This is a genomic window from Xanthobacter lutulentifluminis (assembly GCF_043194675.2).
Taxonomy (GTDB): domain Bacteria; phylum Pseudomonadota; class Alphaproteobacteria; order Rhizobiales; family Xanthobacteraceae; genus Xanthobacter.
In genome coordinates this window covers 2198730-2253975 of sequence record NZ_CM195525.1, presented here as the reverse complement: position 1 = coordinate 2253975, position 55246 = coordinate 2198730, and the positions used below count along the sequence as shown (strand labels likewise).

The 55246-nt window shown below is 70.4% G+C and carries 55 protein-coding genes (1 of these 55 running past the window's edge); 19 read left to right on the top strand and 36 right to left on the bottom strand.

The genetic code is table 11. The features are described 5' to 3' along the window. From V5F49_RS10290 to V5F49_RS10275, 4 genes are all read left to right on the top strand, one after another. Positions 1–167 carry the 3' portion of a glucan ABC transporter ATP-binding protein/ permease gene (locus V5F49_RS10290; RefSeq protein ID WP_394117403.1) on the top strand. Its footprint begins 1618 nt before the window's first position, so 167 of the gene's 1785 nt are visible here — the last part of the coding sequence; its start codon lies beyond the left edge, outside the window; its stop codon occupies positions 165–167. A 211-nt stretch (positions 168–378) separates the two neighbouring features. Further along, positions 379–1800, top strand: a complete 1422-nt coding sequence (locus V5F49_RS10285) for a D-alanyl-D-alanine carboxypeptidase family protein (RefSeq protein ID WP_394117404.1) — start codon at positions 379–381, stop codon at positions 1798–1800. Between the two features lie 514 nt (positions 1801–2314). Then, positions 2315–3496 (top strand): CobW family GTP-binding protein, encoded by a 1182-nt coding sequence (locus tag V5F49_RS10280; protein ID WP_394117405.1) that lies wholly within the window; start codon positions 2315–2317, stop codon positions 3494–3496. Then, positions 3493–4047 carry a DUF924 family protein gene (locus V5F49_RS10275; protein ID WP_394117406.1) on the top strand — a complete coding sequence of 185 codons (555 nt, stop codon included), beginning with the start codon at positions 3493–3495 and terminating at the stop codon, positions 4045–4047. The genes V5F49_RS10280 and V5F49_RS10275 overlap by 4 nt, the downstream gene beginning before the upstream one ends. Here V5F49_RS10275 and V5F49_RS10270 read toward each other — a convergent pair. The 8 genes from V5F49_RS10270 to V5F49_RS10235 all read right to left on the bottom strand — a co-directional run bounded on the left by V5F49_RS10270 (position 4037) and on the right by V5F49_RS10235 (position 12798). Then, positions 4037–5302 (bottom strand): TIGR03862 family flavoprotein, encoded by a 1266-nt coding sequence (locus tag V5F49_RS10270; protein ID WP_394117407.1) that lies wholly within the window; start codon positions 5300–5302, stop codon positions 4037–4039. The genes V5F49_RS10275 and V5F49_RS10270 overlap by 11 nt on opposite strands. Before the next feature lie 285 nt (positions 5303–5587). Further along, positions 5588–7087, bottom strand: coding sequence for a phosphomannomutase/phosphoglucomutase (locus V5F49_RS10265; RefSeq protein WP_394117408.1), 1500 nt, complete (start codon positions 7085–7087; stop codon positions 5588–5590). 263 nt (positions 7088–7350) lie between these two features. Then, positions 7351–9780: a phenylalanine--tRNA ligase subunit beta gene (gene pheT, locus V5F49_RS10260; RefSeq protein WP_394117409.1), complete on the bottom strand. Its 2430-nt coding sequence runs from the start codon at positions 9778–9780 to the stop codon at positions 7351–7353. Positions 9781–9787: 7 nt separating this feature from the next. Continuing rightward, positions 9788–10048 (bottom strand): hypothetical protein, encoded by a 261-nt coding sequence (locus V5F49_RS10255; RefSeq protein WP_394117410.1) that lies wholly within the window; start codon positions 10046–10048, stop codon positions 9788–9790. Positions 10049–10059: 11 nt separating this feature from the next. Further along, positions 10060–11169 carry a phenylalanine--tRNA ligase subunit alpha gene (gene pheS, locus V5F49_RS10250; protein WP_394117411.1) on the bottom strand — a complete coding sequence of 370 codons (1110 nt, stop codon included), beginning with the start codon at positions 11167–11169 and terminating at the stop codon, positions 10060–10062. A gap of 242 nt (positions 11170–11411) precedes the next feature. Beyond that, a complete protein-coding gene (gene rplT, locus V5F49_RS10245; RefSeq protein ID WP_121622522.1) occupies positions 11412–11774 on the bottom strand; it encodes a 50S ribosomal protein L20 in 363 nt (120 codons plus the stop codon). A gap of 32 nt (positions 11775–11806) precedes the next feature. After that, positions 11807–12007: a 50S ribosomal protein L35 gene (rpmI, locus tag V5F49_RS10240; RefSeq protein ID WP_169123990.1), complete on the bottom strand. Its 201-nt coding sequence runs from the start codon at positions 12005–12007 to the stop codon at positions 11807–11809. Between the two features lie 236 nt (positions 12008–12243). Then, a complete protein-coding gene (locus V5F49_RS10235; RefSeq protein WP_394117412.1) occupies positions 12244–12798 on the bottom strand; it encodes a BA14K family protein in 555 nt (184 codons plus the stop codon). 224 nt (positions 12799–13022) lie between these two features. Between V5F49_RS10235 and V5F49_RS10230 the strand changes: the two genes are divergently transcribed. Beyond that, complete coding sequence (locus V5F49_RS10230) at positions 13023–13655, top strand: BA14K family protein (RefSeq protein ID WP_509210770.1); 633 nt, start codon at positions 13023–13025, stop codon at positions 13653–13655. A 119-nt stretch (positions 13656–13774) separates the two neighbouring features. Here V5F49_RS10230 and infC read toward each other — a convergent pair whose 3' ends face one another. Beyond that, positions 13775–14299, bottom strand: coding sequence for a translation initiation factor IF-3 (gene infC / locus V5F49_RS10225; protein ID WP_394117414.1), 525 nt, complete (start codon positions 14297–14299; stop codon positions 13775–13777). Between the two features lie 309 nt (positions 14300–14608). Between infC and V5F49_RS10220 the strand changes: the two genes are divergently transcribed. The 3 genes from V5F49_RS10220 to V5F49_RS10210 all read left to right on the top strand — a co-directional run bounded on the left by V5F49_RS10220 (position 14609) and on the right by V5F49_RS10210 (position 18423). Then, on the top strand, positions 14609–15466 hold the full coding sequence (locus tag V5F49_RS10220; protein WP_394117415.1) for a DUF3108 domain-containing protein: 858 nt from the start codon (positions 14609–14611) through the stop codon (positions 15464–15466). Positions 15467–15686: 220 nt separating this feature from the next. After that, complete coding sequence (locus V5F49_RS10215) at positions 15687–17090, top strand: glutamine synthetase family protein (protein WP_394117416.1); 1404 nt, start codon at positions 15687–15689, stop codon at positions 17088–17090. A 31-nt stretch (positions 17091–17121) separates the two neighbouring features. After that, positions 17122–18423 (top strand): NAD(P)/FAD-dependent oxidoreductase, encoded by a 1302-nt coding sequence (locus tag V5F49_RS10210; RefSeq protein ID WP_394117417.1) that lies wholly within the window; start codon positions 17122–17124, stop codon positions 18421–18423. Positions 18424–18513: 90 nt separating this feature from the next. Here the strand turns inward: V5F49_RS10210 and V5F49_RS10205 are convergent, their stop codons facing one another. From V5F49_RS10205 to V5F49_RS10195, 3 genes are all read right to left on the bottom strand, one after another. Further along, a complete protein-coding gene (locus V5F49_RS10205) occupies positions 18514–18888 on the bottom strand; it encodes a hypothetical protein (RefSeq protein WP_394117418.1) in 375 nt (124 codons plus the stop codon). A gap of 153 nt (positions 18889–19041) precedes the next feature. Beyond that, positions 19042–19785, bottom strand: a complete 744-nt coding sequence (locus V5F49_RS10200; protein WP_394117419.1) for a TerC family protein — start codon at positions 19783–19785, stop codon at positions 19042–19044. A gap of 1 nt (position 19786) precedes the next feature. Then, positions 19787–20731 carry a lipid kinase gene (locus tag V5F49_RS10195; RefSeq protein ID WP_394117420.1) on the bottom strand — a complete coding sequence of 315 codons (945 nt, stop codon included), beginning with the start codon at positions 20729–20731 and terminating at the stop codon, positions 19787–19789. Between the two features lie 524 nt (positions 20732–21255). On the opposite strand from V5F49_RS10195, the gene V5F49_RS10190 reads away from it, so the two are divergent. After that, positions 21256–21939: a TetR/AcrR family transcriptional regulator gene (locus tag V5F49_RS10190; protein WP_394117421.1), complete on the top strand. Its 684-nt coding sequence runs from the start codon at positions 21256–21258 to the stop codon at positions 21937–21939. A 12-nt stretch (positions 21940–21951) separates the two neighbouring features. Here V5F49_RS10190 and V5F49_RS10185 read toward each other — a convergent pair whose 3' ends face one another. Continuing rightward, complete coding sequence (locus tag V5F49_RS10185) at positions 21952–22410, bottom strand: VOC family protein (RefSeq protein WP_394117422.1); 459 nt, start codon at positions 22408–22410, stop codon at positions 21952–21954. Between the two features lie 8 nt (positions 22411–22418). After that, on the bottom strand, positions 22419–23726 hold the full coding sequence (locus V5F49_RS10180; RefSeq protein WP_394117423.1) for a PA0069 family radical SAM protein: 1308 nt from the start codon (positions 23724–23726) through the stop codon (positions 22419–22421). A 202-nt stretch (positions 23727–23928) separates the two neighbouring features. Between V5F49_RS10180 and V5F49_RS10175 the strand changes: the two genes are divergently transcribed. From V5F49_RS10175 to V5F49_RS10150, 6 genes are all read left to right on the top strand, one after another. Continuing rightward, positions 23929–24081: an aa3-type cytochrome c oxidase subunit IV gene (locus tag V5F49_RS10175; RefSeq protein ID WP_394117424.1), complete on the top strand. Its 153-nt coding sequence runs from the start codon at positions 23929–23931 to the stop codon at positions 24079–24081. Between the two features lie 35 nt (positions 24082–24116). Further along, positions 24117–25265 carry a Re/Si-specific NAD(P)(+) transhydrogenase subunit alpha gene (locus V5F49_RS10170; protein ID WP_394117425.1) on the top strand — a complete coding sequence of 383 codons (1149 nt, stop codon included), beginning with the start codon at positions 24117–24119 and terminating at the stop codon, positions 25263–25265. After that, positions 25265–25720, top strand: a complete 456-nt coding sequence (locus V5F49_RS10165; RefSeq protein WP_394117426.1) for a proton-translocating transhydrogenase family protein — start codon at positions 25265–25267, stop codon at positions 25718–25720. Before V5F49_RS10170 ends, V5F49_RS10165 begins: the two co-directional genes overlap by 1 nt. 10 nt (positions 25721–25730) lie before the next feature. After that, on the top strand, positions 25731–27137 hold the full coding sequence (locus V5F49_RS10160) for an NAD(P)(+) transhydrogenase (Re/Si-specific) subunit beta (protein ID WP_394117427.1): 1407 nt from the start codon (positions 25731–25733) through the stop codon (positions 27135–27137). A 202-nt stretch (positions 27138–27339) separates the two neighbouring features. After that, entirely contained in the window at positions 27340–28758 is a 1419-nt protein-coding gene (locus V5F49_RS10155; RefSeq protein ID WP_394117428.1) for an exopolysaccharide biosynthesis polyprenyl glycosylphosphotransferase, read from the top strand. Between the two features lie 29 nt (positions 28759–28787). After that, positions 28788–29747 (top strand): glycosyl hydrolase family 18 protein, encoded by a 960-nt coding sequence (locus V5F49_RS10150; protein WP_394117589.1) that lies wholly within the window; start codon positions 28788–28790, stop codon positions 29745–29747. Between the two features lie 7 nt (positions 29748–29754). On the opposite strand, the gene V5F49_RS10145 is transcribed toward V5F49_RS10150, so the two are convergent. Next, positions 29755–30300: an HAD family hydrolase gene (locus V5F49_RS10145; RefSeq protein ID WP_394117429.1), complete on the bottom strand. Its 546-nt coding sequence runs from the start codon at positions 30298–30300 to the stop codon at positions 29755–29757. A 268-nt stretch (positions 30301–30568) separates the two neighbouring features. Between V5F49_RS10145 and V5F49_RS10140 the strand changes: the two genes are divergently transcribed. After that, positions 30569–31342: an FkbM family methyltransferase gene (locus V5F49_RS10140; protein WP_394117430.1), complete on the top strand. Its 774-nt coding sequence runs from the start codon at positions 30569–30571 to the stop codon at positions 31340–31342. Positions 31343–31352: 10 nt separating this feature from the next. On the opposite strand, the gene V5F49_RS10135 is transcribed toward V5F49_RS10140, so the two are convergent. The 7 genes from V5F49_RS10135 to V5F49_RS10105 all read right to left on the bottom strand — a co-directional run bounded on the left by V5F49_RS10135 (position 31353) and on the right by V5F49_RS10105 (position 40544). Continuing rightward, positions 31353–32228: an FkbM family methyltransferase gene (locus V5F49_RS10135; protein ID WP_394117431.1), complete on the bottom strand. Its 876-nt coding sequence runs from the start codon at positions 32226–32228 to the stop codon at positions 31353–31355. Between the two features lie 241 nt (positions 32229–32469). Further along, positions 32470–33495, bottom strand: coding sequence for an acyltransferase family protein (locus tag V5F49_RS10130; protein WP_394117432.1), 1026 nt, complete (start codon positions 33493–33495; stop codon positions 32470–32472). A gap of 20 nt (positions 33496–33515) precedes the next feature. Next, positions 33516–34910 (bottom strand): hypothetical protein, encoded by a 1395-nt coding sequence (locus V5F49_RS10125; protein ID WP_394117433.1) that lies wholly within the window; start codon positions 34908–34910, stop codon positions 33516–33518. Further along, positions 34907–35728, bottom strand: coding sequence for a WecB/TagA/CpsF family glycosyltransferase (locus tag V5F49_RS10120; protein WP_394117434.1), 822 nt, complete (start codon positions 35726–35728; stop codon positions 34907–34909). Before V5F49_RS10120 ends, V5F49_RS10125 begins: the two co-directional genes overlap by 4 nt. 107 nt (positions 35729–35835) lie before the next feature. Continuing rightward, entirely contained in the window at positions 35836–36645 is an 810-nt protein-coding gene (locus V5F49_RS10115; RefSeq protein WP_509210769.1) for a polysaccharide biosynthesis/export family protein, read from the bottom strand. Between the two features lie 325 nt (positions 36646–36970). Continuing rightward, positions 36971–39097 (bottom strand): GumC family protein, encoded by a 2127-nt coding sequence (locus V5F49_RS10110; protein WP_394117436.1) that lies wholly within the window; start codon positions 39095–39097, stop codon positions 36971–36973. 151 nt (positions 39098–39248) lie between these two features. Continuing rightward, positions 39249–40544 (bottom strand): lipopolysaccharide biosynthesis protein, encoded by a 1296-nt coding sequence (locus tag V5F49_RS10105; RefSeq protein WP_394117437.1) that lies wholly within the window; start codon positions 40542–40544, stop codon positions 39249–39251. Between the two features lie 367 nt (positions 40545–40911). Here V5F49_RS10105 and V5F49_RS10100 point away from each other — a divergent pair, with 367 nt between their 5' ends. After that, complete coding sequence (locus V5F49_RS10100) at positions 40912–41385, top strand: hypothetical protein (protein WP_394117438.1); 474 nt, start codon at positions 40912–40914, stop codon at positions 41383–41385. A gap of 12 nt (positions 41386–41397) precedes the next feature. On the opposite strand, the gene V5F49_RS10095 is transcribed toward V5F49_RS10100, so the two are convergent. The 6 genes from V5F49_RS10095 to V5F49_RS10070 form a co-directional block, all read right to left on the bottom strand. Next, positions 41398–41646: a hypothetical protein gene (locus V5F49_RS10095; RefSeq protein WP_394117439.1), complete on the bottom strand. Its 249-nt coding sequence runs from the start codon at positions 41644–41646 to the stop codon at positions 41398–41400. 208 nt (positions 41647–41854) lie between these two features. Further along, a complete protein-coding gene (locus tag V5F49_RS10090; protein WP_394117440.1) occupies positions 41855–42640 on the bottom strand; it encodes a succinate dehydrogenase iron-sulfur subunit in 786 nt (261 codons plus the stop codon). A gap of 103 nt (positions 42641–42743) precedes the next feature. Further along, positions 42744–44579, bottom strand: coding sequence for a succinate dehydrogenase flavoprotein subunit (gene sdhA / locus V5F49_RS10085; protein ID WP_394117441.1), 1836 nt, complete (start codon positions 44577–44579; stop codon positions 42744–42746). A gap of 3 nt (positions 44580–44582) precedes the next feature. Further along, positions 44583–44987: a succinate dehydrogenase, hydrophobic membrane anchor protein gene (gene sdhD, locus V5F49_RS10080; RefSeq protein ID WP_394117442.1), complete on the bottom strand. Its 405-nt coding sequence runs from the start codon at positions 44985–44987 to the stop codon at positions 44583–44585. Between the two features lie 10 nt (positions 44988–44997). Further along, positions 44998–45396 carry a succinate dehydrogenase, cytochrome b556 subunit gene (sdhC, locus tag V5F49_RS10075; RefSeq protein ID WP_394117443.1) on the bottom strand — a complete coding sequence of 133 codons (399 nt, stop codon included), beginning with the start codon at positions 45394–45396 and terminating at the stop codon, positions 44998–45000. A gap of 252 nt (positions 45397–45648) precedes the next feature. Beyond that, complete coding sequence (locus tag V5F49_RS10070; RefSeq protein ID WP_394117444.1) at positions 45649–46338, bottom strand: OmpW/AlkL family protein; 690 nt, start codon at positions 46336–46338, stop codon at positions 45649–45651. Between the two features lie 334 nt (positions 46339–46672). Between V5F49_RS10070 and V5F49_RS10065 the strand changes: the two genes are divergently transcribed. Then, positions 46673–47701: a CE1 family esterase gene (locus V5F49_RS10065; protein WP_394117445.1), complete on the top strand. Its 1029-nt coding sequence runs from the start codon at positions 46673–46675 to the stop codon at positions 47699–47701. On the opposite strand, the gene V5F49_RS10060 is transcribed toward V5F49_RS10065, so the two are convergent. Beyond that, entirely contained in the window at positions 47677–48726 is a 1050-nt protein-coding gene (locus tag V5F49_RS10060) for a MaoC family dehydratase (RefSeq protein WP_394117446.1), read from the bottom strand. The two genes, V5F49_RS10065 and V5F49_RS10060, sit on opposite strands and share 25 nt — an antisense overlap. 161 nt (positions 48727–48887) lie before the next feature. Here V5F49_RS10060 and V5F49_RS10055 point away from each other — a divergent pair, with 161 nt between their 5' ends. Then, a complete protein-coding gene (locus tag V5F49_RS10055; protein ID WP_394117447.1) occupies positions 48888–49808 on the top strand; it encodes a cation diffusion facilitator family transporter in 921 nt (306 codons plus the stop codon). Between the two features lie 53 nt (positions 49809–49861). Here V5F49_RS10055 and V5F49_RS10050 read toward each other — a convergent pair whose 3' ends face one another. The 7 genes from V5F49_RS10050 to V5F49_RS10020 form a co-directional block, all read right to left on the bottom strand. Then, positions 49862–50065: a DUF1737 domain-containing protein gene (locus tag V5F49_RS10050; RefSeq protein ID WP_209484617.1), complete on the bottom strand. Its 204-nt coding sequence runs from the start codon at positions 50063–50065 to the stop codon at positions 49862–49864. 26 nt (positions 50066–50091) lie between these two features. Beyond that, positions 50092–50772 (bottom strand): DJ-1/PfpI family protein, encoded by a 681-nt coding sequence (locus V5F49_RS10045; RefSeq protein WP_394117448.1) that lies wholly within the window; start codon positions 50770–50772, stop codon positions 50092–50094. Between the two features lie 53 nt (positions 50773–50825). Further along, positions 50826–51704: an HpcH/HpaI aldolase/citrate lyase family protein gene (locus V5F49_RS10040; RefSeq protein ID WP_394117449.1), complete on the bottom strand. Its 879-nt coding sequence runs from the start codon at positions 51702–51704 to the stop codon at positions 50826–50828. Between the two features lie 171 nt (positions 51705–51875). Next, a complete protein-coding gene (locus V5F49_RS10035) occupies positions 51876–53090 on the bottom strand; it encodes an SGNH/GDSL hydrolase family protein (protein ID WP_394117450.1) in 1215 nt (404 codons plus the stop codon). A 493-nt stretch (positions 53091–53583) separates the two neighbouring features. After that, complete coding sequence (locus V5F49_RS10030; RefSeq protein ID WP_394117451.1) at positions 53584–54075, bottom strand: F0F1 ATP synthase subunit B family protein; 492 nt, start codon at positions 54073–54075, stop codon at positions 53584–53586. 146 nt (positions 54076–54221) lie between these two features. After that, positions 54222–54917: a F0F1 ATP synthase subunit B gene (locus tag V5F49_RS10025; protein WP_509210768.1), complete on the bottom strand. Its 696-nt coding sequence runs from the start codon at positions 54915–54917 to the stop codon at positions 54222–54224. 100 nt (positions 54918–55017) lie between these two features. Further along, entirely contained in the window at positions 55018–55245 is a 228-nt protein-coding gene (locus V5F49_RS10020; RefSeq protein WP_394117453.1) for a F0F1 ATP synthase subunit C, read from the bottom strand. Between the last annotated feature and the right edge of the window lies 1 nt (position 55246).

Genomic DNA, 55246 nt, shown 5'->3' with positions numbered 1-55246 from the left:
CCACCGTGCGCAATGCCGACCGCATCCTGGTGTTCGAGCGCGGGCGCGTGGCGGAAGCCGGCAGCTTCGACGAGCTGGTGGCGCAGGGCGGCCGCTTTGCGGAGCTTGCCCGCGCCCAGTTCATGACCGGACCGGGGACGGCGGACCGCCCGCTGGTGGAGACCTGAGGCGCGCCGGCCTGCGGTCGAGCCCAAGATTTCGCGCGCCGACGCTTCCGGCGTCCGCGACTACGGCAAGATTGTGGCAATTATAACCGGACATCTGCCGCCGTAGCGCAGCCTTCAGCGGTGCATTTCGCCTTTTCCGGGCAAGCGAAAGCGGGTATTGAAGGGGTCAATACAGCAAGCGACCTTCACCACGGATACGGGAGCCCATCGGTTGGCGCGCACGACATCCAGACCTGCCGCCCCCGCGACTTTCCTCGGTCTCGCGGCTGCGGTGCTCGGCCTTGCCATCGCGCAGCCCGCGGCGGCCAATCCCGTTCTTCTGGTGGAAGCCGACACCGGCCGCGTGCTGGAGCAGAAGGAAGCCGGCCGGCCCTGGCATCCCGCCTCGGTCACCAAGCTGATGACCATCTACGTGGCGCTCAACGCGGTGAAGAACGGGCGCGTCACCCTGGACACACCCCTCACCGTCTCGGCCGCCGCCGCGTCCCAGCAGCCCTCCAAGATGGGCTTCAAGCCGGGCACGGTGGTCACCCTCGACAACGCCATGAAGATGGTTTTGGTGAAGTCCGCCAACGACATGGCCTGGGTGGTGGGCGAGGGCGTCGCCGGCTCCATGCCCGCCTTCGTGGCGGAGATGAACGCCACCGCCGCCCATCTCGGCATGAACGGCACCCATTTCGAGAATCCCAACGGCCTGCCGGACCCGGACCAGATCACCACCGCCCGCGACCTCGCCATCCTGGCGCGGGCCATCATCTACCATTTCCCCGAGCACGAGGCCCTGTTCCGCATCCCGGCCATCAAGATCGGCAAGGCGGTGCTGCGCAACTACAACCGCCTGATCGACCGCTATCCCGGCGCCGACGGCATGAAGACCGGCTTCGTCTGCGGCTCCGGCTACAATCTCGTCGCCACCGCCACCCGCGGCAACAAGCGCCTCATCGCCGTGATCATGGGCGCCCGCTCGGGCACCGCCCGCACCGAGCAGGCGGCGCTGATGTTCGAGAAGGGCTTCCAGTCATCCTGGGGTGTGTTCGGGGCGGCGCAGCCGCTCCTGTCCAACATCTCCAACACCGGCGGCCCGGCCTACGACATGAAGGCCGAGGTCTGCGGCGGCAAGCGCGCGGCGACCGCCTCCGAGGCGGACGACGAGCCCGATCCCAACGCCAGCGCCGGTTTCGCCTTCGCCGCGCCGACCCTGCCCAAGTCCGGCGCCGAGCTGCTGCAGACCCTGCCGCCCTCCATGCCGCCGGTCGTGGTGTATGTGGGCACGCGCAGCGCCCCGCAGGATCTGTCCACGGCCTATGCCGAGGACGAGAAGCCGAAGAAGAAGCCGGGCGCCACCAAGCAGGCGGCCAAGCCCGCTGGTACCAAGCCGGGGTCCGGCACCGAGACCGCCTCGGCTGGCGAGGGCAAGCCGGCTGCCAAGCCGAAGCCGGCGACGGCCTCCGCCTCGGCGACGTCCGGCACCGCCGCCAAGCCGAAGCCGGCCGCAGACGGCGCCAGCCAGAAGAAGCAGGTGCAGCCCGCGACGCCGGTCACCGCCGGCACGGTGCCCGCACCCAAGCCGAAGCCGAAGCCCAAGCCGGCGGACGATCCCGCCGCCGCGCCGGCTCCCAAGCCCGCCACCTAAACCTGCCACCTGAGGCGTCGCGCCCCCCGCCCCGGCCGGTCGGAGGGAGTGCTGCCGCCCGTCCGGCTCCGCCCGCGAGGGCCTCGCGTCGGCCTCGGCGGCAGTGTCGGCGGTGGCTCTTGGGGCGGCCCTCAGGTCTGCCCCCCCGCTCCGCCGCCTTCGGTGCCTGCGCACCTGCCGGGAGACCGGCATTTTCCGAATGGTACCCAGCTGGAAGGCACAGGGCCCGGCGCGGGAGCGGTTGATCCTTGAGGCCGGGGACGGGCGCCGGCTCCCCTGGGCGCAGACATGCCCCCGGCCGGCGCCTGATCCCCCGCCTTCGGTCCCGCACCGCAGCTGCGCCGGGAAGACGACGCCTGTCGCGCCGGCTTCAGGCGCGCCGGCCGGGCAAGTCCGGCAGCACGCACCCGCGCCGTCCCCCGCCCGACATCCGGCACCCACACCCGGCCCGCCCCTTGACCCTGCGCGCCGGGAGCGGGAAGGGAGGGAGAGACCGCCGTCCGGAGACATCCCCATGCAGGGCAGCCCGCCCGACCCGCAGACTGCCCCGAGCGCCGCGCCCGGCTCCGCGCCCGAGGCGCCGGCCCGGCGCGGCCCGCCGGAGCCCATTCCCGTCACCGTGCTCACCGGCTTCCTCGGCGCCGGCAAGACCACGCTGCTGAACGCGCTTCTGGCCGATCCGGCGCTGGCGGACACGGCCGTGCTCATCAACGAGTTCGGCGAGGTGGGCCTCGACCACCTGTTCGTGCGGCCGGTGGAGGAGGGCATCGTCATGCTCTCGTCCGGCTGCCTGTGCTGCACCGTGCGCGGCGATCTGGTCGCGGCGCTGGAAGACCTCCTGCGCGGCCGTGACAACAACCGCCTGCCGCCCTTCGCCCGCGTCATCATCGAGACCACGGGCCTCGCCGATCCCGCGCCCGTCATCCACACGCTGATGACCCATCCCTATCTCGGTCTGCGCTACCGGCTCGACGGCATCGTCTGCGTGGTCGACGCGGTGAACGCCGACGCCACCCTCGACGCCCACGAGGAGGCGGTGAAGCAGGCGGCTGTGGCCGACCGGCTGGTGCTCACCAAGACCGACCTTCTCGCCACGCCGGACCAGCGCGCGAGCCTCGCGGGGCTGAAGGCGCGCCTTGCCCGCCTCGCGCCGGCGGCCCGGCAGCTGGATGCCGCGGCCGGCGAGGCGAACGGCGCCGGCGTGCTGGGCGCCGGCCTGTTCGATCCTGCGACCCGCACGCCCGATGTGGCCCGCTGGCTCGCGGCCGAGGCGGTGGCGGCGGCCGAGGGGGACGGCGCGCCCTCCGACCCCAACCGCCACGACGCGCGCATCCGCGCCTTCACGCTCGCCACCGACGCGGCCATTCCCGCCGCCACGCTCGACCTGTTCCTGGAGCTGCTGCGGGCCACCCACGGCGGCAACGTGCTGCGCATGAAGGGCATCGTGAAGCTGGCGGAGGAACCGGACGCGCCGGTGGTGCTGCACGGGGTGCAGCATGTGATGCATCCGCCCGCGCGCCTCCCCGCCTGGCCGGACGACGACCACCGCACCCGCCTCGTCATGATCGTGCGCGACCTCGACCCGAAGGTGATCGCCCGTCTCTTCAACGCCTTCCTCGGCGTGCCCGAGGTGGATGCGCCGGACCGCGCCGCCCTCACCGACAATCCCCTCGCGCCTCCGGGACTGATGCGATGACCCCCGTTCCCCCGACGCCGCAGGATGTCCTCGCCTTCTGGCTCGCGGCCGAGGAGAAATGGTTCGGCGGCGGGCCGGCCTTCGATGCGGAGGTGCGCGCCGCCTTGCTGCCGGCCCACGAGGCGGCCGCCGCCGGCGCGCTCGACGGCTGGCGCGACAGCGTCTTGGGCGCGCTCGCCTGGATCATCCTGATGGATCAGGTGCCGCGCAATGTGTTCCGCGGCACGCCCGCCGCCTTCGCCGGCGATGCCCGTGCGCTCGACGCGGCCGAGGCGGCGGTGGCGCGCGGCTTCGACCAGGCGCCGGGCATCCCGCCCGCGCTGCGCACCTTCTATTACCTGCCGTTCATGCATGCGGAGGATGCGGCCGCGCAGGCGCGCTGCCTCGTGCTCTACGAGGCGCTGGGGCACGCGGAGGGCATCGCCTACGCCCGCATCCACAAGGAAGCCATCGACCGGTTCGGCCGCTTTCCGCACCGCAACGTCATCCTCGGCCGGGATACCACCGCCGAGGAGCAGGCCTATCTGGACGCGGGCGGCTTCAGCGGCTGAGGGCGAGCCGCGCCAGCATGCCGTGGGCAGCGGCGCGACCGGTGGCCAAGCAGGCCTGCAGCAGGTAGCCGCCGGTCGGGGCCTCCCAGTCCAGCATCTCGCCGGCCACGAACACCGGCGGCAAGGCTGGAGGCAGGCCCGAGAGCGCGTAATCGGCGCCGATGGCGTCCCAGCCGATGCCGCCGGCCGAGGAGATGGCGCGCTCCAGCCCCTGATGGCCGGTGACCGTGAGCGGCACGGCCTTGATGCGCCGGGCGAGGGCCTGGGGATCATTCCGTCCGGGGGAGGTTCCGTCCGCCTCCCGCAGCAGGCCGGCCCCCACCGGGGAGAGCCCCGCCGCCTTGCGCAGCAGGGTGGAGAGCGAGGCGCTGGCCGGCCCTTCGGCGAGCCTGCGCGCCATCGCCGCGGCGTCGAGATCCGGCCGCAGGTCGATGGCGAGCGTCACGGGTCCATCGGCGAGTGCGTCGCGCAGGGCGCCGGAGAGGGCATAGATGGCGCCGCCCTCCAGCCCGGCGGTGGTGACGATGGCTTCGCCGCGCACGGTGCGCCCGCCGAACGCCAGGGCGATGCGCTTCAGCGGCGTGCCGGCAAAGCGGGTGCGGAACACGTCCGACCACGGGATGACCACGCCCATGTTGGCGGGCGCGAGGTCGGCCACCGGCACGCCGAGGCCGCGCAGCAGCGGCACCCAGCCGCCGTCCGCCCCGAGCCGGGGCCAGGAGGCGCCGCCGAGGGCGAGCAGCACCGCATCCACCGGCACGGATTGCTCCCCCGCAGGCGTCGCGAGGCGCAGCGCGCCGTCCGGGGCGAAGCCGGTGAAGGCGTGGCGCGGGCGGAAGGTGACGCCCTGCGCCCCCAGCCGGGCGAGCCACGCCCGCAGCAGGGGCGAGGCCTTGAAGCTCCGGGGGAACACCCGCCCGCTCGATCCGGTGAAGGTCTCTTCCCCCAGCCCCGCCGCCCAGGCGCGCAGGGCCTCCGGCGGGAACGCCTCGATGGCGGGGGCGAGCCGGCCGGCGGCGGCGCCGTAGCGGGCGAGGAAGGCGGGCAGAGGCTCGGAATGGGTGAGGTTGAGACCGCCGCGCCCGGCCATCAGGAACTTGCGGGCGGCGGACGGCATGCGGTCGTAGATGGCCACGCGCGCTCCGGCGGCGGAGAGCACCTCGGCGGCCGCAAGCCCCGCCGGTCCGGCGCCGATGATGGCGACGCGGGGCGCCGAGGCTAGCGGAGGCGCGAAGGCGCCGGAGGCCGTGGACACGGGCAAACGCCCTCCCTTCGGGACAGGATCCGGTGCGGATGAGAGCGCGATCCGGTGCGATTCTTCAATCCGGATGGTGGACGAGGCCATCGGGCCCGGCGTGCACCTCTCCCCGGTGCGTCAGGCCGGGGGAGACTTCGGGCCCGCCGAAACGAAACGCGCCGGTCGGCTTGCGGAGCAAACGGACCGGCGCGGGTTTCGGCGGATGCGCAAGGCGCGGCAATCGGCGACGCGCGATCACCCGGAAGGAGAGGGACGGACCGGCGGAGCCGGCCCGCGCCTGCCTCAGATGGTCTGGTTGTACTCGCCCACCTCGGGGTGGGTGCGCAGCACGCTGTCCACTTCCTTGAACATCTCGCGCATGCGGGCCTCGGAGACCGGGCTCTCCACCACCACCACCAGCTCGGGCTTGTTGGAGGAGGCGCGCACCAGGCCCCAGGAACCGTCCTCGCAGGTGACGCGCACGCCGTTCACCGTCACGAGGTCGCGGATCTTCTGGCCGGTGACGAGCGCGCCCTCGGCGGCGAGCTTCTCGTAATGCTTCACCACGTCGGCGACGATGCCGTACTTGGCCTCGTCGGCGCAGTGGGGCGACATGGTGGGCGAGGACCAGGTCTTGGGCAGCGCCTCGCGCAGCTCGGAGAGCTTCTTGCCGGGGTTGCGGTCCATCATGTCGAGCACGGCGATGGCCGAGACGAGGCCGTCGTCATAGCCGCGGCCCACCGGCTTGTTGAAGAAGTAATGGCCGCTCTTCTCGAAGCCGACGAGGGCGCCGGTCTCGTTCACCCGGCGCTTCATGTAGGAGTGGCCGGTCTTCCAGTAGTCCGCCTTCACGCCGAGCTTGATGAGCTCGGGATCGGTGGCGAACAGGCCGGTGGACTTCACGTCCACCACGAAGGTGGGCTCGGGATAGATCTTGGCGAGGTCGCGGGCGAGCATCACGCCCATCTTGTCGGCGAAGATCTCCTCGCCGAGGTCGTCCACCACGCCGCAGCGGTCGCCGTCGCCGTCGAAGCCGAGCGCGAGGTCCGCCTTGTGCTCCAGCACCGCGTCCCGCATGGCATGGAGCATCTCCATGTCCTCGGGGTTCGGGTTGTACTTGGGGAAGGTGTGGTCGAGCTCGCAGTCGAGCGGGATCACCTCGGCGCCCAGCGCCTCGAGGATGCGCGGGGCGAAGGCGCCGGCGGTGCCGTTGCCGCAGGCGGCGATCACCTTGATGGGGTGCTTCAGCTTCGGCCGGTCGGTGAGGTCCTTGATGTAGACCTCGGGGAAATTCTCCACGAACACGTAGGAGCCGCCGCCCTTCAGGTCGAACTTCGCGCCGAGCACGATCTCCTTCAGGCGGGTCATCTCGTCCGGCCCGAAGGTGAGGGGGCGGTTGACGCCCATCTTCACGCCGGTCCAGCCGTTGTCGTTGTGGGAGGCGGTGACCATGGCGACCGCCGGCACGTCGAGGGCGAACTGGGCGAAATAGGCCATGGGCGACATGGCGAGGCCGATGTCGTGCACCTTGATGCCGGCGGCCATCAGGCCGGACACCAGTGCCAGCTTGATGGACGAGGAATAGGAGCGGAAGTCGTGGCCGGTCACGAGCTCGGGCTTCACCCCCATCTCGTGCATCAGCGTGCCGAGGCCCATGCCCAGCGCCTGCACGCCCATGAGGTTGATTTCCTTCTGGAACAACCAGCGGGCGTCATATTCCCGGAAGCCGGTCGGCTTCACCATGGGCTCGGATTCGTAAGCGTAGGTGTTGGGAGTGAGGACCGGCTTGGGGGTGGGGAACATCAGGACAGCTCCTCGGCCGAGATTTCGCAGGTGCGAGATAACATGGAATCGTGACTGGACGAACGGCAAAGCCGGCGTTGCAGTTGCGCGAGACGGGAAAAAAGTTGGAAAAAGAGGTACGTCAGTAAATATTGCAGGCTGCAATCGACATCTTGTCCGTCGGCGGCGCCGGGCAGGGCACGCGGCGGCGGTTGCGGTGTTCGCGGCAGTGCAACATCGCCGCGCAACGGAGGGAGGGCCCCCGCGGAACCCTCCCGTTCCCGTCAGGCCCGCAGCGTGGCGCCGGTCTTCTTCGTCACCTCGGCGACGATGCGGCCGGCCACCTCCTCGATGTCCTTGTCGGTGAGGGTGCGCTCGCGCGGCTGGAGGGTGACCTCCACCGCCACCGACTTCTTGTCGGGGTCGATGCCCTTGCCCTCATAGACGTCGAACACGCCGACGCCGGCCACCAGCTTCTTGTCCGCGCCCTGGGCCGCCTTGAGGATGTCGGCCGCCTTCACCTCGCGGCCCACCAGGAAGGCGAAGTCGCGCTTCACCGCCTGGAACGGCGACAGGTCGAGCGCCAGCTTCACCCGCGTCGGGCGGGCCTTGGGCTCGGGGATCTTGTCGAGGACGATCTCGAACGCCACCAGTGGGCCTTCCACGTCCAGCGCCTCCAGCACGGCGGGATGGATCTCGCCGAAATGGGCCATGGCGTTGGGGCCGAGCCGCAGCGTGCCGGAGCGGCCGGGGTGGTACCAGCCCGGCGCGTCGGCGGTCACCTGCAGGTTCGCCACCGGCGCGTTGCAGGCGGCGAGCGCGGCGAAGGCATCGGCCTTGGCGTCGAACACGTCCACGGAGGCCGCATTGCCGGCCCAGTGGCGGCCGGCGCCGGCTGGCTTGGCGGTGCCGCGGCGGATGCCGGAGGCGGCCTGCCGCTGGCCGGTGGGCGTGTCGTCGAGGAAGATCTGGCCCACCTCGAACAGCGCCACGTCGGCGAACCCGCGCGCGGCATTGGCGCCGGCGGCCTTGATGAGGCCGGGCAGCAGGCTGGGGCGCATGTCGGAGAGGTCGGCCGCGATGGGGTTGGACAGCGCCAGCTGCGGCGCGCCGCCGCCGAACATCACCGCCGCCTCGCGGGGCAGGAACGACCAGGTGACTGCCTCCACCATGCCGCGCGCCGCCAGCGACCGGCGGGCCTTGCGGCTGCGGATCTGGAGCGGGGTCAGCACCGCCTTGCGGGCGTCAGCGCCGCGCGGCAGCTCGGTGGCGGGCACGCGCTCCAGCCCGAGGATGCGCACCACCTCCTCCACGAGGTCGGCCTTGCCCTCGATGTCGCCGCGCCAGGAGGGCGGCACCACCGCGAGCACCGGCGCGCTGCCGGAGACGGCGAAGCCGAGCTTCTCCAGCACGTCGCGGATCTCCGCCTCGGAGGCGTCGAGCCCGGTCAGGCGCTTCACCTCGGTGAGCGGGAAAGCAATGGTGCGGGTGGTGTCGGGAATGGCGCCCGCCAGCACCATCTCGGACGCCTCGCCGCCGCACATCTCCATGATGAGATGGGTGGCGAGGTCGAGGCCGGGCAGGGTGAACGCCGGGTCCACGCCGCGCTCGAAGCGGAAGCGGGCGTCGGAATTGATGCCGAGCCGGCGCCCGGTCTGGGCGATGTTGATGGGGTCCCAGAGCGCCGATTCGATCACTACGTCGGTGGTCGCCTCGTCGCAGCCGGACTCCTCGCCGCCCATGATGCCGGCGAGGCTCTCCACGCCCCTGTCGTCGGCGATGACGCACATGCCCTCGTCGAGCGTGTAGGTCTTGCCGTCGAGCGCGAGCAGCGTCTCGCCGCCCTTGGCGCGGCGCACCACGAGGTTGCCCGTCACCTTCTTCAGGTCGAACACGTGGAGCGGGCGGTTGCGGTCGAACGTCATGAAATTGGTGACGTCCACCAGCGCGTTGATGGGGCGAAGCCCGATGGCACGCAGGCGGTCCTGCAGCCACTGGGGGGAGGGGCTGTTCTTCACGCCCTTCACCACCCGAAGCGCGAAGGCCGGGCAGAGCGGGGCGGCGGCGCCGAACTCTAGCGTCACGGAGAGCGGCGCGGGGAAGGTGCCCTCCACCGGCTTCACGCGCGGGGCCATCAGCTCGCCGAGGCCGGCGGCGGCAAGGTCGCGGGCGACGCCGGAGACGCCGAGGCAGTCGGCGCGGTTGGGCGTCACGGCGATCTCGATCACCGGATCGTTCAGGCCCAGCACCTCGGCGAAGGGCGCGCCCACGGGGGCGTCGGCCGGCAGCTCGATGATGCCGTCGTGCTCCTCCGACAGGCCCATCTCGCGGGCCGAGCAGAGCATGCCGCGGCTTTCCACGTCGCGGATCTTGCCGATCTTCAGCTCCAGCCCCGAGGTGGGGATGACCGTGCCGGGCGCGGCGAACACGGTCTTCAGGCCGGCGCGGGCGTTCGGCGCGCCACACACCACCTGGATGGGGTCGCCCGGTCCTCCCTTTCCATCGCCGATCGACACGGTGCAGACGCGCAGCTTGTCGGCGTTGGGGTGCTTCTCGGCGGTCAGCACCTCGCCCACCACGAAGGGCGCGAGCTGCTTGGCCTTGTCCTCCACCCCCTCGACCTCCAGGCCGATGAGGGAGAGGCGCTCCACGATCTCGTCGAACGAGGCGGTGGGCTCGAGGTGGTCCTTGAGCCAGGAGAAGGTGAATTTCATTTGGACCTCAGCGTGCCAAGATCAATCGAACGACCCACCCGACAATGAAAGCTAGAGCCAGCCAAGTGACGGTGATTTTCCCTCTTCGGAAAATCAAAGCCCATGTTTCATTTCGGTCACGGATGAGGTCGTCAATCTTCTCTTCGATTCGATAGACCGCTTGTTCAACTTGTTGAAGCCTGTGATCCAGTTCATCGATGTCCTGTCCAGTCGCTCCTGTTCGGGAGCGACGGAGGAGCGGATCAAACCTGTCGTCAGGCTCTTCCATCGGTTGGCTCCTTACGCGCTCAGGCCGCCCGCGAGGGTGGGGAAGTCGAGCGGGCGGAAGCCGTAGTGGGAGAGCCAGCGCACGTCGGCCTCGAAGAAGGCTCTGAGGTCGCTCATGCCGTACTTCAGCATGGCGATGCGGTCGATGCCCATGCCCCAGGCGAAGCCCTGGTATTCGTCCGGGTCGAGCCCGCAGTTCCTGAGCACGTTGGGGTGCACCATCCCGCAGCCGAGGATCTCCAGCCAGTCATTGCCCTCGCCGAAGCGGATCTCGCCGGGGCGGGAGCGATCGCACTGGATGTCCACTTCCATGGACGGCTCGGTGAAGGGGAAGAAGGAGGGGCGGAAGCGCATCTTCACGCCCTCCACCTCGAAGAAGGACTTGCAGAACTCTTCCAGGATCCACTTCAGGTGGCCGAGGTGCGCGCCCTTGTCGATCACCAGCCCCTCCACCTGGTGGAACATGGGGGTGTGGGTCTGGTCGCTGTCGCAGCGATAGGTGCGGCCGGGGCAGATGACGCGGATGGGCGGCTTTTGCGCCTGCATGGTGCGCACCTGCACCGGGGAGGTGTGGGTGCGCAGCACCTTGCGCTCGCCGTCCGCGCCGGGGGGCAGGAAGAAGGTGTCGTGCATCTCCCGCGCCGGATGGCCGGCGGGGAAGTTGAGGGCGGTGAAGTTGTGGAAGTCGTCCTCGATATCGGGACCTTCCGCCACCGAGAAGCCCATGTCGGCGAAGATGGCGGTCAGCTCCTCCATCACCTGCGCGATGGGGTGGACGCGCCCGGTCTCGGCGGCGGCCTCGCGCACGGGCAGGGTGACGTCCACCGTCTCGGTGGCGAGGCGGGCTTCGAGCGCGGCGGTCTTCAGCGCGGCCTTGCGGTGGGTGAGGAGGCCGGACACCCGGTCGCGCAGGCCGTTGATGACGGGTCCCATCACCTTGCGCTCGTCCGGGCTCATGGCGCCGAGCGACTTCAGGAGCTCGGACACGGACCCCTTCTTGCCGAGGGCGGAGACGCGCACCTGCTCCAGCGCGGCCTCGTCGCCGGCGCGCAGGATGGCGCTCGCGATGTCTTGCTCCAGGGCCTCGATGGCGCTCTGGTCAGTCACGGCGGTGTCGGACATGGGAATTTCCCGGAAAGTCAGGTGGTCGCGGGGCCGGGTCGTCCCGGGCCCAGGCGTTCGCGCCGCTTATAGAGGAGGCGCGCCCAAAGGCAAAAGCCCCGGACGGATGATCCGCACGGGGCTTTGGCAGGTCTCGGAAAGACGGGAGGGAAGGCTGGCGCCCGCCCGCCTCAGGTGAGAGCGGGAGGTCCGTGCCTGTGCCGCTCTCAGGCGAGAGCGGAAGGTCCTTGCCTGGGCAGCTCTCAGGCGAGAGCGGCCTTGGCCTTCTCCACCAGGGCCTTGAACGCGTCGGGCTCGTGGATAGCGATATCCGAGAGCACCTTGCGATCCACCTCGATCCCGGCCTTGCCGAGACCATCGATAAATCGCGAATAGGTCAGGTCGAGATCGAGCGCGCGCACGCCGGCGTTGATGCGCTGGATCCAGAGCGCACGGAAATTGCGCTTCTTCACCTTGCGATCGCGGTAGGCATACTGCATCGACCGTTCGACGGCCGACTTCGCAGCGCGGATGGTATTCTTGCGACGGCCGTAAAAGCCCTTGGCGGCTTTGAAGACCTTCTTGTGCTTGGCGTGGGAGGTAACGCCACGTTTCACGCGGGCCATGGGAAAGCTCCTTCAGATCCTGTGCGGTAGCGTCAGCCGTTCGGCAGGAACGACTTGCGGATGATCCGTCCGTCGCACTCGGCGAGGATGGTCGTGCCGCGCTGGTTGCGGATCTGGTTGTTGGTCCGCTTGATCATGCCATGGCGCTTGCCGGCCTGACCCGCGATCACTTTACCCGTACCCGTCAGGCGGAAGCGCTTCTTGGCTCCCGACTTGGTCTTCATCTTGGGCATTTGGCTCTCCGTGGCATGGCTTCGCCGGCCCTTGCGGGCGGCAAACGCTCAGCCTCTTGTTGCTGTTGAGCGGTATGAGCCAGCGCGGCAGCCCTTTTTCGCCGGCCGGCTCGAAGGCCGAAGTCGTTACAGGAGAGCCGGCATAAAGGCAAGGCCCGCGGCTGCGGCGGGGCCTTGGCGGCGGCCGCTCGCGCGAACGGGTCGCCGCGCGCATGCGGCGACCCTTCGTGCCGGCGTCACGGGCAGGGATACTGCATCCCGTCATAGCCGGTGTAGGTTCCCGTCGCCGGATTGTAGGAGCGGTACCGCTGCGCGCACTCGGCGACGGAATCGCTGCCGCCCGCGTTCGCCGCCGCCGCGCCTGCCGCCGCGCCGATGGCGAGGCCGGCGATGCCTGCCGCCACCCAGGCGCCGGTGTTGTTGCGATAGTACCAGCCGCCGTTGCGCCAGTAGGGCTGGCCCCAGCGCGCGTGCCAGGCGGGAGCCGGCGGCCGCACGCCCGGGCGTCCGTAGCCCGGACGTCCATAGCCCGGGCGCGCATAGCCGGGACGGGCCGGGCCGTGCCGGGGGCCGCTCCACCCCTTGGGGGCCGGTCGTGCCCCGTGGCGCATCTGCACCCGCTCCGGCGCCGCCCCATGGATCGCCAGCGGGGCGACGCCGGTGGCGGGCCCCTGGGCCGCGGCGGGCCGCGTCCCCGCCAGTTCCGCCATGCCGATACTGGAGAGGATGAGGGCGGCGGAGGTGAGGCTCGCGGTCATCCACCGGATGGATCTGGGCATCATGTCAGGCATTCCGGACTCCTTCTTCTGGACCCGGACAACGACTGCCGCTGCGTCAGGGATGCCTCGTGTCACGCAGGCGTGAAGGCGTGCGCCGCAGCGTCGGGCGGTGGGCACGAGTTCGCCGCTTTCCGGCCGCAACTGCCGTTGCGTCCGTGAAAGATTCGACACAAATCTCGCTGAAGATCGAACGTGTTGAGGGAGTGAACATCATGTTCGGTAGGAAAGGTGTGGCCTTGTTGGCCGCCGCTGCCATCGCCGGGAGCATGCTCTCGTTCTCCGGGGCCCCCGCGCGCGCTCAGGCGCTGCGCCTGGGCCTCGCCGATCCGGGCGCGCTGAAGTCTGCTGCGAGCGTGGACCAGGTGGCCTATCGGGGATATCGCGGCGGTGTCTACCGCGGCGGCGCGGTGCGGGTCGGCGGCCCGCGCTTCTATGGCGGCGGCGCGCGCATGGTGGGGCCTCGTTATGCGGGTCCGCGCTATGCAGCCGGCTTCCGTCCCGGCTATCGCCCGGGCTGGGTGGGTCCCGCTCGCCCGGGTTGGGTGGGGCCGGCGCGCCCGGGCTGGGTGGGTCCCGGCTGGGGCAATCCCGGCTGGCGTCCGCCGCCGGGCGCGTGGGGTCCGGGGCCGTGGCGTCCGGGCTGGGGCTGGTATCGTCCCGGCTGGGGCTGGGGCTACTACAACAACACCGGCGCCTGGGTCGCGCTGGGCGTCGCCAGCGCGGTGGCGGTGGGCGCGGCTGCTGCCGCGGCAAACGCGGCGCCGGTCTATGACGATGCGGTGGCCTACTGCATGCAGCGTTTCCGCTCGTACAATCCGGCGACCGGCACCTATACCGGCTACGACGGCTTCCAGCACCCCTGCCCGTGACCGGGCGGGAAGGCCCGCTCCCCCGGGGCGGGCCCGACTGGCGCGAGACATGAAAAAGGCCCGGGACGCATCCCGGGCCTTTTTTCGTGCCGATGGCTTCGGACAGACCCTGTTGCCGCTCAGCGCGGGGCGAGGATCATGATCATCTGCCGGCCTTCCAGCATGGGCTCGGCCTCCACCTTGGCGATGGTGGCGACGTCTTCCTTCAGCTTCTGCAGCAGCTTGAAGCCGATGTCCTGGTGCGCCATCTCGCGGCCGCGGAAGCGCAGGGTGACCTTCACCTTGTCGCCTTCCTCGAAGAAGCGGAGCATGGACTTCATCTTCACGTCGTAGTCGTGCGTGTCGATGCCGGGCCGGAGCTTGATCTCCTTGACCTCGACCACCTTCTGCTTCTTGCGCGCCTCGCTGGCCTTCTTCTGGTTCTGGTACTTGAAGCGGCCGTAATCGAGGATCTTGCACACCGGCGGCGCGGAGTTGGGAGAGATCTCCACGAGGTCGAGGCCGGCCTCCTGCGCCAGGGCGAGCGCGTCACGGATGGCGACCACGCCGCGGTTCTGACCGTCCTGGTCGATCAGCTGGACTTCACGGATGCGGATTTCCTCGTTGACGCGCGGACCATCCTTCTCCGGCGCGACGGGTCTCATGGGGCGGCGAATGGCTTCAGTCTCCTCAGAAATTACGACATACCGCGCAAGGCGAAGAGGCCGCGGCGCCGGCTCCTGCCGTCGTCTACGCGACCCGCCTTTCAGGGTAGGCTGGAAAGATCGTGACAAACGGTCGTAAAGTCAATGACCCATGAGGATTCGCGCGCGTTGCCGCAGGGCGCCGCGGCGGGGTCCGTCGGCGGGGCGGGCCACAGTTCGGCCGCCTTCCTTTCGCATCAGACGTCAGACCGCCGCAACGCGGCTTCCTCACGCGGGCAACCGCCGCTTCGCCGGCCACGGACGCACCGAATGATCAAGCCTCGTCTCGCCTTCCTCTCCGCCGGTCCGGCGCGGCTCCTCTGCGCCGGCGCCCTCGTCGCCGGGCTGGGCGCCCCGGCCCTCGCCGACGGCAAGCTCAACGCCAAATATTCGCTGACGGTGGGCGGGGTCGAGCTCGGCCGCGGGTCCATCGCGGTGGCGGCGGGGGATGCGAGCTACGAGATTTCCGGCACCGCCCGCGTCACCGGCGTGCTCCGCGCCGTCTCCTCCGGCAAGGGGGTGGCGGCCTCGCGCGGCGCGTTCGCCTCCGGCAAGATGGTGCCGCGCCTCTATGCCATGAACGCGGAAGCCGACGGCAAGGAGGAGAGCGCCCGCATCGCCATGGCCTCCGGCGCGGTCAAGGAGATGGACGTGGAGCCGGCGCTGAAGCCGGCCCCGGACCGCGTGCCCGTCACCGACGACGTGCTGCAGAACATCATCGATCCCATGTCCGGCGCCTTCGTCTACGTGCCCGGAACGGCGGATCTCCTCTCGTCCGCCGCCTGCGAACGCTCGATCCCGGTGTTCGACGGCCGCCAGCGCTACGACATCTCCCTGTCCTACCTGCGCACCGAGGCGGTGAAGGCGGAAGGCTATGCCGGCAAGGCCGTGGTCTGCGCCGTGCGCTATGCCCCGATCGCCGGCCATCGCCCCAGCCGCTACACGGTCAAGTACCTGATGGAAAGCCGCGACATGTTCGTGTGGCTGGTGCCCATCGCCGGCACGCGGCTGCTGGCGCCGTTCAAGGTGTCGGTGGCGACGCTGATCGGCACCGCCGTGCTGCAGGCCTCCGCCTTCGAGACGCAGGCGACCGGCGGCCCGGTTCCGGTGAGCGCGCCGCGTCCTTAGATCATTGTCCTGAATCCGCTACCGCCGCCCACGAGCCCCCAGATGTCGTAGGGGGAGAAGCGGGAACGCGGCCGGCCGTGCGATTCGATCGCGATTCGTTCGGGGCCTGTTCGCCCGGCTTTCGGTCCGGTGTCCCACGGCAGCGCTCGCGCCGCGTTGACACCCGCCCCGGCTGAGGTGTTCCCTGACGGGGCGTGAGTTGTTCACGCGCGAGGACATCATGGCGAAACGCAGCAAGGATGCGCACAAGGACCACGTGACGGCGCCGAGGAGCGCCACCACCCTGGCAGAGGCCAAGGCCTGGATGGCCAGCCGGGGCATCACCGAGATCGAGTGCACCGTCCCCGACCTTGCGGGTGTCGCGCGCGGCAAGATCATGCCCGCGTCCAAGTTCTTCTCCTCGCCCGTGATGAACCTGCCGCTGTCGGTCTTCTTCCAGACCATCTCCGGCGAATATCCCGATTACGAGGGCCTCGTGGATTCGGTGGTCGCCGACAGCGACCTCGTGCTGGAGCCCGATTTCACCACCCTGTGCTCGGTGCCGTGGGCGCAGGACCCCACCGCCCAGGTGATCCACGATGCCTATCACCGCGACGGCCGCCCGGTGGAGCTGGCGCCCCGGCAGGTGCTGCGCCACGTCATCTCGCTCTACGAGAAGAAGGGCTGGAAGCCGGTGGTGGCGCCGGAGATCGAATTCTATCTGGTCGAGCCCAACACCGATCCCGACTACCCGCTGAAGCCGCCGGTGGGCCGCTCCGGCCGGCCGGAGATCGGCCGCCAGTCCTATTCCATCCAGGCGGTGAACGAGTTCGATGCCCTGTTCGAGGACATCTACGACTACTCGGAAGCCCAGGGCCTGGAGATCGACACGCTGATCCACGAGGACGGCGCCGCGCAGATGGAGATCAACCTGCGCCACGGCGATCCGCTGGCGCTGGCCGATCAGGTGTTCCTGTTCAAGCGGACCATCCGCGAGGCGGCGCTCGCCCACAAGATCTACGCCACCTTCATGGCCAAGCCCATCGCCAACGAGCCGGGCAGCGCCATGCACATCCACCAGTCGGTGATCAACACCGCGACCGGGCGCAACCTGTTCTCCGACGAGGACGGCGACCCGACGCCGGAGTTCTTCTCCTTCATCGCCGGCCACCAGAAGTACCTGCCGTCGGTCATGTGCGTGATGGCGCCCTATGTGAACTCCTATCGGCGCCTCACCCGCGATTCCATGGCCCCCATCAATCTCCAGTGGGGCTACGACAACCGCACCGCCGGGCTGCGCGTGCCGCCCTCCACCCCGGAGGCGCGGCGCCTCGAGAACCGGGTGCCGTCCTCGGACGCCAACCCCTATCTCGTCATCGCCGCCTCGCTCGCCTGCGGCTATCTCGGCCTCACCGAGAACCTGCGCGCCACCGAGCCGCTGGAAGGCGATGCCAAGAACCTCGACTTCGACCTGCCGCGCGGCCTCCTGGAGGCGGTGGCGGCGTTCCAGGACAGCGAGCCCCTGGCCGAGGTGCTGGGCAAGAGGTTCGTCGCCGCCTTTGCGGCAGTGAAGCAGGCGGAGTTCGAGACCTTCATGCGGGTCATCTCTCCGTGGGAGCGGGAATATCTTCTCCTCAACGTCTGACGCGCCGCGGCCGGCAGAACAGGAGGAAGCTATGGCGCACGCACCCGCGCGGCCCGACGCCACGGGCCATCCCGCGTCCTGGTACGCGGCGAGCGCCCATCCCATGCCCGCCTTCCCCCCGCTCAAGGGGGAGGCGCGGGCCGATGTCTGCGTCATCGGCGCCGGCTACACCGGCCTGTCCGCGGCGCTGCATCTGGCCGAGGCCGGATACCGCGTCGTGGTGCTGGAGGCGCAGCGCGTCGGCTCCGGCGCGTCCGGGCGCAACGGCGGGCAGGTGCATTCCGGCCAGCGCCGCACCCAGGACGAGCTCGAGAAGGCCATGGGGCCGGACGATGCGCGCAAGCTCTGGGATCTCGCCGAGGAGGCGAAGGTGCTGCTGGCGGATCTCATCGCCCGCCACGCCATTGCCTGCGACTACCGCAAGGGCCTGATCCACGCCGACCACAAGCCGGGCTATGTGCGCCACAGCCATGACTACGTGCGCCTGCTGCGCGAGCGCTACGGCTACACCGCCGCCGCGCCGCTGGATCGCGAGGAGCTGCGCGCGCTGGTGGGGACGGACGCCTATTACGGCGGCATGATCGACCACGAGGCCGGCCACCTGCATCCGCTCAACCTCGCCCTCGGGCTCGCGCGCGCCGCCACCGGGGCGGGGGCGATCATCCACGAAGGCACCCGCGCCACGGCGGTGCGGGAGGAGCAGGGCGTGGTGGTCTCCACCGACACCGGTGGCACCGTGCGCGCCGAATTCCTGCTGGAATGCGGCAACGGCCTCATGGACGGGCTCGACCGGCGGGTGGACGCCCATGTCATGCCCATGTGCAACTACATCGTCGCCACCGAGCCGCTGGGCGAGCGGGCGCGCGGCATCATCGCCAATGACGCGGCGGTGGCCGACAGCCGGTTCGTGATCGACTATTTCCGCCTGAGCGCGGACGGGCGGCTGCTGTTCGGCGGCGGGGAGAGCTACCGGCGCGGCCTGCGTGACGACGTGGCGTCCTTCGTGCGGCCCTACATGCTGCGCATCTTCCCGCAGCTCGCGGACGTGCGGCTCGATTATGCCTGGGGCGGGGTGCTGGCCATCACCCTCACCCGCATGCCGTTCGTGCGGCGCCTGTCGGACAAGGTGCTGGTCTCCGCCGGCTACAGCGGGCAGGGCGTGCTGCTGGCGCCGCTGTTCGGCAAGATCCTCGCCGAGGCGGTGCGCGGCCAGCTGGGGCGGTTCGATCTCCTCGGCCGGTTCCCGGTGCCGCCGTTCCCCGGCGGCACGCTGCTGCGCTACCCGCTGCAGGTGGCGGGCCTCACCTATTTCGCCCTGCGCGACCGCCTCTAGGGCGGTCCGCGCCCGCTCCGGGCCGTGCCGTCCGGCCTCGGCTGTGCGCGAGGCCGCGGGGGTGGCGGACGGCCCGCGCCCGCGCTGCCCTCAGTTCAGCCCGCCGAGCCGGCGCGCCTCGGCCAGCGCCTTCAGGCATCCGGCCTCGTCGCCGGCGGCCTGCAGGTTCATGGCCTGGCTGAGCGCGCCATAGGCGCCGCTGTCCGGAGCGGTCAGCCCCGCGGCGGCCAGCGAGCCGGGGGTCGGCTGCCGGTCGTCCTGCGCGCCGATGCTCTGGGCCTCGGATGGCGGCTTCTTCGGCGCCGGCACCGACGCCTTCAGCTGCTGCTGCACGGTGACGATCTGCTCCAGGCAGGCCTGGGCGCTGGCCGGCGTCGCCCCGGCGCATAGCGCCAGCGCGGCCGCGACGGCGCCACTCTTGAGCAGGGGGGAAAGGCGGAAGCGGGACACACCGATCGCGACCATGCGGACCTCGAGGGATGACGGGGGCGGGGGCGCCGCCTGCGGTGCGGGAGCATAATGGCCCCCGCGCCGCCTTGCCATCCGCCTCGCGCAAAAGCGCGGGGGCTGGCCTCGCGCTTCCGGCAAGGGGGCGGACGATGCCGCCGCGGCCCCGGCTCAGTGGCCGCCCGCCGCCGCCCGCCGCCGGCGGGCCATCATGTTCAGGCCCTCGATGGCCGCCGAGAAGCCCATGGCGGCATAGACATAGCCCTTGGGCACGTGGGCGCCGAAGCCTTCCGCGATCAGCGTCATGCCGATCATGATGAGGAAGCCCAGCGCCAGCATCACCACCGTGGGGTTGGCCTCGATGAAGCGAGCCAGAGGATCGGCGGCGAGCAGCATGCAGGTCACCGCCGCGATCACCGCGATGATCATGATGGGGATGTGCTCGGTCATGCCGACGGCGGTGATGATGCTGTCGATGGAGAACACCAGGTCCAGCATCAGGATCTGCGCGATGGCCGCAGTGAAGCCGATGGTGACCCTGGCCTCCTTCACGTCCTCGCTGTGGGTGCGCGGGTCCACGTTGTGATGGATCTCGGTGGTGGCCTTCCACACCAGGAACAGGCCGCCGGCGATGAGGATGATATCGCGCCAGGAGAAGCCCTGCCCGAAGACCTCGAAGATGGGCGTCGTCAGCTTCACGATGATGGCGATGGTGCCGAGCAGCGCGAGCCGCATGATGAGCGCGAGGCCGATGCCGATGCGCCGCGCCTTGGTGCGGTACTGCGGCGGCAGCTTGTTGGTGAGGATGGAGATGAAGATCAGGTTGTCGATGCCGAGCACCACTTCCATGGCCACCAGCGTGACCAGGGCCACCCAGGCCGCGGGATCGGCAGCGAGCGCGAGGAGGTAGTCCATCTCAGAGAGCACCTTGGGGCAAAGAGGTTGCGGAAGGGGAGAAGGCGGTGGGCGCGGCGGCCGGCGCGTAGACGCGCAGCGCCGCCGGGCGGATTGTGAAAGACGCGGGCGTGAACGTCACCAGCTCTCCGTCGGTGTTCACCGGGCGCGGACGGCTGGTGCGCACCACCACCGCCGTGGTGCGGAAGGCGCGCACGTCGCCCCACTCCCCCTGGGTGCCCCGGCGCAGCGCCGGCAGCAGCGCCAGCAGGCGCCACCAGTGGTCCACCTCCAGGCTGTAGAAATCCAGCTTGCCGTCGTCGGCGGTGGCGGTGGCCTCCACCGTCATGCCGCCGCCGTAGTGGCGTCCGTTGCCCACCGAGACCTGCAGGGTGCGCACGGTCTCCACCGTGCCGTCATGCTCGATGAAGGCGGTGAACAGGCGCGACTGGAGGAGGAGGCGCGCCGCCACCACCGCATATCCGAGCACGCCGAACCGGCGCTTCGCCTCGCGCGTGAGGCCGGCGGCGAGATCGGCCGAGAAGCCGATGCTGGCCACGTTGAGGAAGGGATGGCCGTTGACCTCGCCGAGATCCAACGCCCTCGGCGCGCCGGTGACGATCAGGTCGGCCGCGGCCACGGGATCGGCTGGCAGGGAAAGGGTGCGCGCGAAATCGTTGGCGGTGCCGAGCGGGATGACGCCGAGCGGCAGCTGCGTGTCGTAGAGCCCGGAGGCGGCGGCGTTGAGCGTGCCGTCGCCGCCGCCCAGCACGATGAGGTCGGCCTCCTGCGCCCGGGCGCGGATGGTGTCCGAGACGGCGGCGGGGCCGGGCCAGGGCACGTCGATCAGGTCGATGCCGGCCTCGAGGCGGGTGCGGATGGCGGCGAGGGGCAGGTTTCCCTGGCGCGCGCCGGGATTCACCATCAGCAGCGCGCGGCGGCGGCTCGTGGGTCGTTGCTGCGTCATGACGCTAAGGGGTGGATCATGGGCCTCGGTTCCCGTGGGGTGCTGAGCACGCGGAGATCCGACATCGCGCAAGCGGAGGCTGCGCCAGAGGGGCCCGGATCTGACGGGTAAGGTAAGGCGGGTTGCCGCTACGCCAAGCAGGTGTGGCGCAATGTCGCAGAAGGGCGAGGGGCGGCGGAGGTTCGCGGCGCGCCGGGCCGCTGAAACGGAGAGAGGGAGGAGAGCGGGGGCGTTGCTCTCCTCCCTCAGCCCGACCGCCAAGCGGGTTGCGGAACCGTTTGGCGGAACGAACCGTTCAGTTCGATGAGCAAGAAATAGCCGAGGGCGGGGCGTCTGGCAAGGCCGAACTGAACGGTTCGGTCAGAAATTTTCGAGCGGCGCGTCCCGCGTCCCCGCGACGCGCGAAATCGTGTGGTGGCGGAACGGTGGCTTGCGGGCGCGAGGGCCTGCCTGCGCCTATCAGGCACTTGCGCCGCCGGGGGGAACGCGCACAGAAAGACCGGGGGGCTGGCGAGACAGGACTGATGAGCGCACTGGAGCAGGCAGGCATCACGACCGGAGCGGGCGCGTCGCGCGAGACCGCAGGCGCCGGGCAGGACCCGGAGAAGCGCAGCCAGATCCTCGCCGGCGCCCGGGAAGTGTTCTTCCAGCGCGGCTACGACGCCGCGAGCATGGGCGACATCGCGCGCGCCGCCGGGGTCTCCAAGGGCACGCTCTACGTCTATTTCGAGAACAAGGAAGACCTGTTCGCCGGCCTCGTCACCAGCGAATGCGCCGAGACCGCCGAGCGCCTGTTCCTCATCGATCTGGCGGAGGAGGACGTGGAGCGCGCCCTCACCGAGCTCGGCCGCTCGTTCGTGCAGGCCATCCTGCGGCCGAGCAGCATCGCCCTGCTGCGCACGGTGATCGCCATCTCCGGCAAGTTCCCCGATATCGGCCGCCGCTTCTTCGAGGCCGGCCCGTGCGAGGGCGTGAGCCGCCTGTCCGCCTTCCTGCGGGTGAAGGTGGCGGCCGGCGTGCTCGACATCGACGACGTGGAGCAGGCAGCGAGCCAGTTCCTGACCCTGTGCAAGGACGGCGTGACCATCCCCGCGCTGGTAGGCGCGCCCGCGTCTCCGGCGCCGGCCGCGGTGGAGAAGTCCGTGCGCGGGGCCGTGCGCGTCTTCATGCGGGCCTATGGCGCTGCGCGCTGCTCCGGCATCCGGTGAGCGCCGCACGGTTCAGCCCCCGTCCGCCGGAACGGTGAGCCGGCCCTCGGCATCGAACGGGAAGAAGGGATTGTGCGCCACTTCCCACAGGTGGCCGTCGGGATCGGCGAAATAGCCGCTGGTGCCGCCCCAGAACGCCTTCTGTGCCGGCTTCACCACCCGTCCGCCTGCCGCCTGCGCGCGGGCGATGACCTCGGACACCCCCTCGGCCGTGCCGACATTGCAGGCCAGCGTGAGGCCGGGGAACGGCTGGGGCGGTGCTTCGGGCAGGGTCGCATCCGCGGCGAGGCGCCCGCGCGGAAACAGGCTCAGCATCACGTGCCCGGCCAGGAAGAAGGCGACGCTTTCGGTTCCGGCGCGGCGCTCCAGCCCCATGGCCTCATAGAAGGCGATGGCGCGGGCGAGGTCGTCCACGCCGAGGGTCACGAGGTGCAGGGCGAAGGCGGGAGCGGGAGGCGGGATCACTGGCATGGCTGGCCTCAGTCGAACAGGTCGAGCTGGACGCCGGCGGGCTTGGGCCGCCGGAAATGGGCGGTGGTGAGCTTCAGGCCGCGCCCGGTGAGCCCGAGCCGCGTGGCGGCGATCTCGAACCGGCGGCCGACCGTCCAGGCGTATGGGCCGTCCCCGCGCATCCTCTTGCCGAAGCTGGCGTCGTAGTCCTTGCCGCCGTGCATCTGGCGGATCAGGTTCAGCACGTGGCGCGCCTTGTCCGGGAAGTTGGCCACCAGCCATTCGCGGAACAGGTCGGCGATCTCCAGCGGCAGGCGCAGCATCACGTAGCCGGCCTCGCTGGCGCCGGCCGCCTTGGCGGCGTCGAGGATGCGCTCCACCTCCATGTCGTTGAGGGCGGGAATGAGCGGCGCGGTCAGCACCGCCGTGGGAATGCCCGCGTCGGCGAGCCGGCGGATGGTGCCGAGGCGCACGTGGGGGCTGGCCGCCCGCGGCTCCATGGTGCGGGCGAGGTGCGGATCGAGCGTCGTCACCGAGATCGCCACCTTCACGAGGCCGCGCTCGGCCATGGGGGCGAGGATGTCGATGTCGCGCGCCACCAGCGCCGACTTGGTGACGATGCCCACCGGATGGCCGAAATCCGCCAGCACCTCGAGGAGGCGCCGGGTCAGCGCGTAGCGCCGCTCGATCGGCTGGTAAGGGTCGGTGTTGGTGCCCATGGCGATGACGCGCGGCTGGTAGGATGGATGCGACAGCTCGCGCGCCAGCAGCTCCGGCGCGTCCGGCTTCACGAACAGCCGGGTCTCGAAATCGAGGCCGGCGGAGAGGCCGTGATAGGCATGGGTCGGCCGGGCGAAGCAGTAGATGCAGCCGTGCTCGCAGCCGCGATAGGCGTTGATGGAGCGGTCGAACCCCACGTCCGGCGACTGGTTGCGGGTGATGACGGTGCGCGCCCGCTCCTCGGTCACCTCGGTGCGCAGCGGCGGCAGCTCCTCCAGGCTCTGCCAGCCGTCGTCGAACAGCACCCGCGCGGCCGGCTCGAAACGGCCGGTGGCGTTGGAGACCGCCCCGCGCCCGCGCCGGCGGTCCGCATCCACGCCCGTGCCCAGCTCCGCGTCGGGACCCGGGGCGACGGGCGGCGCCTCGGCCGCCTTTCGCGTTGCCGCCCGTTCCTCGGCCAGCCGGCCGAGGATGCGGTCGGCCTTCCGGCCGGCGGCGGCATAGGGCGCGGCGCGGGGCTTGCCGGCGGCAACCGGGCTCGTCCCCGGGGCGGGCGCGGCATCGCCGGGCGGGCGGCGCCGGGTGCGGGAAGGGCGGGAATCGGTGTCGGGGCGCATGGGAAAAAAGGTAGCACCCGCCATAGAACAAAACAAGAACACGCGGCAATCGTGGAAATCTTTTCCGCGGTGCGTCAAGGCTTGTGCCGATTCAAGGGCTTCAGCGCGGTCTCCCATCTGGCATATTGTACGCCAGGGGCCAGTTGCCAGAGTTTCGCATCTCCGGTAAAGGCCAATTGAAACGCTGGAGCAGGGGGAAAAGATGGCTGAACACGCCACGACCGAATACGCCATCGCCGATGGCAACGATTACGTCGAGCACGAGCGCACCTACGCCGTTTTCACCGCCCTGACCAAATGGGGCGCGATCGCGGTCGCCGTCATCCTCGTCCTTATGTGGATCTTCCTCCTCTGACCCCCTGACGGGCCGGAGCATCGGAGACAATTCAGATGAAAATCGCTGTCCCCGCCGAGGTTGATCTCGGCGAGCCGCGGGTCGCTGCGACCCCGGATACGGTGAAGCGTCTCGTGGGCCTCGGGGCCAGCGTGGCGGTGGAAACGGGCGCCGGCCTCAGGTCCGGCATTCTCGATGCGGACTTTGTCGCCGCCGGGGCCACCATCGCGACGACCGCCTTCGACACCCTCAGCGGCGCCGATGTGGTACTGAAGGTGCGCCGTCCGACGGAAGCCGAACTTTCGTCGTACAAGCCGGGCGCGCTGGTGCTGGCCATCCTCGACCCCTACGGCAATGACGACGCGCTCGCGGCACTCGCCCGCGCCGGCGTCGCCTCCTTCGCCATGGAGCTGATGCCCCGCATCACCCGCGCGCAGGTGATGGACGTGCTGTCCTCGCAGGCGAACCTTGCCGGCTACCGCGCCGTCATCGACGCCGCTGCCGAGTTCAACCGCGCCCTGCCGCAGATGATGACCGCCGCCGGCACCGTGCCCGCCGCGCGCATCTTCGTGATGGGCGCCGGCGTCGCCGGCCTGCAGGCCATCGCCACCGCCCGCCGCCTCGGCGGCATCGTGACCGCCACCGACGTGCGCCCCGCCGCCAAGGAGCAGGTCGCCTCGCTCGGCGCCAAGTTCGTCGCGGTGGAGGACGAGGAGTTCAAGCAGGCGGAAACCGCCGCCGGCTACGCCAAGCCCATGTCCGCCGAGTATCAGGCCAAGCAGGCCGCGCTCGTCGCCGACCACATCAAGAAGCAGGACATCGTCATCACCACCGCCCTGATCCCGGGCCGGCCCGCGCCGCGCCTCATCACGGCGGAAATGGTGGCCTCCATGAAGCCCGGCTCGGTGATCGTCGACCTCGCGGTCGAGCGGGGCGGCAACGTGGAAGGCGCGGTGCCCGGCCAGGTGGTGTGGGTGGGCAACGTGAAGATCGTCGGCCACCTCAACGTGCCCGGCCGCCTCGCCGCCTCCTCCTCGCCGCTGTACGCGAAGAACCTGTTCAACTTCTTCGAGACGATGGTGGACAAGGCCTCCAAGTCCCTCGCCGTGAAGTGGGACGACGAGCTGGTGAAGGCCACGCTCATCACCCGTGACGGCGCCGTCGTGCATCCCAACTTCGCACCCAAGACTGAGGGAGCGGCCTGATGAATCCCGTCACTGCCCAAGCCGCGGCGGACGCCGCCGCTCAAGCCCGCGCCATGGCCGAAACGGCCCGCCAGGCGGCCGAAGCCGCCCAGCACTATGCCGACCAGGCCGGCGCCGCCATCGGCGGCGTGGCCCATGCCGCCACCGGCGGGGCCATCGACCCGTTCGTGTTCCGCCTCGCCATCTTCGTGCTCGCGGTGTTCGTGGGCTACTACGTGGTGTGGTCGGTCACCCCGGCGCTGCACACCCCGCTCATGAGCGTCACCAACGCCATCTCGTCGGTGATCGTGGTGGGCGCGCTGCTCGCGGTGGGCGTGACCACCGTGGGCGATTCCAGCCACGCCTGGGGCGCGCGCATCTTCGGCTTCATCGCCCTCATCTTTGCATCGGTGAACATCTTCGGCGGGTTCCTCGTGACCAGCCGCATGCTCGCCATGTACTCCAAGAAGAAGTGAGGCGGGGATCATGAACGCGAACCTCGCCGCCCTGCTCTATCTCGTTGCAGGCATTCTCTTCATCCTGGCCCTGCGCGGCCTCTCCCACCCCACCACCTCGCGGCAGGGCAACCTGTTCGGCATGGTGGGCATGGGCATCGCCATCTTGACCACCCTCGCCCTGTCGCCGCCGTCCGACGGCATCGGCTGGGTGCTGGTGCTCGCCGGCATCGCCATCGGCGGTGGCGTGGGCGCGGTGGTGGCCAAGCGCATCCCCATGACGGCGATGCCGCAGCTCGTCGCCGCCTTCCACTCGCTCGTCGGCCTCGCCGCCGTGCTGGTGGCTGCGGCCGCGCTCTATGCGCCGCGCGCCTTCGGCATCGGCGATCCCGGCCACCTGCACGGGGCCAGCCTCGTGGAGATGTCGCTGGGCGTGGCCATCGGCGCCATCACCTTCACCGGCTCGATCATCGCCTTCGCCAAGCTCAACGGCAACATGAGCGGCAAGCCGATCATGCTGCCGGCGCGCCACCTCATCAACGCCGGCCTCGCCATCCTGCTGCTGATCCTGATCGTCGCCTTCGTGCTCACCGGCTCGATCACGCTGTTCTGGATCATCACGCTGCTGGCGCTCATCCTCGGCGGCCTGCTCATCATCCCCATCGGCGGCGCGGACATGCCGGTCGTGGTGTCGATGCTGAACTCCTACTCGGGCTGGGCGGCGGCCGGCATCGGCTTCACCCTCGGTAACACCGCGCTCATCATCACCGGCGCGCTGGTGGGCTCCTCGGGCGCCATCCTGTCCTACATCATGTGCAAGGGCATGAACCGCTCCTTCATCTCCGTCATCCTCGGCGGCTTCGGCGGTGACGCCGCGGCGGCCGGCGGCGGCGGCCAGGCGGAAGCCCGCCCGGTGAAGCAGGGCTCGGCGGACGACGCCGCCTACATCATGAAGAACGCCGAGAAGGTCATCATCGTGCCCGGCTACGGCATGGCGGTGGCCCAGGCCCAGCACGCGCTGCGCGAGATGACCGACCTTCTCAAGGAGGAGGGCGTCGAGGTGAAGTTCGCCATCCATCCGGTGGCGGGCCGCATGCCGGGCCACATGAACGTGCTGCTCGCCGAGGCCCAGGTGCCGTACGACGAGGTGTTCGAGCTCGAGGACATCAACTCCGAGTTCGCGCAGGCCGACGTCGCCTTCGTCATCGGCGCCAACGACGTGACCAACCCTGCGGCCAAGACCGATCCGCAGTCGCCGATCTTCGGCATGCCGATCCTCGACGTGGAGAAGGCCAAGACCGTTCTCTTCATCAAGCGCGGCATGGCGGCGGGCTACGCCGGCGTCGAGAACGAGCTGTTCTTCAAGGACAACACCATGATGCTCTTCGGCGACGCCAAGAAGGTGACCGAGGAAGTGGTGAAGGCCTTCGGCCACTGATCCGGACCGGGCGGGCCCGCACGGCCCGCCCCGCCCATCGCGGGCATTTTTCCAAGGAGCCGCCGGCATCCGCCGTGCGGCTCTTTGCCATTTTGGCGCAAGCTGCCCGTGCTCTTGCTTGACGCAGTACCACTTCTTAAGCAGAAGCGGTTACGGTCGCGCCCGGGATGGCGGTTCGTCCGGCTTGCGGGGAATGGGGGGCATGACACGTTGGACCCACGGGCTCGTCAATCGGCTCGTCCTCCTGTGTGATCTTCTCATGGCAGCCCTTGCCGGCATCGTCGCGCATGGGCGGTGGGATTTCCTGTCGTGGAGCCAGATCACCATCCTCTGGGTGGTCGGCGCGTTCGCCTTCGTGCAGATTCTGCAGACCGGCCGCGGTTACCGCGTGGAGCACTACGTGCGGCCGTTACGCCAGCTGGGTCACCTTGCCGTTGCCGGCGTGCCGGCGGGCGCCCTCGTCGCCATCTGCTACTACGCGCTGATTCCCATAGGCGACACCAATCTGTGGGCGGTGCTGGGCTGGGGCTTCATCACCGCGGTGGCGCTGGTGTTCGGCCGCCTCGTGCTGGTGCGCATCGGCATGGCGCTGGTGAAGACCCACGGCGTCCTGCGCCGCAACGTGGTGCTCATCGGCGACCCGGACCTCGCGCGCGACCTGATCCGCCGCTACCGCGACGAGGAAGGCGCCGACGGCCTGCTCACCTTCGTCGCCCTGTTCGATGACGGCTACATGCCCGGCGAGATGACGCCGCCGCCGGTGGCGCCCTATGGCGTGCCCCTGCGCGGCGGCCTGCGCGACCTGCTGGAGTTCGTGAAGCACAATCCGGTGGATACGGTGGTCATCACCAAGAGCTGGGATGATCCGGCCGCCATCAGCGCCATCGCCAACCAGATGTACCAGATCGCCGCCGACGTGATCGTCGAGCTCGATCAGGACCGCTTCATGCTGAACTACGCCAACCTCACCCGCCTCGCCGGGGAGCCGGCGCTGCAGGTGCAGCAGCAGCCCCTGAAGGGCTCGCTGGGCCTCCTGAAGGGGGTCGAGGACTATGTGGTGGCGACGCTGGGCCTGATCCTGGTGGCGCCGGTGCTGCTGCTGGCGGCCATCGCCATCAAGCTCGACTCCCCCGGGCCGATCCTGTTCCGCCAGCCCCGCGTCGGGCTGAACAACAAGGTCTTCCCCTGCTTCAAGCTGCGCACCATGCGCGTGGACCCCGCCGACGACGGCTCGCGCGGGACCACGCGGGACGACCCGCGAATCACCCGCGTGGGCGCCTTCCTGCGCTCCACCTCCATCGACGAGCTGCCCCAGCTCCTCAACGTGCTGAGGGGCGAGATGTCGGTGGTGGGGCCGCGGCCGCACGTGCCCAACATGCAGGTGGCCACCAACGTGCGCTACGAGGCCATCCGCCAGTACGTGGCCCGCTATCGCATGAAGCCCGGCATCACCGGCTGGGCCCAGATCAACGGCATGCGCGGCGGCATCAACACCCTCGAGAAGGCCGAGCGCGGCGTCGAGCTCGACCTCTTCTACATCGAGCACTGGTCCATATGGTTCGACATCAGAATCATGCTGCTCACCGTCACCAAGGGCATGGCCGGGCCGGCCGTGTTCTGAGCGCGCTGGCAGCGCTGGCGCTGGGGGTGATGCTGGCCGCCGCGCCCGGCGCCGCGCGGGCGGACGGGCCGCGGCCGTTCCTCGCCTATCTCGCCTCCTGGTCGGAGGTGGCCACCGACAAGCCGGACGACACCGTTCTGGCGCGGCTGCCGGGCTATCTCTCCCACGTCGCCCTCGGCTTCGTGAAGCCGGACCTCGTCTATTCCGGCGACCTCGACCTGTCGCGCACCGGGCTCGGGCTGCCCTATCCGGGCACGGTGCTGAAGGGCGCCATCGCCCGGCTCAAGGCGCGTCATCCCGATACGAAGGTGCTGCTGGCGGTGGGAGGCTGGGGCTTCTTCGGCTGGGATGCCCGCAATTTCGAGGCGCTCGCCCGGCTGGTCCGCGACCTTGGCGCCGATGGCGTGGACCTCGACTATGAGACCGCCGATTCGGGCTGCGCCCGCACGCCGGACGGGCGCATCGCCTGCCGCGACGATGCCCGGTCCATCGCCGTTCTGAAGGATCTGCGCACGGCGCTGCCCCGGCCGCTGGTGGTGACGCTGGCCGGCTGGAGCGTCGGCGCCTATGGCGAGGGCCGGTTCGCCGCCTCGGAGCCGCGGTTCGGTCCGTTCGTGGGCATGATGCGCGCCATGCTGAAGTCGCCGGTGGCGCAGGGGCTCGATCTCGTGTCGGTCATGTCGTACGACGCCGGGCCCGCCTACCGGCCGGAGGAGGCTTTCCGCGCCTACCGCAGCCTGTGGTCCGGCCCGCTGGCGCTGGGCATCCAGGTGATGCCGTCCGAATCGGGCGGGCCGCGCTTCACGGTGGATCGCACGGTGCGGCTGCTGACGCAGGCCATGGCGGACCCGAAGGCCGGCGCCATGCTCTATGGCATCGGGCTGGTGCCGCCCGGACCTCCGGGGCCCGACAATCCCGATTACCGCTCGCTCGCCCTTGCCATCTGCGTCACGCTCGGCTTGTCCGGCTGCGACGAGGCCATGCCCTGAGGTCGGCTCAGCCGGCGGCGGGCACGCCTGCGGCCGGCGCCGGTGCCACCGCGCGGGCGAAGGCGAGCAGGTCGCCGCCCGGGAACAGGTGGCCGGCAATTCCCGCCGCCCGCGCCGCCTCCATGTCCGAGGGCTGATCGCCGATCATCAGGCTCGCCGCCGCATCCACCGGCCAGTGCGCCATGAGATCGAGCAGCATGCCCGGCGCCGGCTTGCGCCACGGGTGCGCCGCCCGATAGGCGGGGACCACGGCCTCCGGATGGAACGGGCAGTAGCGCCAGTCGTCCACGTGGGCGCCGATGGCGTCGAGCTGCTGCGCCATCCAGCCGTGCAGGGCGGCCACGTCCGCCTCGGCGTAATAGCCGCGCGCCACGCCCGACTGGTTGGTGACCACGAACACCAGATGGCCAAGCGCGTTGAAGTGGCGCACCGCCTCGCGCGCGCCCTCGATCCAGCGGAAATCGGCGGGGGCGTGGACATAGCCCGCATCCACGTTCAGCACCCCGTCGCGGTCGAGGAAGACGGCGGGGCGGGGCGCGGGTGAGCCGCTCAAGGTGCTTCTCCTGTCATCGCCGGAGAAGGATAGAGAACGCCCCGGCGCGCGACCAGCCCGGCCGCGCGGCCCGGAGCACGGGCCCGCGCTCGGGCGGTTGCGCACGTCGTTCAACCCGCTTGCCTGCAGATTGCATGAGCTTCGTTGCCTTCGCCGGCGCCTCTGGTATGACCATGTATTGACGGCGTTACCCGCGCACCCGTGACGCATCGGGCGCCGACGGAAGGTGCGCGTGCAGACACAGCTGAAATCCTTCCTTGAACACAGGATGCCATGGGTCTTCGCCCGGCTGTGCCGGTGGGTGGATGCGCGGGCAGCGCGCGACCCGCGCAGCGACCTGCGCCTGCTGCCGCTGCTGGTGGAGCCGGGCGAGACGGTGTGCGACATCGGCGCCAATCGCGGGCTCTTCGTCTACTGGCTGCTGAAGGGCGGCGCCCGGGTGCTGGCGTTCGAGCCCAATCCCCGCCTCACGCGCATCCTGCGCCTGCGCTTTCCGGCGGAGATCGCGGCCGGCACGCTGACCCTGTTCGAGACCGCGCTCGACGCCGTTCCCGGCGAGGCGACGCTGCATGTCCCGCGCGACCACTCGCCCCTCGCCACCATCGACGGCCACCTCGCCCATGCCGTGGGCGGCGCCATGGACGAGGTGCGGGTGCCGCTCGCCCGGCTGGATGATCTGGTCACCGGGCCGGTCGATTTCATCAAGCTGGACGTGGAAGGCCACGAGCTGAAGGTGCTGGAAGGCGCCCGCCACCTCATCACGGAACACCAGCCGAGCCTGCTGGTGGAAGCCGAGGAGCGCCACCGCCCCGGCGCGGTGGCGGCGGTGCGCGCCCTGCTGGAGCCGCTCGGCTATCAGGGCTTCTTCCGGCTGGACGGGCGCCTTGAGCCCATCGCCGCCTTCGACCCGGCGCGCCACCAGCCCGCATCGGCGGTGGGGCCGGACGGCATCAACCCGCGTGACGACGCGGTCTATGTGCTCAACTTCGTGTTTGCCGCGCGCCCCGCCGTGGTGGAGCGCCTCGCGGCCTGGCGCGCGTAGCCGCGCCGCATCACGCCCCGAGCGCGGCGCCGCGCTCGCGCATCAGCCGGCCTTCCGGATGCAGGGCGATATAGTTGCCGAAGGCGGTCGGCCGCGTGGCCAGCGGCTTCAGAGCCCCGTCGTCCAGCAGCTGGAAGAAGCGATAGCCGAGGCCGGACAGGGTGTTCCACGCGGCCGCAGGGTCGCCGCCGTCCTTGAGCAGGGTGGGGCAGTTCATCTCGAAGATGACGCTCGGGTGATGGGTGGCTAGGGTCTGCGCCCCGCCCTTGATCACGCGGTCCTCCGCGCCCTCCACGTCCACCTTCAGGCAGTCGATGCGCGACAGGCCGAGGTCGGCCATGAGGTGGTCGAGGGTGGTGATCTCCACCTCCTCGCTCTCGGTGCTGGTGCCGTCGTTGATCAGCGAGAACGCCTGCGGGTCGTCGCCGAGGGGATTGTGGAACAGCACCGCCTTGCCGAGCGCGTCGGAGATGGCCTTGGGCACGATGGTGACATTGCGGAAGCCGTTGAGGGCGAGGTTGTCGGCCAGCTGGCCGCGCGCCGCGACGCCGGGCTCGCAGGAGACCACGCGCTCCGCATAGGCGGCGGCCTTCAGGGTGAACAGGCCGATGTTGGCGCCCACGTCCACGAACACGTCGCCCGGACGCAGGAAGGTCTCCAGATAGCGCACCTCCGGCTCCACCTTGTCGCGCAGCAGGTACACGCTGGTGGTGGTGAAGCGCAGGTCCGGCGGCAGCTTCAGGCGCGCGCCGCCGGGGGTGATCTCGGCCACCGGGCTGCGGCCGAGGGCCACGTGCAGGGCGAGCGACACCGCCCGGCCGGTGACGGCCAGCGGCGCCTCGCGGAAGGCCGGTTCGTTCACGAGCTTCTTCACCCGGCGCAACATGTCACTGTCCTCTGATCGCTGAAGTCCGATGGAGTGCTCGACCCCGATGCATTCCCGCACGTCCGCCCGGCGGCCGGGCGGCTTTTCCCGGCAGCACGCGCGGCGCGCCCCAAGATTGGAATAGACCGCCGGCGCAGCCATTCGGCAAGGCTCACGGCGGCTCCGGCCCCTGCGACACGAGCGCGGGGGCCGCGGGCGACGCCCGATGCGGGGGCTGAGGCCGGGGGTGTCCTGCGCGTCGTCATGGCGTCGCTGCCCGGGGCGGGCGGGCGGTCATCACCCGCAGCAGCGGGCGCTCGACGGCCAGATGCACCGCGACCGCTCCGAGAATGGCCGCGCCCACCGCTGTGGCGCCGAACGCCAGCCAGGTGGCGAGCTCTCCCGCCGGCGCGAGCCGGGCGAAGATCTGGCCCACGGCGGAGAGAATCATGCCGTGCACGAGATAGAGGGCATAGGAGGCATCCCCCAGCAGCACGAGCGGGCCGATTGCGGCGACCGGCCGCTCCCGTTCCAGCACCAGCGCGCCCGCCACCACCATGGCGGCCGGCACGCCCCAGCGGATCACCCGGTCGGCCCCGGGAACGCCGCCCTGCACCAGCAGGGAGACGAGCCCCGCCGCCATCAGCACGTAGCCCCAGCCGCGCGCCGGAGCCGGCCCCTTGAGGTACCAGACCCCGAGGGCGAGGCCGAACACGAACTCCAGCATGATGGGCGAGGTGTAGAAGGCGAGGAACGCGCCCTTCTCCGGCGCCGCGAGGCCAAGCCCGGCCAGCGCCGCCAGCAGCATCGCGACGGCGACCACGCGCCCGCGCTGCGGCAGCAGCAGGGCCGCGCCCCAGACGAGATAGAAGAACATCTCGTAGTTCAGCGTCCATCCCGGAACCACCAGCGGCTCCAGCGTGCCGAGCACGGGGTGGCGCGCCGGCAGGAACAGGTAGGAGGCAAGGATGTGCCAGGCGTCCGCCTGCCCGCTCTTCACCAGCTGCGGCGCCGCCAGCAGCAAGGCGAGGGTGGCGGTGGTGACGATCCAGTAGAGCGGCACGATGCGCACGATGCGCTTCAGGTAGAAGTCGCCGGGCCGGATGGCCGGATTGCGCGTGGTGACCAGCATCAGGAAGCCGCTGAGCACGAAGAAGATGTCGACGCCCGCCGCGCCCGACTGGGGCCAGGGCGCGGTGAGCCCCAGCCGCTGCAGCGGCGCGCCGAGGTGGAACACCACCACCATCAGGCTGGCCAGCGCGCGCAGATACTGGAGCGAGACGAGCATCGGGCCTCCGCGCCGGGCGCTCAGGTGAGACGGCCCGGCAGGCGTGCCCGGCCGAAGGTGATGCGCGGCCCCCGCGGGCGTGGCGCGGGAGCTGGCGCCGGCGCGACCGTGCGGCAGCGATGGAGATAGACCGACAGCGCCATCACCACCCCGAGCTCGCCGGGGGTGAACACCACCGAATATACGGCCGAGCTCACGATCAGGTACAGCACATAGTCGCCGAGGGCGAGGGCGAACGGATCGGCGCTGCCGCGCGTCGCCCGCATCACCCACACGAGGCACCAGCCGTAGAGCGCGGCCAGCAGGCTCGCGCCGACCACGCCATACTCGAAGATGACGCCGATCCAGCCCAGATCGGCGATGAAGAACTGCTCGTTACCGAAGATGTCGTTGAGGGTGACGGTGCTGAAGCGCGTGGTGGCGCCCACCCCGAACAGCCAGCGCAGCGGATCGTCGCCGAGGAAGGCGAAGGCGAGGGCGGAGGAGTTCTGGCGCACCGACAGCGAGGCGCCGAGCGTGTCCTCCACGTTGGCCGAGGGCCCGCCGGGAACAAGCCCCAGCTTGCGCGCCACCAGCACGAGGCCGGCCGCCACCGCGATCATCCCGAGGCCGATGGCCATGCGGCGCAGGCGCGGCGGCAGCGACATCACCATGCCGAACGCCACCACCACCAGCGCCGCGGCGATGGCGGCGCGCTGCTTGTAGATGAGCAGCATGGGCAGGAAGGCGAGGGCGATGCCTGCGCCGTAGACCACATTGCGCTTCAGCACGCTGGCGCGGGCCAGGAAGAACACCAGGATCATGCCGAAGAACATGGGCATGTAGACGCGGTAGCCGCGCTCGGTGTCGAACAGCAGCAGCTTGCTGTCGGCCGGGTTGTCCGCATACCAGGAGGTGGGCGCGACGGCGTAGATCAGCACCATCAGCACGTAGGTCGCCGCGCCGAAGCCCAGCACCGCCGTGCGGATGCTCGCCGGCGGCACCGCCAGCAGGGCCAGCATGGCCGACAGGCTGAAGTAGAAGGTGAAGGGCCACGCCTTCACGGTGGTGGTCAGCGCATCCACGAAGCCGTTGCCCAGCTGGATCATGGACACCAGCGGCGTGAAGCCGAGCACATAGGCCAGCACCACCAGATACATGCCGCCCGCCGGCAGGCGCAGCCGGATCATGCCGTAGAGCGCCAGCGGCATGGTGAGGAAGGGCCACGCCTTGGACAGCAGGTAGGGCGGGGGATATTCGTTCAGATAGTAGAAGACCTGCGCGAACAGGGGCAGCGAGGCCACCAGCGCCGCCTTGGCGAACAGCCGGGCGGCGTCGTGCACCCCCGGCAGCGGCACGCCGGTGGCGCTGCGGCGCAGGGGCATCACCACCCGCCGCGCCGGCGGGCGCTGGGGGAGCTGCCCCGGCGCGCTCACGACCGGTCCGGCCGGCCCGGCGCCGTGTCGCGCGCCATGCCGAAGGCGGCGGGATCGCGCTTGGCCTGCGCGGCCACGAGGAAGATGGGTAGCGAATCCACGAACACCCGCTGGATGTGCGTGCTCGGGCTCTGGACCAGCCGGTAGAGCCATTCGAGCCCGAGCCGCCGGAACGCGGGGCTGGCGCGCTGCACGAGGCCGGTGAGGAAGTTGAGCGCGCTGCCCACGCACAGGCCGGTGCCCACGGCGCGGCCGCGCCGGGCGATCATGGCGGCGAGATATTCGGAACGCGGCGCCCCCACCACCAGGAACACGTAGCGCGCCGGGTGCTCCTCCACGAAGCGGATGGCCGCCTCCACCGCCGCCGGGTCGTCGATGAAGCCCATGGGCGGCACGTGCAGGTGGATGGTGGAAAGCCCGTACCGCGCGGCGAGCCGGTCGCGCATGTCCTGCGAGCCGCCGATGATGGTGATGGGATCGTCAGGGCGGATCACGTGCTCGAACAGCTCGATGGTCAGGTCGCTGCCCGGGCACAGGGGAATGTCGAGGCCGAACGCCTTCTCCGCCAGCCAGTGCGGCACCGAGCCGTCCAGCGTGTTGAGGCCGGCGTCGGCGATCGCCTCGGCGAGGCGGGTGTCCTTCAGCCGGTTGAGCCGCACCAGGTGCGAGGCGTTGGAGGTGATGATGTAGCTGAACGGCGTGCCGAACGGCCGCGCCTCGATCAGCCGCGCGGTGCCGCCCACGTCGAGGCAGGCGAACGGCACGTTGAGGAACGTCTGCGTCCGGTAGGCGGGGGCGGAGTGGGGCTCGGCGAGCATCTTGGCTCCGGGCGTTCTGGTCCTGGTCGGTGGTGTCCCGTGTCCGGGGTGTCCTGTCGGTGGCCCCAACACGGCCGATGGCGTGCGCGGTCGCCCGTTCCTCCGCGCTACTGGAGGAAGGAGGAGCCGCCGCCGCCGGTCTGCGAGTAGGAGCCGATCGTATAGCTGAACTGCCGCTGGAACGGCACCACCTTGTTGATGAACTGGTCGATCCAGAGATTGACCTCGGCGATGGACGAGCGCGGCACGTAGATGATGTCGCCGGTCACCAGCGGCACGTCGTTGGCGTCGAATCCGGTCTCGATCACCTCGCGCACGTTGATGAGCCGCAGCATGGGCTCGTTGTTCGGCCCGCGCCGGATGAGCGCCACCTGCCCGGTGCGGGCCTCGTCGGTGAAGCCGCCCGCCAGCAGGATGCCCTGCAGCACGCTGGTGCCCATGTCGGCGAGCTTGTACGCCCCCGGCCGCGAGACCGTGCCGCCCACATAGACCCGCGCCGAGACCGCCTCCTCCAGCGAGACGACCACCTTCTGGTCGGCCAGCTCGCGCCGCGATTCGCGGCGGATGTATTCCTGCACGCCGGTGAGGGTGGAGCCCTCCACGCGGATCTGCCCGATGGCGCGCGGCGCGATGGACCCGTCGGGGCTGACGGTGAGGTCCTCGTCCATGTCGCGGGTCAGGAAATACTTGATCTTGACCTTGTCGCCCGGGCCGAGCCGGTAGCTCGGGATCTGGTCGTTCCACGGCTTGAAGCGCTGCAGCGTGGTTTCGGTGAAGCGCAGCTCGTGGCCGGTGGTGAACGGCTCGGTTCCCGTGTTCTGCGAGGTGGCGATGGCGGCGCAGCCGTTGAGCGCGAGCGCGAGGCAGGCGGCCAGCACGCCGGTGCGCCGCAGGGCGGCCCGGGACAGGCCGCGCACGGAACGGTGTCCCGGCGCCGGGTCGCGAGCGGTGTCAACCACGCCGCACTCTGGCAAGACCATCGACCAACTCCCGCTGCGCATTCCATCGGGGCCCCGGCGGCCCGCCCGCCGGAGCGGCCGGGCCGCCCTGCGGACGAAGGCGGCGAAACCTCCGAACGTGGTAAAGCCACCCTAAAGGCGCATGGTTAACGATGGCTTAGTCGCGGTGCCGGGGAACCGTGGATCGCGCGCGGCGTTCGGCGGAGGCCACAAAACACAGCGGGCCGCCGGCGTGGTAGCGCGGCGGCCCGTCGAGGATGTGCGTGCGGGGAGGCCGGCCGTCTCAGGCGCGGCGATAGAGCCAGTGCGGCAGGTAATAGCGCCGGCCGAGGAACAGCAGGCCGATCAGCAGGCCGCCGCTCTCCACCACCGAATCACGCAGGCGCAGGGCGGCCGGCTTGCGGGTGCGCTCCGCCTGCATCGCGAGGATGTTGCCGTCGGCCAGCTGGCAGAAGCGCTGGGTCACCAGCGAGGCGCCCGGCAGATCGGACGAGATCACGACGCAATCGAACGCGCCCTTCAGCTCCGCCATCATCAGCTCGGCCTCGGCGATGGGCAGGCGGATGTCGAGCAGCGGCGAGCGGGCGGCATCCGGCGTGCTCACCCACAGCAGCGGCACGGGCGTTCCCGCCACGGCGATGCCGCCGCGCACCTCGACGGCGCCCGCGGTGAGCGGAGCCGGCGCGGTGGAGGAGAGGTCCACCAGCAGGGTCCGGAGCTGGCGGTGGGCGGCGAATTCCTCCGCCAGCCGGCGGGTGAACCACGGCAGGCTGTCGTCGGCTTCGGGCGCGAGGAAATGCATCACCCGCAGCGGCTCGTCGTCGATCCTCGTGTCGAGCAGCAGCGTCGCGCAGCTGCCGATCGCTTCTTCCGCACCGCTGCCGTCGGCCGCCTCGGCCCCCTCGTCGAGCACCGCGAGGGTGGGCAGGCCGAGACCGCGCTCGGCCTCGCTCGGCATGATGAAGGAGGTGCGCAGGGTGGAGGCGATGGCTCCGGCCGCGCCGCCGAACAGCAGCGCCGCGAACAGGCCGCCGCCGATGAGCGGCAGCACCAGCGAGCGCTTGGTCACCGCAGATCCGGCGCCCTGCACCACCCGGACCGCCGACTGGCGGGACTGGGCCGCCGCCTCCTCGAGGCCTGCCGCCACCGCGCGGCGCTCGTATTCCTTGAAGCCCTCGCTCAGCGAATCCCGCTTGCGATTGAGCTCGATCAGCGGCGTCTCGGCGCCGCGCAGCATGGCGAGGCGCTCCTCGGCGACCCGCTGCTGCTCCACCAGCTCGCCCTTCTGGCGCGACAGGGCATCCTGCTCCACCTTCAGGCTCAGGATCATGTTCTGCAGGTAGTTGACCTGCGGGTTGCGGACGGCACGATCGGTGAAATAGCGCCGGTCCGCGCGGGTCTTGATCTTCGCCCTGACGGTGGCGATCTGCTTGTCCAGCTCGCGGATGAGCGGGCTGCCGGCGGCGTACTGGCTGGCCACGCGGTCGCGCTCCAGCAGCAGCTTGGTCAGGGTGTTGCCGTCCTCGTCACCGGGCAGGGCGTCGGTCTTCTCGGTGAAGTCGAACACCGAATCGGGGAGGGCGGAGAGCTGGCGCTCGGCCTCGCCCAGCTGGGCGGTCACCGCCACCTCGCGCTCGGCGATCTGCCGCCGGCGCTGCAGGATGCTGTCCACCTGGTTGGCGGCGAGGATGGCGTCCTGGCTGAAATCGATGATGCCGGCCTTCGCCTTCAGCTGCTCGATCTCGCGGTCCACCCCCGTCAGGTCCTTCTGGAAGCGGGCGACCTCCAGCTGCAGGATCTTCGCGGTGGGGTTCTCGAACAGGCGGCGGCGGGCGGCGAGATAATTCTTCACCAGCGCGTCGGCCGCCTCCACCGCCACCTCCCGGTCAGGATTGGTGACGCTGACGCGGATGATGTTGGAGCCGGACTGGACCGAGGCGCGCACCGTGCCCTGGAAGCGCTCCACCGCCTTGTCCATCAGGTCCTGGTCGGAGCTGAACAGGCGGGTGATGGCGGCGAGGCGGCCGGGCGGGAACAGGCGGTCGATGCCGATCTGCTCGACGGTGGCGCGGGCGACGTCCGCGCTCTCGATGATCTGCACCTCCGATTCGACCTGCTTCAGCCCCTCGATGCTGAGCACCGCCGGTCCGCTGTCGGTGACGTTCTGCGCGCTGGAGACCTCGCGGCTGACGATCACCATCAGCAGGCTGGAGGCGGTGTATTCGGTGCGGCTCACCACCGCCGCGCCCAGCGCGATGACCAGCGGCAGCAGGCCGGCGATCAGCACGATGCGGATGTGGTAGAAGGCGGCGATCAGGAAGTCGCGCAGCGTGAAGCCGGCGCCTGTGGCCGGCGCGGTGTCCGCGAGGCTCTCGCCGGCGCCTGGCTGCGCCGCCTGCGGCATCAACATGCGTCCCCCTGCTTCGTCCGCGGCGCGGCCGTCCGGCGATAAGGTCATGGTGTCGTCACCCGTGGCCTGCCGCAGGCCGGCCCCGAAGGTTCCCTGCAAAAGTGCAGCGGCGCCATTACTTTGCGGTTAACGGAGGGTTTGCGCCCCCCGCTCAGAAGGCCTGCGGCATCAGCCGGCGTACCGCCAGGCTCGCGCCGATCGCGAGCTGGGCCGCGAACACGGCGGTGGCGATCGCCGCGCCGATCATGCCGAAGGGCGGGATGAGCAGCACGCACAGCACAACGCACACCGCCGTCTGGCCGATGGTGAGCCAGCGCAGCGTGCCGCCGTGGCCGGCCATGGCGAGCACGATCTCCTGACAGGGCAGCAGGCAGTAGACCAGCTGGCCGAGGCCCAGGATGATCAGCGCGGTGGAGGCGATCTCGAAGCCCGGCCCCACCAGATGCAGCACCTGCGCGGGAAACAGCACCATCACCGCCACCATGGGCACGCCCAGCGCCGCCACCGCGAGCCGGACCCGCCGGTTCAGGTGGCGCAGCTCGGCGAGCTGGCCCTGCCGGTGGCGGGCGGCGAAGGAGGGCGCCGCGACGCTGCCGATGGAGGTGCTCACCACCCAGATCAGCATGGAGATGCGGTTCGCCACGCTGAAGGCGCCCACCTGCGAGGGCAGGCCGAAGGTGGCGAGCAGCAGCACCGGCAGCGAGGGAAGAAGGATCTGCACGATCTCCACCAGCGACAGCGGCAGCGCGGTGCGCCACAGGGCGGGCAGGGGCTCGGCCGGCACCCCGGCCGCGGCGTGGTCCCGGAACTGGCCGCGCACGCGCAGCAGCAGGGCGAGGCCCACCACCGTCGCCGCCATGTTCGCCGCCGCCAGCGCGTAGAGCATGCCGTCGAGGGAATGGACCCCCGCCACCACCGCGCCGAGGGTCAGGATCGGCCACAGTCCGTTCTGCACCAGCTGCCCGGCCGCGCCGCGGTGGAAGCCGATGAGGGCGTTGCCGATGAAGTAGCACAGCGCCTGGGGCAGGATGACCAGCGCCGACAGCAGCAGCGGACGCTCGGCCTCCGGGTCGCGGAACACATAGGTGGCGAGCGGCCCGGCCAGCGCCGCCGTGACGATGGAGACCGCAAGGCCGAGGGCCAGCACCGCCGCGCCGCCCGTCAGCAGGGCGTGGCGTGCCGCCCGGCCCTGGCCCACCGCCAGCTCGGCCGCCAGATGGCGCACCACCGCCCGTTCGAAGCCGCCGCGCGAGACCGTGGCCAGCACCCCGACCACGGTGAGGCAGAGGAAGAAATAGCCGGAATCATGCACGCCCAGCGCCCGCGCGCCGATCATGTAGAGGCCGAGCTTGCCCACCAGCTCCAGCCCGCGCGCCATCATGGCTGCGGCGTAGGTGCCGTAGGTGCGGACGAGGGTGAGGAGGGAGCCGGACGGCGTCGTGCTCACGGGTGGCTCCGGCGGGGGCGGCGCGCGGGGCGCATGTGGCACCTGAGCCCTGATGCTTCCACGCCTCGCATTCCTTCGTCCCGCGGCGCGCCGCGCCTTCCCGCTGATCGCGAGGGGGTGATTCCCCCGCCGCCGATCCGGCACTATGAGGGAGCATTAGTGCGCGCGCGGCGCGGAGGGAAGCGGACGGGCCGGGGGACGTGTCGATTTTGCTCCGGCCGCCGTTCATGGTCCCGGACGCATGCTTTCGCCGGCCCGCGCGCCGGGGCACCATGGACGCGGGATTGGTCCCGGGCGGGGCCGGGTCGGCAGTGGCCGGCGGCTTGAGGCGGACATCCCCTGGAAAGGGCGACGGGAGGAAGCGGGCGTGAGCGCGGTCGGTGGAGGCGGAGGAGAGGGCGGCGGTGCCGCCGGGCGCTGGCGCCTGCGGGCCCGTCCGTCGGCCGCAGGGGTTGCGCTGCTGGCGCTGGGCATCCTGGCCGCGGCCGGCACCGCGCCCGCGCAGGCGCAGCTTTCGCCCATGCAGAGCCTCGGCGAGCTGCCTGCCCTGCCGCCCATCGATCCCGACGTGGACCCCTATCCGTTCGATCCGTTCCTGATCCTGCGCACCTACCTGCGCGACCGGTTGCCGGCGGGCTGGTGGGCGCGCGATCCGGTGTTCGGCGCCGGGGTGTTCTCGGTGGTGGTGAACATTCCCGAGAGCTGGAAGGGCAATCCCACCTCGGCCATGCTGCGCCTGTGCCCGGAGCCGCGCAGCAAGCTGTGGGATCGGATCTCGGTGATCGAACTGAGGCCGTTCTACCGCAAGAGCCCGTGGGCGCCGGCGGTGTGCCGGCGCTAGCCGGCGCGGCCCTCAGACCTCGTCGCGCAGGGAGCGGTGGGTATGGACCGGAGCCGCCGGCGCCAGATGCCGCCCGGACGTGCGCTCGAAGCCGAACAGCGTCGCGAGGATCACGAAGGCGAAGAACACGATGCTGCTGGCGGTGGTCAGCGTGAGCACCGAGCTGCCGATGAGCGTGAACATCTCGGACGGATAGGCGATGGCCGCCCACAAAAGGCCGACGACGAGCACCGCCGGCAACAGAACGCGCGAGATAGGCATGTCTGCTCCTCCGGCAGGTCTTCGCATCAAGGTTAAGACGCTAACACGGAATGCGGGATGTTGAGAAGCGCTGCACGCGGCGCAGTGCGATCGTGTGGTGTCGGCGGCCGCACGCGGTGGCCGGAACCGCCGGGCAAGGGCCCGAAAGCAAAGGGACCGCCGCGCCGGGTGGCGGGCGGTCCCTGAACCGGACGGAAGGTGGCGTGCGTCAGATCTGGCGCTCGACCATCATCTTCTTGATCTCGGCGATGGCCTTGGCCGGGTTCAGGCTCTTCGGGCACGCCTGGGCGCAGTTCATGATGGTGTGGCAGCGATACAGCCGGAAGGGGTCTTCCAGGTTGTCGAGGCGCGGGCCGGTGCGCTCGTCGCGGCTGTCCTTCAGCCAGCGGGTGGCCTGCAGCAGGGCCGCCGGGCCGAGGTAGCGGTCGCCGTTCCACCAGTAGCTCGGGCAGGAGGTGGAGCAGCAGGCGCACAGGATGCACTCGTAGAGGCCGTCCAGCTTCTCGCGGTCGTCCTTGGACTGGCGCCATTCCTTCTCGGGGGCGGCGGTGTCCGTCTGCAGCCAGGGCTCGATGGAGGCGTGCTGCGCATAGAAGCGGGTGAGGTCGGGAATGAGGTCCTTCACCACCGGCATGTGCGGCAGCGGATAGACGTTCACCACGCCCTTCACCAGCACCTCGTCCATGCCCTTGGTGCAGGCGAGCGTGTTGGTGCCGCCGATGTTCATGGCGCACGAACCACACACGCCCTCGCGGCAGGAGCGGCGGAAGGTGAGGGTCGGGTCGATCTTGTTCTTGATGTAGATGAGGCCGTCCAGAACCATCGGCCCGCAGTCCTCGCGATCGACATAATAGGTGTCGATGCGCGGGTTGCGGCCGTCATCCGGGTTCCAGCGGTAGATGCGGAACTCGGTCAGCTTCTTGGCGCCCTGGGGCTTCGGCCAGACCTTGCCGGGCGTGATCTGGGAGTTCTTCGGAAGGGTGAATTCAGCCATGGGACGTCCTGGAACGCTGGAGCGGGAACCGCCCGCAGGATTTCTGGCCATGGCCGCGCACGGTGGGCACCCCTGGTGCGTCCCGCGCGCGGTCGATTAAGGCTCAGTACACGCGCTTCTTGGGCTCGATGTACTGGATGTCGTTGGACAGCGTGTAGGTGTGCACCGGACGGTCGTCGAGGCGCACGGTGCCGGCCGAGGTGTCGAAATAGGCCAGCGTGTGCTTCATCCAGTTCACGTCGTCGCGCTCGGGGAAGTCCTCGCGCGCATGGGCGCCGCGGCTTTCCTGGCGGTTCGCCGCGCTCTCCATGGTGACGATGGCCTGCGAGATGAGGTTCTCGAATTCCAGCGTCTCGATGAGGTCGGAGTTCCACACCAGCGAGCGGTCGGTGACACCGATGTCGCTCGAGGCCTTGAACACGTCGTGGATGAGCTTGCGGCCCTCCTCGAGCACCTCGCCGGTGCGGAAGACGGCGCAGTTGTTCTGCATCACCTTCTGCATGGAGAGGCGCAGCTCGGCGGTGGGGGTGCCGCCCGAGGCGTAGCGGAACTTGTCGAGGCGGCCGAGGGCCAGCTCGGCGCTGTTCTCCGGCAGGGGCCGGTGCTTCTCGCCGGGCTTCACCAGCTCGGCGGCGCGCAGGCCGGCGGCGCGGCCGAACACCACGAGGTCGATCAGCGAGTTGGAGCCGAGGCGGTTGGCGCCGTGCACCGAGACGCAGGCCGCCTCGCCGATGGCCATCAGGCCGGGCACCACCTTGTCCGGGTCGCCCTGGCTCTTGTCCAGGACCTCGCCGTAATAGTTCGTGGGGATGCCGCCCATGTTGTAGTGCACGGTCGGGATCACCGGGATCGGCTCGCGGGTCACGTCCACGCCGGCGAAGATCTTCGCGCTCTCCGAAATGCCGGGCAGGCGCTCGTGGAGGATGGCGGGGTCGAGGTGGTCGAGGTGCAGGAAGATATGGTCCTTCGCCTTGCCGACGCCGCGGCCCTCGCGGATCTCCATGGTCATGGAGCGCGAGACCACGTCGCGGGAGGCGAGGTCCTTGGCCGAGGGGGCATAGCGCTCCATGAAGCGCTCGCCCTCGGAGTTGGTCAGGTAGCCGCCCTCGCCGCGCGAGCCCTCGGTGATGAGGCAGCCCGAGCCGTAGATGCCGGTGGGGTGGAACTGCACGAACTCCATGTCCTGCAGGGGCAGGCCGGCGCGCAGCACCATGCCGCCGCCGTCGCCGGTGCAGGTATGGGCCGAGGTGGCGGAGAAGTAGGCGCGGCCGTAGCCGCCGGTGGCGAGCACGGTGAGGTGCGCGCGGAAGCGGTGGATGGTGCCGTCGTCGAGCTTGATGGCCACCACGCCGCGGCAGCGGCCTTCCTCATCCATGATGAGGTCGATGGCGAAATACTCGATGAAGAACTCGGCCTGATGCTTCAGCGCCGCCCCGTAGAGCGTGTGCAGCATGGCGTGGCCGGTGCGGTCCGCCGCGGCGCAGGTGCGCTGGGCGGTGCCCTTGCCGAAATGGGTGGTCATGCCGCCGAACGGGCGCTGGTAGATCTTGCCGTCCTCGGTGCGGGAGAACGGGACGCCCCAGTGCTCCAGCTCGTAGACGGCGGCCGGCGCGTTGCGCACGAGATATTCGATGGCGTCCTGGTCGCCCAGCCAGTCCGACCCCTTGACGGTGTCGTACATGTGCCATTCCCACTTGTCGTCGCCCATGTTGCCGAGCGAGGCGGCGACGCCGCCCTGGGCGGCCACGGTGTGGGAGCGGGTGGGGAACACCTTGGTGATGCAGGCGGTGCGCAGGCCCGCCTCCGAGCAGCCCACCACGGCGCGCAGGCCCGCGCCGCCGGCGCCGACCACGAGCACGTCGTAGGTGTGATCCTCGATGGGGTAGGCGGCGCCGTTGATGCCGGGCGCGGCGGCCCCGTTGGTCGCGGTATCGGCCATGTGTCAGCCTCCCAGGCTGATCTTGAGCACGGCGAAGGCGCCGGCGAGGGCAATGGCGATGGAGAAGAAGGTGTTGGCCACGATCAGCAGCACCTTCGGGCCCTCCGCGTGGACGTAGTCCTCGATCACCACCTGCATGCCGATGCGCATGTGCGTCGTCACCGACAGCAGCGTGAGAAGCAGGATCACCGAGACCAGCGGATTGCCGAGGACGGCGCGGGTCTGCGCGTAGCCCTGGCCGGCGAGGCAGATGACGATGCCGATGAAGGCGATCATCAGCACCAGGTTGGCGAGGCCGGTCACGCGCTGCTTGAAGAAGTGGTCGGTGCCGGACTTGGCGGCGCCGAGACCGCGCACGCGGCCGAGCGGCGTGCGCATGGGGGAATGGCCGTGGGAGGGGCTGCTCATGTCGGTCTCCTCACTTCACCGCAAGGCCGATGATCCAGAGGATCACCGTGAGGCCGATCGAGCCGGCGAGGGTCGCCTGCGCCAGGAGCAGGCGCTCCTTCGGGCCGAAGCCGTGGATGAAGTCCCAGATGAAGTGACGGATGCCGCCGAGCGCATGGTGCAGCAGCGCCCAGGTGTAGCCGAACAGCACGATGAGGCCGATCGGCGAGCCGGCGACCGCGCGGAACGTGTCGAAAGCAGCGGGCGAGGTGGCGGCGGCCAGCAGCCACCAGACGAGGATCGCCGTTCCGAAATAGAGACCGATGCCGGTGATGCGGTGCACAATGGACATCACCATCGTGAACAGCGGCCGGTAGATCTGCAGGTGGGGCGAAAGGGGGCGATCAATGCGCTGAGGGCTGTCGGCCATGGGCCTCCTCCAAAAAATCGACCGATCAGGTATCTCAATCGTCGTCACTTCGCAACGATTCCAAAGCACCTTGGCGGGCTTTAAAGCGGCTTACGGTCGGCGCCGCAATTGGATGATCGTTGCATGCGGCCTGCGCGCGCGGTGGGTTGCTGCAGCGCGGTCGCCCGGCGACATGCGGGCCGGTGCCGACGCAAACGAAAACGGCGCCGGAAAACCGGCGCCGTCTTGCGTGTCTTTTTCTGGCAGAACCGATCAGAAGCGATAGGTCACGCCCGTGCCGAAGATCCAGGGGTTCAGGTCGGCACCGCCGAGGACGGTGGCGCCGCCGGCCGTGGTCAGGGTGAAGCTCGGCTCCAGGAAGATCTTCTTCACGTCGACGTTGAAGCCCCAGTGGCGGTCGATCATGAAGTCGAAGCCGGCCTGGAGGGCGAGGCCCCACGCGTCATGCACGTCGATGGACGAGAACAGCAGCGGGTTGCTGGTGCTCTGGCTGAAGAAGGTGGTGTAGTTCACGCCGGCGCCGATGTACGGCTTGAACGCGCCGAAGTCGGTGAAGTGATACTGCAGCGTGAGGGTGGGGGGCAGCAGCCACACCTTGCCGACCTGGCCGAGGCCGGTGATGGTGCCCGCGCCGTTGATGTCGTGCGGGGTCACGCCGAGGATGAGCTCGGCCGCGATGTTCTTGGTGAAGTAGTAGGTGATGTCGAGCTCGGGCACCACCGAGTCGGAATAGGTGAGGCTGGAGCCGGGAATGCCGACCACCGAGCCGCCGTCTTCCGGCATCACGTACAGGGCGCGCACGCGGATCTGCCACGGAGACAGGGGCTCTTCCACCGCCGGCGCCTTGTAGACGGGGGTGGACAGATCGGCAGCCATCGCGCTGCCGGCCGTGAGGGCCGCGATACCCGCAGCCAGAATGGCACCCAGACCGAACTTCTTCATTTGCCCCGCTCCCGCGACTTCAAATTTCCGAGATATATTGCAGCAGAGTCATGGCTTCCGCCGACAGCCAAAAGTTTGATTCATGTCAAAAAGGCGGCTGAGGTTAGGGAACTGTGGCGCTGCGGCCACAGCCTTGCCGCGGCCTTGCCCTAATGTGCCGCCATGGGAAGGGCGCTCCGCGAAACGCAAAAACCCTGTCGCCGGAAGGATTTGTTGACGCATGCCAAGCTCGGGCGCGGCCACTCTGCCGCTCAGGCGCCATTCCGGAGGCGCGCGGCGGATTCCCGGGCCCCGGCCGGGGGATTGTGTCGCTGCCGCAACGGCATGGCGCGCGATGGGTGTAATCGGGCTCCTGCTCGCGCTGATTCTGCCCGCCGCTCCCGCGCGGGCGGCGCAGGTTCGGGACCTGCGGATCGAGGCCGGCGGCGAGAACCGGCGGGCGACGATCGTCACGCCCGAGGGGGTGCTGCCCGGTCCTGCCCCGGTGGTGATCGCTCTGCACGGGGCGGCGCAGACCCCGGAGAGCTTCCGCGCCTATTTCGGCCTCGACGCCGCCGCCGCTGCCCATGGCTTCATCGCCGTCTATCCCGAGGGCGAGGGGCGGGTGTGGAACGACGGGCGCCCGGCCGCCATGCGGCTGAAGGCGGTGCTGCGCCCGGGCGACGACGTGGCGTTCCTGGTCGCCCTGGTCCGGCGGCTCGTGGCCGACGGCATCGCCGATCCCGGCCGCATCTACCTGACCGGCATCTCCAACGGCGGCTTCATGGTGCAGCGCATGGCCTGCGAGCACGCCGAGCTGTTCGCCGCCTATTCCTCCATCATGGCCACGGCCCCCGCGAACTACCGGGAGGAGTGCCAGCCGGCGCGGCCGGTGCCGATCCAGTTCATCCACGGCACGGCGGATTCGGTCATCGCCTATGCCGGCTTCTGGACCCCGGTCGGCGCGACGCTCTCGGCTCCGGACAGCGCCAAGCTGTTCGCGCGGCTCAATGCGTGCGGTGCGGCGGAAACCCGCGCGCTGCCCGATCTCGACACCACCGACGGCACCACCGCCGAGCTGCGCCGCTGGGACGGGTGCCGCGACAATGCGGCGGTGGAGCTCATCACCATCGAGCGCGGCGGCCACCAGTCGCCGGCGCGGGTGGAGACGAAGCCGGACCTCGCCACGCCCTTCCTCGGCCTGCGCAGCGGCGATATCGATTCGGGCGAGGAGGTGTGGCGCTTCGTCTCGGCCTTCGGCGGCGCCGGGCGCGGCCAGCCGACGGCGGGGCCGGTGCCCCTGCCGCCGCCCTCGCCGTTGCGCGGCGCCCGGGCGTCGGGCGCCGCTCGGGCCCCCGATCAGCGCGGGATCAGCACCCAGTAGTCGAGATCGAGGATCACGCTCGGGTCGTATTCCTCGCCGCTCTTGTAGGGGAAGTCGGCGGTGGCGCGGTCCTTGGTGGCGACCGTGCGCAGGCGCAGCGCGCCCACGTCCTCGCGGCCGGGCAGGGGCTGGGCATCCAGCACCTCGCTCCAGGCATGGACGGTGAGGCCCGCGAACAGCGGTGCCACGTGGCGCCCGCCGTTGATGGCCGCCACGTGGAATGCATTGGCAAGGCCGTTGAAGGACAGCGCCCGCGCGATCGAGATCACGTGCCCGCCATAGATGAGCCGGCGGCCGAAGCGGCCCTGGCCCTCGGTGAACTGGTTGAAGTGGACCTTCGCCGTGTTCTGGTAGAGGCGCGTGGCGATCATGTGCTCGGCCTCCTCCACGGTCATGCCGTCCACATGGTCGATGCGCTCGCCCACCTGATAGTCGCCGAAGCGGGCGGTGGAGCCGGAGAGGTCGTCACGCCAGCCCTCGATGTCCAAGAGCGGCACGGCGTTGCCCAGGGTGTCGGGCGCGAGGGCGGCGGGCAGCTTGGGGACCACCGGCTCGGGCGCGGGCACGGAGAAGTCGGCCTTGCGCACCATCACCCAGCGCACATAGTCCAGCACCTCGACGCCGTCCTGGTTGAAGCCGACCGAGCGCACGTAGACCACGCCGCTCTGGCCGTTGGAATTCTCCCTCAGGCCGATCACCTCGGACACCGCGGTGAGGGTGTCGCCGGGGAAAACGGGGGCGAGGAAGCGGCCGCCGGCGTAGCCGAGATTGGCCACCGCATTCAGCGAGATGTCGGGGACGGTCTTGCCGAACACCACGTGGAACACCAGCAGGTCGTCCACCGGCGCGCGCGGATAGCCGATCGCCTGGGCGAACGTGTCGGCCGACTGCACCGCGAAACGGGTGCCGTAAAGGGCGCTGTAGAGGCTCACGTCGCCTTCCGTGACGGTGCGCGGCGTGGCGTGGCGGATCACCTGGCCCACGCTGAAGTCCTCGAAGAAATTGCCCCGGTTGGTCTTGCTCATTCTCTCTCCCCCAGCTGCGCCGCCATGTTGCAGAGCAGCGGCATGGGACGCAACACTCGACGCGACACCGGCGCGACGTGCTTGACGCGGCGGTCTCCTTGGTCCTCATGGATGGGTATGATGGGGCGCGCGGCGCCGCCATGCGACGAAGGGGGGCAGGGGTGTCGGGGTCCGCGAGCCAGAAGCTGTCGTTCCAGGCCATGATCTTCACGGCCTGCCTGTTTCCCTTCTACATCCTGGCGGCGACGCTCACCAATTCGGCGGCCATCCTCACCGACCTGCTCGCCACCTCGTTCGACCTGACGGCGCTCACCGCCTGCTGGCTGGTGCTGCGGCTGGCGCACAACGCCAATTCCGGGCGCTATGCCTACGGCCTCGGCAAGCTCGAGAACCTCGCCGAGCTGATGATCGCGCTGCTGCAGACGCTGCTGGCCTTCATCGCCGGCTCCAACGCCATCATGCGCATCATCCATCCGGAAGGGGTGAGCGGCGCCGAGTTCGGCCTGTTCGTGACGGCGGCGGCGGTGATCGGCAACGTGGTGCTGAACCGCAAGGCCACCCGCCTCGCCCGAGAGACCCGCTCGCCGGTGCTGGCGGCGCAGGCGCGGGTGCACCTCGTGTCGGCCATCTCCTCCGGCTCGGTGTTCATCGTCACCGTGATCCTGTCGATCTTCAACGACGTGTACTGGATGTTCTACCTCGACCCGATGGCCTCGTTCGTGGTCATCGGCTTCATGGTCTACAACATCTTCGCCATGCTCTCGAACTCGGTGGCCTCGCTGCTCGACCAGGCGATCGACGAGGCCGGCCAGCTGCGCATCCTGCGGGTGCTCACCAGCCATTTCGACGATTTCGACGAGCTGGGCGACATCCGCACCCGGCAGTTCGGCGGCAAGATGTTCGTGGAGCTGCACCTCGGCTTCGAGGGCGACTGGACGGTGGCGCACACCCGCACCGTGGTGGCCGGGCTGGTGGAGGCGGTGAAGCGGGAGTTCCGCGAGGCCGGCGACGACGTGGACGTCGCCATCGTGCTCATTCCCGCCCACGCGCCGCAGGTCGCCCCGGCAGCGGCGACCGCCTGATCCGGCCCGCCCCCGCGCGGTGGCGGGCTTCGGGGCGGCCGCGCGCGGATGCTTCAGTGCTCGGAGAGCACCACTGCGTCCGACCACTCGCCCTCCACCTCCTTCACGATGGCCTGGCCGCAGATCACGCGGCCCTGCACCGAATCGAAGGTGAGGGTGGGGGCGCCGTGCAGCTGCCAGCCCCGGTTGAGGGCGGCGGACACGCGCTTGCAGAAGGCCGCGTCGTCGGGGCCGGTGAGATAGCGATAGAGCTTCATGGCGGGTCCTGAAGGATGCCGGCGGGTCAGATCCGCGCGCCGGCGCGCCGGGCCGCCGCGTCGCGCTTGTCCTGGAAGGCCTGGGTGGAAGCGCGCACCTCGTCCACCAGCCGCGGGTCCTCGCGGTCGCGCGGCGGGAAGGCGGGGGCGGGCTGGTACTCGATGGCGAGGGCGATGCGCCGCGCCTCCTCCTCCCCCGCCACCTCGGCGGCGATGGCGAGCGCGAGATCGAGGCCGGAGGACACCCCGGCGCCGGTGATGCGGTTGCGGTCCACCACCACCCGCTCCTCCACCGGGATGGCGCCGAGATGGGCCAGCTGCGGCAGAGAGAGCCAGTGGCAGGTGGCGCGATAGCCCTGCAGCAGCCCGGCCGCGCCCAGCAGGAGCGAGCCGGTGCAGACCGAGGTGACGTAACGCGCCTGCACCGCCATGCGGCGCAGGAAATCCAGCGTCGGCCCGTCCTCCATCAGCTCCAGCTGGCCGGGCCCGCCGGGCACGAACAGCAGGTGGCAGCCTGCCACCTCGTCGAAGGTGGTGGTGGCCATGATGGAGAGGCCGGCCACGTCCTCCACCGGCTTGCGCCGGCTCTTGGCCACGATCTCGATCTTCGCCCCGGGAATGCGGGCGAACACCTCGAACGGGCCGGTGAGGTCGAGCTGCGTCATGCGCGGGAAGGCGAGCATGGCGATGTGGAAGGGCGTGGCCATAAGGAAGAGCCTCGGGACGGGAGGACCGTGGGCGCGACGGCCCGGCAGCCGCGTCAGGCGCGGGCGGCGATGGCGTCGGCGACGGCCACCGTGCGCTTGGCCATCTCCGCGTGCAACAGCTCCACCATCCGCCCGTCGAGGGTGATGACGCCCTTGCCGGCATTCTCCGGCAGCGCGAACGCGGCGATGATGGCGCGGGCGCGCGCCACCTCGGCCTCCGGCGGGGAGAACAGGGTGTTGCACGGCTCGATCTGGCTGGGGTGGATCAGCGTCTTGCCGTCCATGCCGAAGGACACGCCCTGGAGGCATTCCTCCTTGAAGCCGTCGAGGTCCTGGAACTGGTTCCACACGCCGTCCAGCACGTCCACGCCGAACGCGCTGCCGGCGGCCACCACCAGCTGCAGCCACGCCACCATGGGCGCGCGGCCGGGCACGAGGGCGGCGCGCGTCTCCTTGGCGAGGTCGTTGGTGCCGAGCACGAACACCGCAAGGCGCGTCAGCGGGTCCTGGGCGGAGGCGGCGATGGCCCTGATGTCGAGGATGGCGAGGGGGGTCTCGATCATGGCCCAGACCCGCGTGGTCTGCGGCACGCCCAGCGCCTCCAGACGCCGGCCGACGGTGACCAGCTGCTCCACGCTCTGCACCTTCGGCAGGAGGATGGCGTCGGGCGCGGCTGAGGCGGCGGCGTCGAGGTCGTCGGAGCCCCATGGCGTGTCGAGGCCGTTGATGCGGATCACCACCTCGCGCGGGCCGAAGCCGCCGGCCTTCACCGTCTCAACGATACGGGCGCGGGCCTCCACCTTGGCGTCGGGGGCGACCGCGTCCTCGAGGTCGAGAATCACGCCGTCCGCCGGCAGGGTGCGGGCCTTTTCCAGCGCGCGGGCGTTGGAGCCGGGCATGTAGAGGACGCTGCGGCGCGGACGGATGGTCATGGCGGTTCCTTTGCTCGGCGATGCGGTCCCGTCCGCATCGTCCCCGCCCGAATCGGTAAAGCGCCGCCTGCGCTTTGAAAAGGGGGCGCGCTGCATTGCGGCATCCGACGAAGGCCTCAGAGCGGTGCTCCGGCCGTGCCGATGTGCCGCGCGAGGCGGGATGAAACCGCTTCAGTGCGGGGCGTTGGCCTCGCCGCCAGGCGGCGGCCAGGAGAAATCGTCGGCGCGGCCGCGCAGCGGCGGCGGTGCGACCCCGTCCTTCAGCACCCGGGCGGAGGCTTTCGCGCTGGTGGAGACGGCCACCGGATCGGGCGCCTTGGCCGGCGCGCCGGCCAGGGAGACCGCGCGGTCGCCGGAGGGAGCGGTGGCATCGGGCGCCGACGGCGCCTTGCCCGGCTCCTCCAGCATCCGGTTGATGTCCTTCTGCACGAAGAACGCCAGCTTGCGGCCACCGGCCCGCGTGAAGCGCACGCCATCGCTGAGCCGCAGGCGGCGACGCTGGCCATCCACCGCCGGGCCGTTGGCGAGGAATTTTCCGTCCTCGTCCACGAAGCCGTCCCAGACATTGGCGAAGGCGAGGCCGGCCCGCGCCGCGCGGGTGCGCAGCACCTCGTTCAGGCGGGCATAGTCGTCGGACAGCGTACCGTTCGCCACCGGCGCCACGCCCACCACGATGACGCGGCCGGCCTTGTCGCGAACGGCGGCGAGCACATCGTCGACCCGTTTGCCGTAGAGCTCGATCCACCGTTCCGTCAGCGGCTGGGCGGAGGTGTCCCCGTCCTTGATGGGCTGGAGATCGTCCGAGCCGAGGGCGATGACCGTGACCGTGGGGCGGCCGGCGGCAATGGCGTCGGGCGCGCGCACCACCCAGTCCACCGGCGTCGGCAGATAGCCGCTCTCGTCCACCGTGTTCTCGACGATGGCGATGCGGGCCCTGTCCGGCACGTAGGCGTCGGCGAGGCCCTGGGCGAGCTGCGCGGCGAGGCGGTCGCCGATGACCAGCACGAACTGGTTGGGCGCGGAGCGCTTGCCCTGCACGGCCGCGTCGGCCGAGCCGTAGACGATGCCTTCGGGTTCCGGCGGCGCCTGGCGCTTGGGTTGCGGCGGCGGGACCAGAACCTCCGGCTGCGGCTGGAACGGCCACCAGCCGGAATTGCGGTTGGGCGCCGGCGGCCGGGGCTGGGCCCGGGGAACATCGGCCGGCGGCCGGAAGATGGAGAAGAAATCCCCCTGTGCGGCCGCCGGGCGACCGGCATCGGCGAACAGGGCAGCGCCCAGGACCGCAAGCAGGATCAGGAGGCCGCGCCAGGGCGCACGCCCGGGACAGCCGGCGGCGGTCCGGCGGGTGCGATCCGGCGCCCGGGGGGCGCGAGCAAGGGGGGCCATCTGCCTCATGCCCTAGCAATGAACCAGGCCGCCGGCCGTTTCAAGGCGCAGCGCGGCATGGGCGTGTGGTCCAAGGCAGGGGAGCCGGTCTGCCCGCCGGACATAAGGGGCGGTTTTCGCGCACGGCGGATGCGGTCCGGCGGCAACCGCCGGGTCGCCCCTCAGCGCGCAGGCATGGGGAGCGCGGCGGCCGGGCAGCAGGCGCCGATGGGTGGCAGGCAGCGGCGCAGCGGCCCGCCGGCTGCGCGAACCGCACGGGTCGGGCCACGCCGGCGCGTCGGCGGTCTGGTGAACCCGTCCGTCCGCGGCCTGCTGCAAAGGCATCGAATGCGGTGCCCGGGCTCGATCGGTGGCGTGCGGGGATGGGGACGCCGGGCGGGGTCGCCTCCCGCGGTGTGCCCGCCGGAAAAAGAAAGAGGCCGCCCCGAAGGCGGCCTTTGCTCTGTCTCGCCACTGATGCTTGGGGCCCGTGCGTGTGGGCCGGCCCCGGCGATCAGTTCAGCTTGGACTTCACCTCGCCGATGGCATGGGAGATCAGCCGGTCCCCGGCATCGCCGCGGGCGGCGGAGCCCAGCAGGGCCTCGGCGGCCTTGGCGGCGGCGTCGGCGGCGATCGCCTTCACGTCGGCAACGGCCTGGTGCTCGGCCTGGGCGATCTTCTCTTCCGCCATCTTGGTGCGGCGGGTCACGAAATCCTCGAGCTTGGCCTTGGCCTCGGCGGCGAGGCGCTCGGCTTCCGCCTTGGCGGCGGTGACGATGGACTCGGCCTCGGCCTCCGCCTCGCGCTGCTTGCGCTTGAACTCGGCCACCAGCTTCTGCGCCTCCTCCTTGAGGCGGCGGGCCTCTTCCAGCTCGGCGGAGATGCGCTGGCCGCGGGTGTCGAGGGCGGCGGCGATGGCGCGGTGCGCGCCCACATAGATCAGGATGCCCACGAAGACCACGAAGGCGATGGCGACCCAGAGTTCGGCAAGACTCATCTCATTCATCGCAGGGTCCTCGGATCCGTCGGCGGCCTTCCGGCCTCGTCAAGGGGCGGCGCCCCGGTCGGAACATCCAGATGCCGCGGCCGCTGCCTACCGGCGCGCCGCGGCGGAAACAGAATGGCGGCGCCAGATGCGCCGCCGGACGGGCCTCAGGCCGCGTCCTTGCTGGCGAGGGCGCCGTCCACCGCGGTCTCCACCTCGGACGAGGCGGGGCTCGTGCCGATCAGGGTCGAGACGATGGCGTGGGTGGCGTCCACGGCGATGCCCCGCACATGGGTGAGGGCCTCGGTCTTGGTGGAGGCGATGCGCCCTTCCGCGGCGGCGAGCTTGGCGGAGAGGTCCGCCTCCAGCGCCTTGCGGTTGGCGTCCGAATCGGCCGCCAGGCGGTTGCGGGTATCACCCGCGATGGTGTTGGCCTTGGCGCGGGCCTCGGCGAGGGCCTTCTCGTAGGAGGCCTGGGCGGCCTCGCTGTCGGCCTTGTGCTTCGCCGCTTCCTCGAGGTCGTCGGCGATGCGGTCGTGGCGCTCCTCCAGGATGCGGCCGATGCGCGGCAGCGCGACCCGGCTCATCAGGAGGTACAGCAGCCCGAAGCTCAGGACGAGCCACAGGAGCTGGGAAGCGAAAGTGGTCCCATCGAAGGGCGGGAAGTGGCTCTTTTTCCCGTGGCCGGCATCCGCCTGGCCCTCGGCCGCGCCATGGGCGGCGGGAGCCGCGTCATGGGTGCCCTGACCATGGTTGCCCGGGGCCGCCTGGGCGACCTTCGCCGCCGGAGCAGCGGGATCGCTCGCCGCCGAGAGGGGAGCGCCCCAGAGGACCGCACCCGTCAGCGCCAGCGCGACAGTCATTTTCCACGACTTCATCATGGCTTGCCCGCCTTCGCACCTGAACCTTGGCTGTCACAGCCGCCCGGGCGCGGACGCCCGGGGACCTCGGTCGTCCGGGCGATCAGGCCACGAACAGCAGGACGAGGGCGACGACGAGCGCGAAGATGCCGAGACCTTCCGCGAGCGCCGCGCCGATGAACGCGCGGGCGAACTGGCCGTCGGAGGCCGACGGGTTGCGCAGGGCGCCGGAGAGGAAGTTGCCGAAGATGTTGCCGACGCCGATGGCGGCCAGACCCATGCCGAGGGCGGCGAGACCGGCACCAATGTACTTACCAGCTGCGGGATCCATG

Coding starts and splice junctions, on each gene's coding strand:
- V5F49_RS10120 (WP_394117434.1), bottom strand. CDS start 35,728: ATGCTCGCCGAGCCCCACTCCGCCCCCGCCTACCGGACGCAGACGTTC.
- V5F49_RS10040 (WP_394117449.1), bottom strand. CDS start 51,704: ATGACCATCCGTCCGCGCCGCAGCGTCCTCTACATGCCCGGCTCCAAC.
- pheS (WP_394117411.1), bottom strand. CDS start 11,169: ATGTCCGACACCGCCGTGACTGACCAGAGCGCCATCGAGGCCCTGGAG.
- V5F49_RS10235 (WP_394117412.1), bottom strand. CDS start 12,798: ATGCCTGACATGATGCCCAGATCCATCCGGTGGATGACCGCGAGCCTC.
- V5F49_RS10045 (WP_394117448.1), bottom strand. CDS start 50,772: ATGGCCACGCCCTTCCACATCGCCATGCTCGCCTTCCCGCGCATGACG.
- V5F49_RS10035 (WP_394117450.1), bottom strand. CDS start 53,090: ATGGCCCCCCTTGCTCGCGCCCCCCGGGCGCCGGATCGCACCCGCCGG.
- V5F49_RS10155 (WP_394117428.1), top strand. CDS start 27,340: ATGACACGTTGGACCCACGGGCTCGTCAATCGGCTCGTCCTCCTGTGT.
- V5F49_RS10135 (WP_394117431.1), bottom strand. CDS start 32,228: ATGTTGCGCCGGGTGAAGAAGCTCGTGAACGAACCGGCCTTCCGCGAG.
- V5F49_RS10205 (WP_394117418.1), bottom strand. CDS start 18,888: ATGGTCGCGATCGGTGTGTCCCGCTTCCGCCTTTCCCCCCTGCTCAAG.
- V5F49_RS10280 (WP_394117405.1), top strand. CDS start 2,315: ATGCAGGGCAGCCCGCCCGACCCGCAGACTGCCCCGAGCGCCGCGCCC.
- V5F49_RS10165 (WP_394117426.1), top strand. CDS start 25,265: ATGAATCCCGTCACTGCCCAAGCCGCGGCGGACGCCGCCGCTCAAGCC.
- V5F49_RS10175 (WP_394117424.1), top strand. CDS start 23,929: ATGGCTGAACACGCCACGACCGAATACGCCATCGCCGATGGCAACGAT.
- V5F49_RS10090 (WP_394117440.1), bottom strand. CDS start 42,640: ATGGCTGAATTCACCCTTCCGAAGAACTCCCAGATCACGCCCGGCAAG.
- sdhA (WP_394117441.1), bottom strand. CDS start 44,579: ATGGCCGATACCGCGACCAACGGGGCCGCCGCGCCCGGCATCAACGGC.
- V5F49_RS10020 (WP_394117453.1), bottom strand. CDS start 55,245: ATGGATCCCGCAGCTGGTAAGTACATTGGTGCCGGTCTCGCCGCCCTC.
- V5F49_RS10210 (WP_394117417.1), top strand. CDS start 17,122: ATGGCGCACGCACCCGCGCGGCCCGACGCCACGGGCCATCCCGCGTCC.
- rpmI (WP_169123990.1), bottom strand. CDS start 12,007: ATGCCCAAGATGAAGACCAAGTCGGGAGCCAAGAAGCGCTTCCGCCTG.
- V5F49_RS10170 (WP_394117425.1), top strand. CDS start 24,117: ATGAAAATCGCTGTCCCCGCCGAGGTTGATCTCGGCGAGCCGCGGGTC.
- V5F49_RS10220 (WP_394117415.1), top strand. CDS start 14,609: ATGATCAAGCCTCGTCTCGCCTTCCTCTCCGCCGGTCCGGCGCGGCTC.
- V5F49_RS10110 (WP_394117436.1), bottom strand. CDS start 39,097: ATGTTGATGCCGCAGGCGGCGCAGCCAGGCGCCGGCGAGAGCCTCGCG.
- rplT (WP_121622522.1), bottom strand. CDS start 11,774: ATGGCCCGCGTGAAACGTGGCGTTACCTCCCACGCCAAGCACAAGAAG.
- V5F49_RS10070 (WP_394117444.1), bottom strand. CDS start 46,338: ATGAAGAAGTTCGGTCTGGGTGCCATTCTGGCTGCGGGTATCGCGGCC.
- V5F49_RS10215 (WP_394117416.1), top strand. CDS start 15,687: ATGGCGAAACGCAGCAAGGATGCGCACAAGGACCACGTGACGGCGCCG.
- V5F49_RS10180 (WP_394117423.1), bottom strand. CDS start 23,726: ATGCGCCCCGACACCGATTCCCGCCCTTCCCGCACCCGGCGCCGCCCG.
- sdhC (WP_394117443.1), bottom strand. CDS start 45,396: ATGGCCGACAGCCCTCAGCGCATTGATCGCCCCCTTTCGCCCCACCTG.
- V5F49_RS10130 (WP_394117432.1), bottom strand. CDS start 33,495: ATGCTCGTCTCGCTCCAGTATCTGCGCGCGCTGGCCAGCCTGATGGTG.
- V5F49_RS10190 (WP_394117421.1), top strand. CDS start 21,256: ATGAGCGCACTGGAGCAGGCAGGCATCACGACCGGAGCGGGCGCGTCG.
- V5F49_RS10140 (WP_394117430.1), top strand. CDS start 30,569: ATGCCATGGGTCTTCGCCCGGCTGTGCCGGTGGGTGGATGCGCGGGCA.
- V5F49_RS10065 (WP_394117445.1), top strand. CDS start 46,673: ATGGGTGTAATCGGGCTCCTGCTCGCGCTGATTCTGCCCGCCGCTCCC.
- V5F49_RS10095 (WP_394117439.1), bottom strand. CDS start 41,646: ATGCCTATCTCGCGCGTTCTGTTGCCGGCGGTGCTCGTCGTCGGCCTT.
- V5F49_RS10160 (WP_394117427.1), top strand. CDS start 25,731: ATGAACGCGAACCTCGCCGCCCTGCTCTATCTCGTTGCAGGCATTCTC.
- V5F49_RS10185 (WP_394117422.1), bottom strand. CDS start 22,410: ATGCCAGTGATCCCGCCTCCCGCTCCCGCCTTCGCCCTGCACCTCGTG.
- V5F49_RS10060 (WP_394117446.1), bottom strand. CDS start 48,726: ATGAGCAAGACCAACCGGGGCAATTTCTTCGAGGACTTCAGCGTGGGC.
- V5F49_RS10195 (WP_394117420.1), bottom strand. CDS start 20,731: ATGACGCAGCAACGACCCACGAGCCGCCGCCGCGCGCTGCTGATGGTG.
- V5F49_RS10200 (WP_394117419.1), bottom strand. CDS start 19,785: ATGGACTACCTCCTCGCGCTCGCTGCCGATCCCGCGGCCTGGGTGGCC.
- sdhD (WP_394117442.1), bottom strand. CDS start 44,987: ATGAGCAGCCCCTCCCACGGCCATTCCCCCATGCGCACGCCGCTCGGC.
- V5F49_RS10255 (WP_394117410.1), bottom strand. CDS start 10,048: ATGGAAGAGCCTGACGACAGGTTTGATCCGCTCCTCCGTCGCTCCCGA.
- V5F49_RS10150 (WP_394117589.1), top strand. CDS start 28,788: ATGCTGGCCGCCGCGCCCGGCGCCGCGCGGGCGGACGGGCCGCGGCCG.
- V5F49_RS10025 (WP_509210768.1), bottom strand. CDS start 54,917: ATGACTGTCGCGCTGGCGCTGACGGGTGCGGTCCTCTGGGGCGCTCCC.
- V5F49_RS10265 (WP_394117408.1), bottom strand. CDS start 7,087: ATGTTCCCCACCCCCAAGCCGGTCCTCACTCCCAACACCTACGCTTAC.
- pheT (WP_394117409.1), bottom strand. CDS start 9,780: ATGAAATTCACCTTCTCCTGGCTCAAGGACCACCTCGAGCCCACCGCC.
- V5F49_RS10275 (WP_394117406.1), top strand. CDS start 3,493: ATGACCCCCGTTCCCCCGACGCCGCAGGATGTCCTCGCCTTCTGGCTC.
- V5F49_RS10050 (WP_209484617.1), bottom strand. CDS start 50,065: ATGAAGCTCTATCGCTATCTCACCGGCCCCGACGACGCGGCCTTCTGC.
- infC (WP_394117414.1), bottom strand. CDS start 14,299: ATGAGACCCGTCGCGCCGGAGAAGGATGGTCCGCGCGTCAACGAGGAA.
- V5F49_RS10030 (WP_394117451.1), bottom strand. CDS start 54,075: ATGAATGAGATGAGTCTTGCCGAACTCTGGGTCGCCATCGCCTTCGTG.